This window comes from Micromonospora sp. NPDC005203 (assembly GCF_042872705.1).
GTDB lineage: Bacteria > Actinomycetota > Actinomycetes > Mycobacteriales > Micromonosporaceae > Micromonospora.
In genome coordinates, this window is sequence record NZ_JBIAKV010000009.1 from 148,395 (window position 1) to 204,266 (window position 55,872).

55 protein-coding genes (1 of these 55 cut by a window edge) are annotated in these 55,872 nt (G+C 71.8%); 30 read left to right on the top strand and 25 right to left on the bottom strand.

Annotation, left to right across the window (positions count from 1 at the left end):
* Positions 1–99: 99 nt before the first annotated feature.
* Both ACFYPM_RS20780 and ACFYPM_RS20785 read right to left on the bottom strand, forming a co-directional pair.
* Positions 100–681 carry a dihydrofolate reductase family protein gene (locus ACFYPM_RS20780; RefSeq protein WP_387199252.1) on the bottom strand — a complete coding sequence of 194 codons (582 nt, stop codon included), beginning with the start codon at positions 679–681 and terminating at the stop codon, positions 100–102.
* A 201-nt stretch (positions 682–882) separates the two neighbouring features.
* Entirely contained in the window at positions 883–2,088 is a 1,206-nt protein-coding gene (locus ACFYPM_RS20785) for an esterase-like activity of phytase family protein (RefSeq protein ID WP_387199255.1), read from the bottom strand.
* Between the two features lie 480 nt (positions 2,089–2,568).
* Here ACFYPM_RS20785 and ACFYPM_RS20790 point away from each other — a divergent pair, with 480 nt between their 5' ends.
* The 3 genes from ACFYPM_RS20790 (at position 2,569) to ACFYPM_RS20800 (ending at position 4,221) form a co-directional block, all read left to right on the top strand.
* The gene (locus ACFYPM_RS20790) at positions 2,569–3,081 is read left to right on the top strand and encodes a hypothetical protein (RefSeq protein WP_387199257.1); all 513 of its coding nucleotides are present in this window, start codon (positions 2,569–2,571) and stop codon (positions 3,079–3,081) included.
* Between the two features lie 124 nt (positions 3,082–3,205).
* The gene (locus tag ACFYPM_RS20795) at positions 3,206–3,724 is read left to right on the top strand and encodes a SigE family RNA polymerase sigma factor (protein WP_387199261.1); all 519 of its coding nucleotides are present in this window, start codon (positions 3,206–3,208) and stop codon (positions 3,722–3,724) included.
* The gene (locus ACFYPM_RS20800) at positions 3,724–4,221 is read left to right on the top strand and encodes a hypothetical protein (protein ID WP_387199264.1); all 498 of its coding nucleotides are present in this window, start codon (positions 3,724–3,726) and stop codon (positions 4,219–4,221) included. Before ACFYPM_RS20795 ends, ACFYPM_RS20800 begins: the two co-directional genes overlap by 1 nt.
* A 44-nt stretch (positions 4,222–4,265) precedes the next feature.
* On the opposite strand, the gene ACFYPM_RS20805 is transcribed toward ACFYPM_RS20800, so the two are convergent.
* A complete protein-coding gene (locus ACFYPM_RS20805; RefSeq protein WP_387199266.1) occupies positions 4,266–5,081 on the bottom strand; it encodes an alpha/beta fold hydrolase in 816 nt (271 codons plus the stop codon).
* A 54-nt stretch (positions 5,082–5,135) separates the two neighbouring features.
* Here ACFYPM_RS20805 and ACFYPM_RS20810 point away from each other — a divergent pair, with 54 nt between their 5' ends.
* Positions 5,136–5,540 (top strand): winged helix-turn-helix transcriptional regulator, encoded by a 405-nt coding sequence (locus ACFYPM_RS20810; RefSeq protein WP_387199269.1) that lies wholly within the window; start codon positions 5,136–5,138, stop codon positions 5,538–5,540.
* A gap of 74 nt (positions 5,541–5,614) precedes the next feature.
* On the top strand, positions 5,615–5,785 hold the full coding sequence (locus ACFYPM_RS20815) for a hypothetical protein (protein WP_387199272.1): 171 nt from the start codon (positions 5,615–5,617) through the stop codon (positions 5,783–5,785).
* 50 nt (positions 5,786–5,835) lie between these two features.
* Here the strand turns inward: ACFYPM_RS20815 and ACFYPM_RS20820 are convergent, their stop codons facing one another.
* Together ACFYPM_RS20820 and ACFYPM_RS20825 are read right to left on the bottom strand one after the other, a co-directional pair.
* Positions 5,836–6,480 (bottom strand): alpha/beta fold hydrolase, encoded by a 645-nt coding sequence (locus ACFYPM_RS20820; RefSeq protein WP_387199275.1) that lies wholly within the window; start codon positions 6,478–6,480, stop codon positions 5,836–5,838.
* Positions 6,481–6,596: 116 nt separating this feature from the next.
* Entirely contained in the window at positions 6,597–7,265 is a 669-nt protein-coding gene (locus ACFYPM_RS20825; RefSeq protein WP_387199278.1) for a TetR/AcrR family transcriptional regulator, read from the bottom strand.
* A gap of 62 nt (positions 7,266–7,327) precedes the next feature.
* Between ACFYPM_RS20825 and ACFYPM_RS20830 the strand changes: the two genes are divergently transcribed.
* Both ACFYPM_RS20830 and ACFYPM_RS20835 read left to right on the top strand, forming a co-directional pair.
* Positions 7,328–7,735, top strand: coding sequence for a RidA family protein (locus ACFYPM_RS20830; protein WP_387199281.1), 408 nt, complete (start codon positions 7,328–7,330; stop codon positions 7,733–7,735).
* Between the two features lie 167 nt (positions 7,736–7,902).
* Complete coding sequence (locus ACFYPM_RS20835; RefSeq protein ID WP_387199285.1) at positions 7,903–8,157, top strand: hypothetical protein; 255 nt, start codon at positions 7,903–7,905, stop codon at positions 8,155–8,157.
* A gap of 148 nt (positions 8,158–8,305) precedes the next feature.
* On the opposite strand, the gene ACFYPM_RS20840 is transcribed toward ACFYPM_RS20835, so the two are convergent.
* From ACFYPM_RS20840 to ACFYPM_RS20865, 6 genes are read right to left on the bottom strand one after another with little or no spacing between them, the layout of a single operon-like run.
* Positions 8,306–9,010: a hypothetical protein gene (locus ACFYPM_RS20840; RefSeq protein ID WP_387199288.1), complete on the bottom strand. Its 705-nt coding sequence runs from the start codon at positions 9,008–9,010 to the stop codon at positions 8,306–8,308.
* Entirely contained in the window at positions 9,007–10,608 is a 1,602-nt protein-coding gene (locus ACFYPM_RS20845; protein ID WP_387199291.1) for a hypothetical protein, read from the bottom strand. Before ACFYPM_RS20845 ends, ACFYPM_RS20840 begins: the two co-directional genes overlap by 4 nt.
* The gene (locus ACFYPM_RS20850) at positions 10,605–11,477 is read right to left on the bottom strand and encodes an ABC transporter ATP-binding protein (protein ID WP_387199294.1); all 873 of its coding nucleotides are present in this window, start codon (positions 11,475–11,477) and stop codon (positions 10,605–10,607) included. The genes ACFYPM_RS20845 and ACFYPM_RS20850 overlap by 4 nt, the downstream gene beginning before the upstream one ends.
* Positions 11,474–12,301, bottom strand: a complete 828-nt coding sequence (locus ACFYPM_RS20855) for a hypothetical protein (RefSeq protein ID WP_387199297.1) — start codon at positions 12,299–12,301, stop codon at positions 11,474–11,476. The genes ACFYPM_RS20850 and ACFYPM_RS20855 overlap by 4 nt, the downstream gene beginning before the upstream one ends.
* Complete coding sequence (locus ACFYPM_RS20860; protein ID WP_387199300.1) at positions 12,298–12,840, bottom strand: RNA polymerase sigma factor; 543 nt, start codon at positions 12,838–12,840, stop codon at positions 12,298–12,300. Before ACFYPM_RS20860 ends, ACFYPM_RS20855 begins: the two co-directional genes overlap by 4 nt.
* A gap of 55 nt (positions 12,841–12,895) precedes the next feature.
* Entirely contained in the window at positions 12,896–14,266 is a 1,371-nt protein-coding gene (locus tag ACFYPM_RS20865; protein WP_387199304.1) for a carbohydrate-binding protein, read from the bottom strand.
* A gap of 90 nt (positions 14,267–14,356) precedes the next feature.
* On the opposite strand from ACFYPM_RS20865, the gene ACFYPM_RS20870 reads away from it, so the two are divergent.
* Positions 14,357–14,890, top strand: coding sequence for a hypothetical protein (locus ACFYPM_RS20870; protein WP_387199307.1), 534 nt, complete (start codon positions 14,357–14,359; stop codon positions 14,888–14,890).
* Positions 14,891–15,057: 167 nt separating this feature from the next.
* Entirely contained in the window at positions 15,058–15,540 is a 483-nt protein-coding gene (locus ACFYPM_RS20875) for a GNAT family N-acetyltransferase (protein ID WP_387199310.1), read from the top strand.
* A 60-nt stretch (positions 15,541–15,600) separates the two neighbouring features.
* Here ACFYPM_RS20875 and ACFYPM_RS20880 read toward each other — a convergent pair whose 3' ends face one another.
* Positions 15,601–17,001, bottom strand: a complete 1,401-nt coding sequence (locus tag ACFYPM_RS20880; protein WP_387199313.1) for a ricin-type beta-trefoil lectin domain protein — start codon at positions 16,999–17,001, stop codon at positions 15,601–15,603.
* 448 nt (positions 17,002–17,449) lie between these two features.
* On the opposite strand from ACFYPM_RS20880, the gene ACFYPM_RS20885 reads away from it, so the two are divergent.
* On the top strand, positions 17,450–17,578 hold the full coding sequence (locus ACFYPM_RS20885) for a hypothetical protein (RefSeq protein ID WP_387199316.1): 129 nt from the start codon (positions 17,450–17,452) through the stop codon (positions 17,576–17,578).
* Positions 17,579–17,790: 212 nt separating this feature from the next.
* Here the strand turns inward: ACFYPM_RS20885 and ACFYPM_RS20890 are convergent, their stop codons facing one another.
* A complete protein-coding gene (locus tag ACFYPM_RS20890) occupies positions 17,791–18,321 on the bottom strand; it encodes a GNAT family N-acetyltransferase (RefSeq protein ID WP_387199319.1) in 531 nt (176 codons plus the stop codon).
* Positions 18,322–18,413: 92 nt separating this feature from the next.
* A complete protein-coding gene (locus tag ACFYPM_RS20895) occupies positions 18,414–19,730 on the bottom strand; it encodes an RICIN domain-containing protein (RefSeq protein WP_387199322.1) in 1,317 nt (438 codons plus the stop codon).
* A 688-nt stretch (positions 19,731–20,418) separates the two neighbouring features.
* Here ACFYPM_RS20895 and ACFYPM_RS20900 point away from each other — a divergent pair.
* The 6 genes from ACFYPM_RS20900 (at position 20,419) to ACFYPM_RS20925 (ending at position 26,503) form a co-directional block, all read left to right on the top strand.
* Positions 20,419–21,084, top strand: a complete 666-nt coding sequence (locus tag ACFYPM_RS20900) for a GntR family transcriptional regulator (RefSeq protein ID WP_387199325.1) — start codon at positions 20,419–20,421, stop codon at positions 21,082–21,084.
* A gap of 83 nt (positions 21,085–21,167) precedes the next feature.
* Positions 21,168–22,970, top strand: coding sequence for an allophanate hydrolase (atzF, locus tag ACFYPM_RS20905; protein WP_387199327.1), 1,803 nt, complete (start codon positions 21,168–21,170; stop codon positions 22,968–22,970).
* A gap of 43 nt (positions 22,971–23,013) precedes the next feature.
* Positions 23,014–23,703 (top strand): cysteine hydrolase family protein, encoded by a 690-nt coding sequence (locus tag ACFYPM_RS20910; protein WP_387199330.1) that lies wholly within the window; start codon positions 23,014–23,016, stop codon positions 23,701–23,703.
* Positions 23,704–23,712: 9 nt separating this feature from the next.
* Entirely contained in the window at positions 23,713–24,405 is a 693-nt protein-coding gene (locus ACFYPM_RS20915) for a cysteine hydrolase family protein (RefSeq protein WP_387199333.1), read from the top strand.
* 12 nt (positions 24,406–24,417) lie between these two features.
* Positions 24,418–26,046 (top strand): regulator, encoded by a 1,629-nt coding sequence (locus ACFYPM_RS20920; RefSeq protein ID WP_387199336.1) that lies wholly within the window; start codon positions 24,418–24,420, stop codon positions 26,044–26,046.
* Between the two features lie 82 nt (positions 26,047–26,128).
* The gene (locus ACFYPM_RS20925; RefSeq protein WP_387199339.1) at positions 26,129–26,503 is read left to right on the top strand and encodes an AtzH-like domain-containing protein; all 375 of its coding nucleotides are present in this window, start codon (positions 26,129–26,131) and stop codon (positions 26,501–26,503) included.
* Here the strand turns inward: ACFYPM_RS20925 and ACFYPM_RS20930 are convergent.
* Positions 26,500–27,114, bottom strand: a complete 615-nt coding sequence (locus ACFYPM_RS20930) for a hypothetical protein (RefSeq protein WP_387199342.1) — start codon at positions 27,112–27,114, stop codon at positions 26,500–26,502. The genes ACFYPM_RS20925 and ACFYPM_RS20930 overlap by 4 nt on opposite strands.
* Positions 27,115–27,785: 671 nt before the next feature.
* On the opposite strand from ACFYPM_RS20930, the gene ACFYPM_RS20935 reads away from it, so the two are divergent.
* The 7 genes from ACFYPM_RS20935 to ACFYPM_RS20965 all read left to right on the top strand — a co-directional run bounded on the left by ACFYPM_RS20935 (position 27,786) and on the right by ACFYPM_RS20965 (position 41,803).
* A complete protein-coding gene (locus ACFYPM_RS20935; RefSeq protein ID WP_387199345.1) occupies positions 27,786–30,656 on the top strand; it encodes an AAA family ATPase in 2,871 nt (956 codons plus the stop codon).
* 151 nt (positions 30,657–30,807) lie between these two features.
* Positions 30,808–31,833: a hypothetical protein gene (locus ACFYPM_RS20940; protein WP_387199348.1), complete on the top strand. Its 1,026-nt coding sequence runs from the start codon at positions 30,808–30,810 to the stop codon at positions 31,831–31,833.
* A gap of 176 nt (positions 31,834–32,009) precedes the next feature.
* Positions 32,010–34,244 carry a TOMM precursor leader peptide-binding protein gene (locus tag ACFYPM_RS20945; protein ID WP_387199351.1) on the top strand — a complete coding sequence of 745 codons (2,235 nt, stop codon included), beginning with the start codon at positions 32,010–32,012 and terminating at the stop codon, positions 34,242–34,244.
* Between the two features lie 52 nt (positions 34,245–34,296).
* Positions 34,297–35,760: a SagB family peptide dehydrogenase gene (locus tag ACFYPM_RS20950; protein ID WP_387199354.1), complete on the top strand. Its 1,464-nt coding sequence runs from the start codon at positions 34,297–34,299 to the stop codon at positions 35,758–35,760.
* Complete coding sequence (locus ACFYPM_RS20955; protein WP_387199357.1) at positions 35,757–36,566, top strand: hypothetical protein; 810 nt, start codon at positions 35,757–35,759, stop codon at positions 36,564–36,566. The genes ACFYPM_RS20950 and ACFYPM_RS20955 overlap by 4 nt, the downstream gene beginning before the upstream one ends.
* A complete protein-coding gene (locus tag ACFYPM_RS20960; RefSeq protein ID WP_387199359.1) occupies positions 36,563–38,746 on the top strand; it encodes an NHLP family bacteriocin export ABC transporter peptidase/permease/ATPase subunit in 2,184 nt (727 codons plus the stop codon). Before ACFYPM_RS20955 ends, ACFYPM_RS20960 begins: the two co-directional genes overlap by 4 nt.
* A 24-nt stretch (positions 38,747–38,770) precedes the next feature.
* A complete protein-coding gene (locus tag ACFYPM_RS20965) occupies positions 38,771–41,803 on the top strand; it encodes an ATP-binding cassette domain-containing protein (RefSeq protein ID WP_387199362.1) in 3,033 nt (1,010 codons plus the stop codon).
* Positions 41,804–41,811: 8 nt separating this feature from the next.
* Here the strand turns inward: ACFYPM_RS20965 and ACFYPM_RS20970 are convergent, their stop codons facing one another.
* Together ACFYPM_RS20970 and ACFYPM_RS20975 are read right to left on the bottom strand one after the other, a co-directional pair.
* On the bottom strand, positions 41,812–42,072 hold the full coding sequence (locus ACFYPM_RS20970) for a hypothetical protein (RefSeq protein WP_387199365.1): 261 nt from the start codon (positions 42,070–42,072) through the stop codon (positions 41,812–41,814).
* Complete coding sequence (locus tag ACFYPM_RS20975; protein WP_387199369.1) at positions 41,955–42,581, bottom strand: MerR family transcriptional regulator; 627 nt, start codon at positions 42,579–42,581, stop codon at positions 41,955–41,957. The genes ACFYPM_RS20970 and ACFYPM_RS20975 overlap by 118 nt, the downstream gene beginning before the upstream one ends.
* Positions 42,582–42,903: 322 nt before the next feature.
* On the opposite strand from ACFYPM_RS20975, the gene ACFYPM_RS20980 reads away from it, so the two are divergent.
* The 5 genes from ACFYPM_RS20980 to ACFYPM_RS21000 all read left to right on the top strand — a co-directional run bounded on the left by ACFYPM_RS20980 (position 42,904) and on the right by ACFYPM_RS21000 (position 48,516).
* Positions 42,904–43,266, top strand: a complete 363-nt coding sequence (locus tag ACFYPM_RS20980; RefSeq protein WP_387199372.1) for a hypothetical protein — start codon at positions 42,904–42,906, stop codon at positions 43,264–43,266.
* Positions 43,267–43,414: 148 nt separating this feature from the next.
* Positions 43,415–43,789 carry a hypothetical protein gene (locus ACFYPM_RS20985; RefSeq protein ID WP_387199375.1) on the top strand — a complete coding sequence of 125 codons (375 nt, stop codon included), beginning with the start codon at positions 43,415–43,417 and terminating at the stop codon, positions 43,787–43,789.
* Positions 43,790–43,816: 27 nt separating this feature from the next.
* Positions 43,817–44,983, top strand: coding sequence for a YcaO-like family protein (locus ACFYPM_RS20990; RefSeq protein ID WP_387199378.1), 1,167 nt, complete (start codon positions 43,817–43,819; stop codon positions 44,981–44,983).
* Positions 44,976–46,373 carry a TfuA-like protein gene (locus tag ACFYPM_RS20995; protein WP_387199381.1) on the top strand — a complete coding sequence of 466 codons (1,398 nt, stop codon included), beginning with the start codon at positions 44,976–44,978 and terminating at the stop codon, positions 46,371–46,373. Before ACFYPM_RS20990 ends, ACFYPM_RS20995 begins: the two co-directional genes overlap by 8 nt.
* Positions 46,374–46,383: 10 nt before the next feature.
* Positions 46,384–48,516 carry a B12-binding domain-containing radical SAM protein gene (locus tag ACFYPM_RS21000; RefSeq protein WP_387199384.1) on the top strand — a complete coding sequence of 711 codons (2,133 nt, stop codon included), beginning with the start codon at positions 46,384–46,386 and terminating at the stop codon, positions 48,514–48,516.
* A 120-nt stretch (positions 48,517–48,636) separates the two neighbouring features.
* Here the strand turns inward: ACFYPM_RS21000 and ACFYPM_RS21005 are convergent, their stop codons facing one another.
* Positions 48,637–49,764 carry a PEP/pyruvate-binding domain-containing protein gene (locus tag ACFYPM_RS21005; RefSeq protein WP_387199387.1) on the bottom strand — a complete coding sequence of 376 codons (1,128 nt, stop codon included), beginning with the start codon at positions 49,762–49,764 and terminating at the stop codon, positions 48,637–48,639.
* Positions 49,765–49,850: 86 nt separating this feature from the next.
* Between ACFYPM_RS21005 and ACFYPM_RS21010 the strand changes: the two genes are divergently transcribed.
* Both ACFYPM_RS21010 and ACFYPM_RS21015 read left to right on the top strand, forming a co-directional pair.
* Complete coding sequence (locus ACFYPM_RS21010; RefSeq protein ID WP_387199390.1) at positions 49,851–50,495, top strand: transcriptional regulator; 645 nt, start codon at positions 49,851–49,853, stop codon at positions 50,493–50,495.
* Between the two features lie 9 nt (positions 50,496–50,504).
* A complete protein-coding gene (locus ACFYPM_RS21015; protein ID WP_387199393.1) occupies positions 50,505–51,218 on the top strand; it encodes a histidine phosphatase family protein in 714 nt (237 codons plus the stop codon).
* Here the strand turns inward: ACFYPM_RS21015 and ACFYPM_RS21020 are convergent.
* The 7 genes from ACFYPM_RS21020 to ACFYPM_RS21050 form a co-directional block, all read right to left on the bottom strand.
* On the bottom strand, positions 51,120–51,722 hold the full coding sequence (locus ACFYPM_RS21020; RefSeq protein WP_387199396.1) for a DM13 domain-containing protein: 603 nt from the start codon (positions 51,720–51,722) through the stop codon (positions 51,120–51,122). The genes ACFYPM_RS21015 and ACFYPM_RS21020 overlap by 99 nt on opposite strands.
* Before the next feature lie 87 nt (positions 51,723–51,809).
* Entirely contained in the window at positions 51,810–52,652 is an 843-nt protein-coding gene (locus ACFYPM_RS21025; RefSeq protein WP_387199399.1) for an S-methyl-5'-thioadenosine phosphorylase, read from the bottom strand.
* A gap of 33 nt (positions 52,653–52,685) precedes the next feature.
* Complete coding sequence (locus tag ACFYPM_RS21030; protein WP_387199402.1) at positions 52,686–53,099, bottom strand: hypothetical protein; 414 nt, start codon at positions 53,097–53,099, stop codon at positions 52,686–52,688.
* Entirely contained in the window at positions 53,096–54,244 is a 1,149-nt protein-coding gene (locus ACFYPM_RS21035; protein ID WP_387199405.1) for a molybdopterin-dependent oxidoreductase, read from the bottom strand. The genes ACFYPM_RS21030 and ACFYPM_RS21035 overlap by 4 nt, the downstream gene beginning before the upstream one ends.
* Positions 54,241–54,954 (bottom strand): methyltransferase domain-containing protein, encoded by a 714-nt coding sequence (locus ACFYPM_RS21040; RefSeq protein WP_387199408.1) that lies wholly within the window; start codon positions 54,952–54,954, stop codon positions 54,241–54,243. Before ACFYPM_RS21040 ends, ACFYPM_RS21035 begins: the two co-directional genes overlap by 4 nt.
* Positions 54,951–55,631 carry a DUF2064 domain-containing protein gene (locus tag ACFYPM_RS21045; protein ID WP_387199411.1) on the bottom strand — a complete coding sequence of 227 codons (681 nt, stop codon included), beginning with the start codon at positions 55,629–55,631 and terminating at the stop codon, positions 54,951–54,953. The genes ACFYPM_RS21040 and ACFYPM_RS21045 overlap by 4 nt, the downstream gene beginning before the upstream one ends.
* A protein-coding gene (locus ACFYPM_RS21050; protein WP_387199413.1) for a glycosyltransferase family 2 protein crosses the window boundary here: on the bottom strand, positions 55,628–55,872 show its 3' portion. Its footprint extends 433 nt past the window's final position; 245 of the gene's 678 nt are visible here — the last part of the coding sequence; the start codon falls outside the window, past its right edge; the stop codon is at positions 55,628–55,630. The genes ACFYPM_RS21045 and ACFYPM_RS21050 overlap by 4 nt, the downstream gene beginning before the upstream one ends.

Consider the following 55,872-nt stretch of genomic DNA (forward strand, 5'->3'; position numbering starts at 1 on the left):
GTTCTTGGGGGGGGCCCGCCGTACTCACGCCACGCCCCCCCCCGGGTCTGGCGCACCAAGTGGGGGGGGGGGGCCCCCCCCCCCCCCCGCGACCGTCGGTCAGTTGCGCACCCGACAGCGCAGGTGAAGCACCCGGTTGCCCTGAATCACCACGTCCGGGTCCTCCAACAGGTGCTGCCCGTCGACCGACCCGAAGTAGCGCTTGCCGGACCCGAACACGACGGGTACGACGTCCATGCGCACCTCGTCGACCAGGCCCGCGGCCAGCACCTGGCCACCGACGTCGCCAGCGGCGACCTCGACGATGCGATCACCCGCCAGCTCCTGCGCCCTGGCCACTGCTGCCTCGACACCGCCGACGAAGTGAAACGGCGCCTGGGGGTCCCAGCCCTCGGGCGCCGGCCGGTGCGTCACGACGACCACGTGGTCGACCCCGCTCGGAGGCTTGCCGTCCCAGCCGTCGGTCAGGTCGAAGACGTGGCGGCCGGCGATCGTCACCCCGATCTGGTCCCAGTACGGCCGGGTGTAGTCGTACGACACCTGCGACACCTTCAACGCGCCGCTCTCGTCCAACGGCACGTCACCGCTGAGCAACCAGTCGAACAGCGGTCCGGGCTGGTCGTGGACGTCGGCGATGAAGCCGTCCACCGACACCGAGCTGTACATGACCACCTTGCCCACGGACTCTCCTCTGCTTCGGGGTACCCCCAAATCAGCGCGTCCAGCGGGGGTCGCGGCACTCCGGACACGTACCTCATGCCGACAGTATCGCCACGTCCCCGCCCGTCGGCGATCAGGCCTGGGACAGCCGCTCGATGAGCTGTCCCAGGCCCGCCGTGCAGATGGAACTGTCAGTCCTGCCCACTTACCCCCGGGGCCGGGTCAGTAGCGGCGCAGGACGCGCTTGTCGGCATCCAGGCCGCGGTCCAGCTTGATCACGATGAACTCGTTGTTGTCCGCCTGGCCGGCGGTGCGGCCCGAGGAGGACGGGAAGTTGTTGTCGTTGAGGACGGCGATCGTGCGGTCGTCGAGGATCACCACGTCCTCGATGGTCTGGAACGGGAACGTGAAGGTGCTACCGAACCCGCCGACGTGCCGCGGGTTGGCGATGTTCATCAGGTCGGCGACGAGGGTCTTGTCGAGGCGCCCGTCCCGGTTCCGGTCGCACTTGTCGGCCAGGTAGATCCTCTTCACCTTTGCCGTCTCACCCTGGCCGTTGTCCCGTTCGATGATCAGGAAGCGGTCGCGGTCGACCATGATCGCGTCACCGATCGCGTGGTCGGCAGCGTCGAGCGCGTACGTCCAGCGCCGACCGGTGTAGGTGTTGGTCCTGACGTCGAACTCGTTGAGTCGGAGTGTGCCCGTCGGGTCGCCCGCGACCGTGCCCTCGAGCAGCGGATAGAGCGTGGCGCCGTCCGGTGACTGGGCCATGCCCTCGAAGCCCTTGCTGCTGGGGAGATTGGCCGGGGTCGTACCGCGGGTCGGGTTCTCGGGGGCGAACACGCCCGGCAGTGGCACCGGCGCCTGCAGGAGGCGGCCCGCGCGGTCGAAGTGCAGCAGGTACGGACCGAATTCGTCACCGATCCAGTACGTGCCGTCGGCCGTCCGACTGATCGACTCGACATCGAAATCGGCACCGGTGAGCACGCGGTCGGCGCGGGTGAGAGCGAACGGAACCTTGCCGTACGGATCGGTCAGGTTGATGCCGCCGACAACGTCGACGGCGCCGCTGGCGAAGCCGGGCGCGACCCGCTGGACACGCAGTAGGAAGTCGGCACTGTTGGCCTTGTTGCCGAAACCGTTGTCGGACAACACGTCGAAGGTGCCGTCGGCGTTGCGAAGGACGCCGCTGAACCCCTGGACCGGTTGGTCGACGAACGGCGGGGTGATGCCGTTGATCGGGGCAGTGCCGAGTGACGAGCCGGATGGTTCGCTACCGGGAACGAACGTCGCCGCCGGCAGCATGGCGAACTTGATCAGCTCGGCTCGGTTCCGCGTACTCTGCTCGGCTGCGGACGCGGCGCCCGGCAACGTCAGGATCAGCGCGGCCACCGCGGCACCCAGGCCCACCCGCTTGCTTACCGCCATCAATCCTCATTTCGTCGGGAACGAAGGACCACCTGCTTCTCGGCGGTGATCCGATGGCAAGGTAGAGAGACGCGGTGAACCCGGACTGGCCAACGGGCATCCGCCCCCGAACCGTGCGGTGACCCTTCGAGGCGACATCGGCGTGCCGGACGATCGCGCGACCGGTGCCGTCCGGACGGGGGCGCCAGAAATTTCTGAAGATCTTTGTGGTTGACGGCAACCTGCGGGCGGTGGATCGCATGTACCCGGATGTAAGCGACGATCGCCACGATCCATAGGGGTCCAGAAATGTCTGTACGTCCTCTCTTGCTCCTGCCCTTCGCCGCCGTGCTGTTCGCACTCCCCGCCTGCGGCGCCAAGCCGGCGCCTGGTCCCAGCCCGACCGCATCTGCTCCGACGTCCGCCGCTGTCGCCACCGGCGCTCCCAGTGCGTCGTCCGCGGTGGCCGCCCCGGCGGGTGCGAGTGCCGAGTGTCCCTCGGTGGAGGCCCTGCAGAAGCTGGTCGAGTTGCCGAAGGGCTCGTCTCTCACCACTGTGCAGTGCGTCAAGGACTGGGCTGCGGCCGATCCGCAGGGTCCGACAACGGGTGACGGCGTCTACCTGTTTCACTTCGTGGCCGGCACGGGCTGGAAGTACTCCGACCAGGGCAGCGGATGGGACTGCAAGGAACTAGGCCTCAGCGAGCCGGCGCCGTTCTGCATCTCGGATCCGGGGAAGACGGCGCCGAAGCCGGCGACCAGTACGGCCGCGAGTATCCCGTGCCCCTCGGCGCAGACCCTGGAGAAGCTGGTCGAGCTTCCGAAGGGTTGGACGTTCGGCAGTGTCGAGTGTGTCAAGGACTGGGCGGGGGCCGATCCGCAGGGCCCGACCGCCGGTGACGGCTGGTACCTGTTCCACTTCGTGGCCGGTACGGGCTGGAAGTACCGCGGCGATGGCAGCGGCTACGACTGCGTGGACCTCGGCCTCAAGGAGGCGCCGTTCTGCATCTCCTGATCGGGTGGACCGCGGTCGCTTGCTGTGGGGCACACCCGCTACGGTGTGTCCCACAGTCAACGGGCCGCATCGACGCCGCCGCTGCCTGAAGGACTTTGGGGTACGTGGGGGGAACGAGCGGGGCATGGCGGACTCCATAGACGATCTTTTTTGTGAGTTCGTTCGGACCCGCTCTCCCGCGTTGCTGCGGACGGCGTTCCTGCTGACCGGTGACCGGCACCTCGCCGAGGACCTGGTGCAGGATGCGCTGGCCCGTACGCATCGGGGTCGGCGTCGGTTGGATGATCCGGGGCATTTCGAGGCGTACACCCGTACCGCGATGTACCACCAGCAGGTGAGCTGGTGGCGGCGTCGCAAGGTGGCTGAGTCGTTGCCGGGGGAGTTGGCCGACGTGGCCGAGCCCGGCAGTGATCATGCTCGTCGTACTGATCTCAAGTTGGCCCTGCACCAGGCTCTCGGCCGCCTCACCCAGCGGCAACGTGCCGTGCTGGTGGTGCGGTTCTTCGAGGACCGCAGCGAGGCTGAGGCCGCGGAACTGTTGCAGTGCTCGGTGGGCACGATCAAGAGTCAGACCAGCAAGGCGTTGGCGCGTATGCGGGAGATAGCGCCCGAGCTGCTGTCGGCTGTGCTGGAGGAGGCCTGATGACCGACAACCTCGGGCCGCTGCGTCAGGCGATGGCCGATCTGAGCGAGCACGGCGGCACCACTGACATGTACGAGCGTGCCCTGCGCAGGTCGCGGCAGGCACAACGGCGAATGGCGGTCACCACCGGCGCGGCGGCCGCGGCGTTGGTGGTCGCCATCGGCGCCACGGTCGCCGTCGCCGCCAACCGCCGACCCGACACCCCGTCGCCACCTGCCGCCGCCCCCACCGGGGACGGATCCCAGGGTCCCGGGTGTCCGTCGACGCGGACCCTCGGGACCCTGGTCGAGCTGCCACCAGGCTGGTCTTTCGCTCCCACCGAAGTGGAGTGCGTCGAGACGTGGGCGGCGGCCGACGTGCGGCGTCCAGACGGGGGCAGCGTCGTCTACCTGTTCCATCACACCGCCGCCACGGGCTGGCGATACCAGGACCAGGGCACCGAATGGGACTGCGCGGACCTCGGCCTCACCGAGCCGGCGACGTTCTGTGCTCCCTGACCGCCGGTCTGCGGGGGAACCCTGCACGCGGGTGCGCCGCTTGGCTAACGGGACGTGGCGGAGTCGACGCGGAGCAACTGCGCGACGGCGTCCGGGCGGTCCAGTGGCACGATATGGCCGCAGTGGGGAATCAGCTCACCGGAAAGGTCGTCGGCGATGGGGGTGAGCTGCCGGTAGAGCAGGTCGCCGACGGTGTTGCCGCCGACGGCCAGCGTGGGCGTGGTCAGCCGGCCGGCCGCGGCGATCGCTGCCGCGTTCTGCTCGGCGGCGCGGTAGTAGTCGAAACCGCAACGCAGCGCCTCACGACCGGTGTACGCGCTGACGAACGCGTCTCGGATCTCCGGGGGCACCCCCCGACGTTCGAAGGTGCCAGCCAGGAGAAACCAGTCGAGGTACGCGGCCTCGTGGCCTTCGAGCACCGTCTCGGCCAGCCCAGGGGCCGAGTGGAAGCCGAACCACCACGGTGGTGTCGGGAAGCCACCAGGCAGGCCGGGCAGCGCCGCCTCCATCAGCACCAGGCGACGCACCCGGGCCGGGTGCAGGGCGCCGAGCAGGAAGGCGGCGGGCACGCCCGCGTCCAGGGCCACGACCTCGGCCTGCTCGACCTCCAGCGCGTCGAGTAGGCCGAGCATGTCGGCGGCGCCGGTCGCCGCGTCGAATCCGTCCGCCGCGCGAGCGCTGTCGCCGAGCCCGCGCAGGTCGGGTGCGATGACGCGGCGCCGCCCACCCAGGAGCGGCAGCACCTCGCGCCAGACCTGCCAGGTGTGCGGCCAGCCGTGCATCAGCAGCACCGGTGGGCCCGCGCCATCCAGGGCGACGTTCAGCTCGGTGCCGTTGGTGCGGATCCTACGCAATTCCATGTCTGACCTCCAAGCAGTTACCATTGGTTACCTGCTTACCATGGGAGATGCCTGATGACTTGGCAAGACAGCACTTTTGCGTCACCTGGTGAGCCCGGGGTAACCGGGGATCTGTTCAGCCCAGCGTGCCCGACCCGACAGTTGCTCGACCGGGTCGGCGACAAATGGACGTCGATGTTGATCAAGGTGCTGGCAGAGAGTCATCCGGCGGAACTCGGGTTCGCGGAGCTACGCCGCCGTGCCCCCGGAGTGTCGAACAAGATGTTGTCGCAGACGCTGCAGAGCCTGTGCCGCGACGGTCTGGTCACCCGCCGGGTCGAGGCGACCGTGCCGCCGCGCGTCCATTACACGCTCACCAACCTGGGTCTCTCCCTGGACACCCCGCTGGCAGCGGTCCGGGCATGGGCCGAGCAGCACATAGCGATCATCGAGGAGTGCCGTCGCCGAGCTGGCCCGTAGTGGCACCCGTCACGGGCGATCAGTTGGCCGGGACGTCCCGGTGAAACTACGAGTTCGGTGACATCAGCCCGAAGATGCGGCGTCACGTCGTGCAGGAGCACCTGGTCCAGGGCGCCGCGATGAGCGTACCCATCAACCGGTTCCCCGCCCGGCAGGAGGAAGCGAAGCGGTTCGCCACACACGTCGAGCGGACGTACGCCGACTTCTATCGCAAACTGTGGCAGGCGTTGCGCGCCCCGAAGTAGTTTTCCTGAGGCGCCCGCAGGCTCGCACCGCGCCGGCCGTGTCCCCGCTCTTAGGGCAGCGGGTACGCGGTCAGGCGGTCGGCGAGTTGCTTCGGGTGGCTGAGCGCCACCGAGTGGCCGCCGTCCGTCTCGTCCGGGACGACGCCGAGTCGGTCGGCGGCCACCCGGCGCTGGAAAGCCGCCGGGAAGAACTGGTCCTCGCGTGCGATGAGCACCGTCGTCGGCACGTCCGGCCAGGCGTCCAGCGGCCACGGCTCGTGCCCTTCCGCGCTGACCTGGTCTCGCGTGTGCGCCGCCGCCTCCGCGATGATGTCGGCGGGCACACCGTTGTAGAACTGCTGCTCCTCGCTGAGCTGCTCCGCGCCGCGGTAACCGGTGTTGGCCCACCAGTCACCGGGTCTCTCACCGGGCTCCGGGATCATCGGTGTGAGCAGGACGAGCAGCCGCACCGGCAGTTTGTCGGCAACGAGCGGCGCGGTGAACGCGCCGTACGAGTGCCCGACGACCACGAGGTCGCTCCGGTCGCCGATCGCGTCGACGACCGTCTGGCAGAACTCGGCGAACCCGGCGGAGCTGTCCTCGATCGGCAGTTCCGGGATCACCACGTCGTGGCCGCGGCTGGTCAGCTCGGGGGCAAGGAGGTGCCAGTCCCAGGCGCTGCCCCCGCCCCCGTGGATCAGAACGAAAGTCGCCATGCCCGAAGCCTCACACACGGGTACGACAGCCGCCGGCCGTGGCCCATCCACTGCCGGCCGTCAGCGATCCGCGCTACCCGCTCGATTCCGTGACCGGACCGCGAACAGTGCGGGGCTCACCCCTGCTCCCTCGCCGGGACGCCGGCGGGGACCGACGGGCTGGTGCCCGGGGTGGTGTCGATCTCGCTCCAGCCGAGCGTGACCGACCGCGAGCAGCGGCCGGGCTCGTCGCCGTTGGCCACGTAGAGGGCGGTCAGCATGGGAGCGCCGAGAGCGAAGGCCTCGAGAGGCAGCGGGCCAGCCGTGATCAGCGAGGTCAGGCCATGTCCGATGGCCCAGCTCTGCGTCGCCAGGTCCGACGGGTCGACGTCCGGGCGGAGCCGGCCGGCGGACTTGGCGCGTTCGATGGCGTGGACCAGATGCAGCAGCGTCCCGTCGGCCTGCGCCGGGTCGTCGAGCTTGAACCCGTCGTCGAACATGACCCGGTAGAGGTCGGGATCGGCCACGGCGTTGGACACGTAGGCGGCTCCCATCGCGGTGAGGTCGCGGATCGGATCGTCGGTCTCGGTGACGATCTCGAGACGATCGGCCAGGCGGCGGAACCCCTCCTGGCGCAGAGCGCCCCAGAGCCCGTCCATGCCGCCGAAGTACGTGTAAACCGTCATCGTCGACACGCCGGTCCCGGCGACCAGGGAACGAAGTGTGACCGGTTTGCGGACCCGGAGCAGGTGGGCGGCCCGGGCGATCAGCATCGTGCGGATCTCAGGGTCCTTCGGCCTCGGCATGTCGGGCAGGATACATAGCGCTGCTATCGTACGCGGGACGTGCCTGACAACGAGGAGTGCGTATGACCATCAAGTTGTTCAACCCCGACGGTCTACCAAAGCCCGACGTGTACCGGCAGTTGTCTATCGCGGAAGGGTCCAGGCTCGTGTTCCTGGCCGGTCAGGTGGCCCGCGACGCCGACGGCAACCCGGTCGGCACCGGTGACTTCGCGGCTCAGGTGGAGCAGGCCTACCTCAACGTCGGCCGGGCGCTGACCGAGATCGGCGGCTCGTTCGACGATGTCGCGAAGCTGACGATCTATGTCGTCGACTGGAGCCCGGAGAAGTACCCGTTGCTGGGCGAGGGGGTCGGGCGTGCGGCCGCGAAGCTGGGCGTCGACCCAACCAAGCCCATCACCCTGATCGGCGTCGTCGCGCTGGGGGAGCCGGACCTCATGGTCGAGGTCGAGGCCATCGCGGTCCTGGACTGACATGGCCGGTCCTCGAGCCTGGGTGACCTGGCGGGAGCACCGGTGCCGGGGAGTCGCCGGCGGCCAGGTGAAGCTGGGACCCGGTGGGAGGCCGCCGGACTGGGGCGCGGGGTGACACTTGGAAGCCATGGACAGCGGGCGGCCAGCGGTACGCGGACAATGGGGGAATGAAGCGAGAGGTACGCCCGGTGCGGATGACCGGGACGCGCGCTGACGGCGCGGCGGCGACGGGCGCGCGGGCCGTGGGGGCGGCGTCGCTCGGTGCCCTCGCCGTGGGTGCGCTGGCCGTCGGGGCCGTGGCCGTCGGGGCACTGGCCATCGGGCGGCTGGCGATCCGCCGTGCTGTCGTGCGGGAGCTGCGCGTCGGCCGGTTGGAGATCGACGAACTGGTGGTGCACAGCCGACCCGATGCCGAGGCGTAACCTTTCCATCCCGCCGTCCACACCGCCGCTGGACCGACCCATCCACCGCCGACTGTCCGCCAACAATGGGGCAGAGCCTCTGCGGAGGAGGATCGCCGCGGAGGTTCTGGCCGAGTTGGTGGCCGTGGCACCGGATGCCGCACGGCTGTCAGCCGCGCCCAGGTCGCCGGCGGGCCGTGAGCACCCCTGCGGTCGCCACCAGTGTCCCCGCCAGGAGGTACATCCAGCGGTCGTGGGCCGCGTCCCAGCCGTCGCCCGTGCCGACGAGGAGAGCCACCGAGGCCGGTAGCAGCGCCACCACCGTGATCCCGAGCAACAGCATCGGGGCGGCGAGTGGACTGCCTATTCCGCGCGGCGACCGTCGCCAGCCGACTGCCGACGCGAGGAACGCGACCGCCGTGACGGTCGCGGCCTCACGGGTCAGGTCCGGGTACGGCAGCGACGCGGTCTCGGACCCGGAGCGTGTCACCATCAGGGCCGCCGCCCAGCACGCCCCGCCGAGGACCGCGACGGCGACCGCTCTCACCAGCGCGCCGACCCAGGCCGGGACCGGCAGGGTCTCCGCTGTGGGCTTCGCCGGGTCGTCGAGCGCGAACGTGACGCCGATGCCGACGCAGGCCATCACCAGCCGCAGCAACGTGATGTGCTCGTCGGGTGGCAGGACCGACCCGGTCACCGTCGGTGGGATCACGATCGCCACACCGACGACCCCGGCCGCCAGCAGCGGCGAGATCCGCGTCGCCCGCAGCGTCGGCCAGACCAGCGCCGCCATCGTCCGCGGTCGCCCACTCCGCCTCGGCACGGGCCCACCGGCCGCCGGCCCCGACGCGCCGAGGGCGGGCACGTCGCTCACGGGACGCACGCCAGCGTGTCGTCGTCCGGCGCGAGCGGCTGGATCGGCACCCCGAAGATGGCGCCGAATCGCTCCAACGGTGTGTCGGGCGCGGTCAGCTCGGCCCAGTGCCGCTCGACGAGTGGTGCCACCTCGGACTGCCGTTCGAGCAACTCCAAGGCCGGTGCCGCCGCCCGGTCGGGTGCCAGGATGCCGTAGTTGGAGGACATGTCGCTGAAGCTGAGCGCACCGGTGCTCGTCTCGTCCAGCGAACGCATCCCGGCCAGGGTGGTCGGCGACGCCCGCCCGACCAGCCACACCAGGAGCGCCGCCCGCGCCCCGCAGAGGAAGTTCCCCCCGTCGTACGCCTGTGCGGCCATCAGCCGGTAGGCAACCTCGGCGGCCAGGGCGGCGGCTGCCCGATCGTCGCCCCACGCGGTGCCGACGTGGACCGCCTCCGGGGTGCCCGCCGCCGCGTCCTCGACCTTCCAACTTGCCACCATCCGCCGGTCTTCGGCGACCGATCCGGTCCAGCCCGCCGCGGTGATCGCGTCGAGTGATGTCCGCTGCCGCACCGCGAGCGGCGGCCCGGACGAGGCTGCGCTGGCCGGCACGACAGCGCGTACCGAGGTCACCACCGCGTCCCACCCGGGCACGAAACCGCCGAACCCGTCGAAGAAGCAGTACGTGACGTCGCCGCGGATCTCACACGACTGGATGCTTGCCGCCCGGTCCTCCACCGTCGCGCGGGCCGCCGCCAGGCCCGGGTCGGGCCGCGACTGGGTCAGCCCGCCGCCGACGGCGAGGATCAGCCCGACGCCGAGCCCGGCCGCGACGACCTGCCGCCGTGCGTTGGCCCGGGCCAGCACGGCCGCGGCGAGCAGCACGGTGATCCCGACCAGGTAGACCAGGTGCCGGGCCGCGGGCCGGTCGGAGACACCAGCGGGCACCGGGACCGTGAACTCGCTGACGTAGACAGGCAGCAGGAACCGCCAGCCGCTCTCGACGATCGTCGGAGTGATCACCAGGAACTCCAGCACGAGGACGAGCAGGACGAGCAGTGGGGCGATCAGCGCGGAGCGGACCAGGACGCCGGAGAGCACCCCGACCGCACCGAGGAGCAGGGTCAGCGCCGCCGGGGTCAGCAACGTGGCGACGTCGACGCTGCCGGCCGAGCCCGGGAGCACTGCGGCGGCCACGACCTGGACGCCGACGAGCAGCAGGCTGAGGGCGGCCAGCGGAAGCAGGGCCAGCAGGAACCCGCCGACCCGCCACGCTGGCGGCAGCACCAGCACGTCGTAGGACGCGTCGACCTTGTGCCGGTGCGCCCGCAGCGTGGCGAGATTCGCCACGATCAGCGCCGACCCGCCGAGGACCGGCAACGCGAGCAACTGGATGGTGATCAGCTCGTCGGGGAGCACCGGATAACGATTGACCGAGCCGGACAGCCAGCCCCACAGCCGCGGGCTGAGAAACAGGAGCGCGGCTGCGACGGTGAGCGGGTGTCGCAGCATCCGGACCGACTCGAACCGGGCGAGTGCGAGGAGCGCCCGCCGACGCCCGGGTGTGGACGACGGCGTTGGACGGGCAGAGGTCGCCACCGTCATTGTCGCGGTCATCGCGCGCCGCCCGCGATCGCCGACGCCTCGGTGCCGGCGCCGACAAGCGTCAGGTAGCCGTCCTCGATCGACGGCTGCACCAGCGCCGCCCCGGGTGGCGGGTCGCCGACGTGCCGGTGCAGCCCCGTGCCCGTCCGCCACGACGCCAACGCCCCTGCCTCCCGCGCCGCGCTCGTCCACACCCGGCCGGCGGCCCGCCCGGCCAGCTGCGCCGGGGTGCCCTCGAACCGCACCCGGCCCCGGTCGAGGACGACGACCTCCTGGCACAGCGACATGACGTCCTCGGTCTGGTGGGTGGACAGCAGCACCGTCTTGCGTTCGCCGAGGTCCGCGATCAGCTCCCGGAACCGCAGTCGCTGCACCGGGTCGAGGCCGACCGTCGGTTCGTCGAGGATGACGAGGTCCGGGTCGCCGACCAGGGCGGCGGCCAGCGCGAGCCGTTGCTTCATGCCGCCGGACAGGGTCCGGATCCGGGATCGCCGTCGATCGTCGAGGCCGACGGCGGAGAGCACCCGGGCGACCTCGGTGTGCCGCGTCGTCCGGTGGGTCAGCTCCTTGAGAATCGCGACGTAGTCGACGAACTCGAACGCGGTGAACGACGGGTGGAAGCCCGGGTCCTGCGGCAGGTAACCCAGCCGGCGCCGGACCGCGAGCCGCCCGGGGGGCGTGCTCGGGTCGTGACCGAAGACCCGCAGCGTGCCGCCGTCGGCCGGCAGGGCGGTCGCGACGATCCGTAGCAGCGTCGTCTTTCCCGCGCCGTTCGGGCCGAGCAACCCGGTCACGCCGGTGCGCAACGTGAACGACACGTTCTCGAGCGCGGTCGTGCGCCCGTACCGCAACCTCAGACCGGCTGCCTGAACGGCAGTCATGAAACCCTCCTCATCGGGTTGGGGACGTGGTAGCGGTCGTACGTGCCGCGCTGACGGGCCAGTGCCACGGCGGCGATCCCGCCGACGATCACGACGCCGATCTGCCCGGCCAGGGTGAAGACGAGCCGGTCGCCGAGGGTGGCGGCGACCACCGCCGCCCAGCCGACGCCGACGACGACCGCGGCCGGCCCCGGGCCGAGCCGAGCCGAGAGCAGCACCGACAGCACGGTCAGGGCGAGCGAGGGCAGGAACCAGCCGGTCGCGCGCAGCCCGTACTCGTAGATGAAGAGGCTGGCCACGGCGGACAGCGCGGTGGTCGCGGACAGGACCGCGAGGCACCGCAAGAGCAGTAACCGGAACGAACGGATCGGGGCGACCACCGCGATCTCGTAGGTGGGGTCGATGCCGGGTGCGAACGACATCGCGACCGCGACCAGCGGCAACAGCGGGGCGACCGCGAGGAACACGACCGGGTCGGTGAGCACGGCGACCGTTGCCGTCAACGCGGCCGTGACCGCGACCGCCACCAGCCACGACAGCCGCAGCGCGGGCGTCGCCGCGAGCAGCCGCGCGGTGTGGTCGGGCACGCCGACCGCGATCATCAACCGTTCGACAGGCCCCGGCCGCGGTGCGTCCAGGAAGGCGTCGAGGCGGGCCCAGCCCACGTCGATCGCCACCCCCAGGTGGGCGGTCGCGGCTGCGGCGAGGCGTTCGCGGCACTCACCGCACGCCGCCAGGTGCGCCTCCGTGGACCACAGACCAGGGGCGGCGAGGGTACGGGTGGCGTAGGCGCGAAGATCTTCGTCGAGCAGGTGCCAGGTCATGTCAACTCCTCTCGCAGCTGCCGGCGGGCCCGCATCGCCCGCGTCTTCACGGTGCCGGTGGGAATGCCGAGCAGAACGGCGGCCTCGGCGGTGGAGAGGCCGTCCAGGACGGTGGCGCGAATGACCGCGCGCAACTCTGGGGAGAGGCGGGCGAGGGCGCCACCGAGGTCGCCGTGCTCGAGACCGATCAGCACCTGCTCCTCGGCGGACGACTCGTCGTGGCCGCGCAGGCGGGCCAGCAGCCGGCCGAGCCGGTCGCGGGACGTGCGGCGACGCAGCGCGTCGATGAGCCGGCGTGACCCGATCCGCCACAGCCAGGCGGCGGCATCGGTGTCGCGGGGCCGGAACGAGGCCGCGGCGCCGGTCCACACGGCGAGGAACGTCTCCTGCACGACGTCGTCGATGAGGGCGTCGTCGGAGCAGCGGTAGCACAGGCGCAGCCGCAGCCACGGCGCGTGCCGGCGGTAGAACGCCTCGAACGCGTTCCGGTCGCCGCCTGCGATCAGGGCCAGGAGGCCGGCGTCGTCCGGAGCGGTCATGCCTACCTATCGCAACGGCAGCGAGTTTCGGTTCGCCATCCTGGCACGGGTTGCGTCAGCGGCCCTGCAGGCGCTTCACGTTGTCGCCGAAGGTCCAGCCCCTCGACCCGTCCCAGTTCGCCGACCAGGTCATCAGGCCCTTCAGGCCGGGCACGGAGTTCCAGGCCTGCGTGACGAGCGACGTCGACAGGTGGCCGCCGCCCGCCCCGATCTGCGCGGGCAGGCCCGGGACCTGCCTGTCGTACGGCACCCGGATGGTGGTGCCCTGGATGGTGAGGCCGTTGTTGAGGCACTGCGTCTGCACCGTGAAGCCCTGCACGGTGCCCGCCGGGTACGAGTCGCCGGCGCAGCCGTACATGCTGCCGTTGTAGTACTGCATGTTGAGCCACCAGAGCCGGCCGTTGTCCACGTACTTCTTGATGATCGGCAGGTACGAGCCCCAGATCGAGCCGTAGACCACGCTGCCGCCGGTGACGTAGGCCGTCTCCGGTGCCATGGTGAGGCCGAAGTTCGACGGCATCCGGGCCAGCACGCCGTCGATGATCCGGATCAGGTTCGCCTGTGACGTGGACAGGGTGTTGATGTTGCCGCTGCCGGTCAGGCCGGTCTCGATGTCGATGTCGATGCCGTCGAAGTGGTACGCCGTCAGGATTGGCACGATCGTCGCCACGAACCGGTCGGCGACCGCGGTGGAACTCAGGTCGATGCCCGCGGCGGCACCGCCGATCGACATCAGGATGGTCGCGCCGGCGGCTTTGGCCTGGCACATCTCGGCCGGGGTGGCCACCTTCACGCCGGCGTCCATGCCGTTCTCCCAGAGGACCGTGCCGTCCGCCCGGATCACCGGGAACGCCGCGTTGATCACGTTGTAGCCGTGCTGGCTGAGCCGGCTGTCGGTGATCGGAATCCAGCCGAGGCCGGGGTGTACGCCGTTGGAGGCGCCGTCCCAGTTCTCCCAGTAGCCCTGCAACACCTTGCCGGTGGGCCGCGACTTCACCGCGCAGGTCCCACCGGTCGGCGGCGGCGTGGTGGGGGGCGGTGTGGTCGGCGGTGGAGTGGTGGGTGGCGTCGTGGTCGGGGGTGGCGTGGTGGGGGGCGTGGTCGTCGGCGGTGGCGTGGTGGGCGGCGGGGTGCCTCCCGAGCACGCGCCCAGGTCACGCCACAGCGACGGGGTCGCGGCGGGGTTCCAGCCGGCTCCGGGGTGCGCGGTGTGGCCGACAAGTGCCTGGTAGAGCCGGCCGCCGTAGGTGACCTGGGCACCCGTCTGGTAGGTGGTGCCCTCGGCCCAGGCCGGGGCGGTGCAGGCGACCATCGGGACGGCGTTGGCCGGGGACACGGCTGCCACGCTGCTGGGGACGAAGGCGACGGCCGCCGTCACGGTCATCGCCGCCCCGGCCACCACTGCGAAAATTCGACGGCTCCTCATGGCTCACTCCCCAGGCTTCGATGACCCGCGACCTCCACATATTGACGTTCGTGACGTTTAATATCAAGGGTTGTTTACAGATTCGGGGAAGTGGGGGAGCGCGGCGGCGGGATCGGCGTGGGGCATCTGCTGTCGTATCCCTGTGGTGGAGTGCACCTCATGGGCATGTTGTACGACTACTTCCGGGCCGAGGACGACGCTGCGGCGGTCAGGTTGGTGGAGGATTTCGAGGGCGGGCCGCTCGCTGCCGGTGACGGCGGCTCGGCCGTGGATGCGGTCGACCTGAAGGGCATCGAGCCGACGGTGATCCTCGGCCAGCTCGTGGGTTTCGTGCGTCAGGTCGACTGGAACGCGAGCCTGATCGGTACTGAGCTGGTGTGGAGCGAGGACGAGCAGGAAGGGCCGTGGTTGATGTCGCTCGATCGGGCCACGCGGGACACCCTCGCCTCCATCGCCAAGCCGCAGATGCCGGAGTTGTCCGCGAGGTGGGGGCGGACCGAGGAGTTGGCGCGGAGTGGTCCGCTTCCCGACGACGAGATGCTCCCGGTCATCGACAAGGTCGCCGCCCTTGCGCAGCGCGCGCGGGACGCGGGCGAGGGCCTGTATTGCTGGTGCTCCCTCTAGAAGGACGCGAATGCCGTTGCGGCGCCCCGTAGGATTTGACCATGTGTTGCTTCGCCGCTTGGCGTACCCGCCGCTGAGGGTCGGCTGGCCGCCGTTCCGGCCGCCAGCTGACCATCTGATGCCCGTTTTGTTGGCTTTCAGAACCTCAGCTCGAGAGGCACACCCAGATGCGTATCCGCTCGTTTCTTCCGCATGACCTGGCCCGGCTCACCGAACTGACAATCGAGACGTTCGGCCCGTTCTACGAGGAGTCCTTCCGCCCTCTCGTGGGCGAGGCGGTCTTCGCGAACCAGCACGGTACGTGGCGCGACGACTACGTCAAGCAGGTCGCCGGGCTCCACGACCCCGCCGAGCACCGGTACGTCGCGGTCGCCGAGATCGACGGTGCTGTCGCCGGCTACGTGGCCTGGGACATAGAACCTGAGCGCCGAAACGCCACCGTCACGATCCTCGCCGTGTCCGCGCAGCACCGCCGGCTCGGCGCGGGCACCGTGCTGTGTGAGCACGCGTTCGCCGCGATGCGGCAACTCGGTGCCGAGGTCGTCACGATCGGCACGGGCGGGGACGGATTCCACGCGCCCGCCCGGGCCCTGTACGAAGCGCTGGGGTGCACTCCGCTGCCGATCGCCGTCTACTACCGGGAACTCTGATCCGACCCGGGCGGGCCCGGCGTGACGCCGAGCCCGCCCGTTTCAGTCCGGCCGCGATCCTTACGCCAGGGGCGCGAGCCGGAACTGCTGGTTGGTCTGTCCGTGGCAGTCGTACAGCTGGATCTGGGCTCCGTTGGCCGTGCTCCAGACGTCCAGGCATCGTCCGGACTGGACGTTGCTGATGGTGCCGTTGGAGTTGACGTTCCACTGTTGATTGGTCTGGCTGTGGCAGCCGTAGATCTGGACCGCCGCGCCGTTGCCGGAGCCCGCGGCGTCCAGGCACATGGTGCCGTACACCTGGAGTTGTTTGCCTGCGGTGTAGGTCCACGCCTGGTTGGTCTGCCTGTTGCAGCCCCAGAGCTGTACCCGGGTGCCGTTGGTGCGTGCGGCGTTGGGTACGTCGACGCAGCGGCCGGACTGCGTCCCGACGATCTCGCTGGCGGAGCTGGGTGGAACGGTGGGCGAAGCGGTGGGCGACGCGGTGGGGGTTGGCGTGTTGGTGGGGGTCGCCGTCGGGCTGGTGGGCGTCGAGGGCAGCAACGGGCAGGTGCTGCGGTAGGTGACCACGCCGCTGGAGTCCAGCAGCGGGCAGAGGAACTGGCTGTACCGGGCGTCGTTGTCGACGAACATCTTGACGAACGGCAGCATGGTTCGGACCATCACCGGGTTCGACCGTCCGACCATGAACCCGTGATCGGCGCCGGCGACCTCCACGTAGACGCTCTCCGTCGTGGTCGGGAGGCTGTTGTACAGGCCGGTGGCGTAGGACGGGGTGACCACCGTGTCCGCCTGCCCGGCGAAGATCATCGTGGGCACCCGGTCGTTGGCCAGGTTCGACGACGGCGAGTACGGCGCGATGCCGACCACTGCCTTCAGGGACGGGCGTCGGATGGCCGCGCTCAGCGCGCCACCCCCTCCCATCGAGTGACCGGCGACCGCCAACCGGGTGGGGTCGACCCGGTCGCGTACCGGGCTCTGCTGGGTCAGGTAGTCCAGCGCGGCCAGCAACTGGGTGCCGCGGGCCGTGTCGAAGTCGTTACGGCTGTTGGTCTCGATGCCGATCACGACGAAGCCGTGGGAGGCCAGCCACGGACCCATCCAGGCCAGTTCGGCGGAGAACAACGCGGTGTAGCCGGGCGAGATCGCGATGGCCCCGAAGGTGCCCTGGCTGGTGTCGGTCGGGTAGTAGATCCTGCCGCCGTTGAAGCCGTACCCGGTCGGGACGCTCACCGAGGTGTTGGCGAACGGGCCGTTGACGGCGGTGACGCTGGTCCGGGTGGGGTCCGGGCCTCGCTGGTACGGGTTGTCGGCGGCCGATGCCGATCCGGTCGTCACCGTCAGGGTGAACATCGCGACCGCGGCGGCGATCCCGGCGGCGGCGAGCGTGAGCAGTCGTCCGCGAAGACGGGAGGACACCCGGTTGTCTTCCTCGGGTGGGGGGTGGTTCGCATGTCCGCGCATTGGTACCTCCTGGTGGTGGGTGGGTGCCCCGGCGTTGTCCGTCCGTCAGTGCTGCCGCGTCAGCAGACCCCGGCCGGACGCCCTCGGAGCAGAATTACCGCCGTCGTTCCGGAAGATGTGAGCGTCAGTGGTCGGGTGCGCCCGGTGGGACGGTCCGGGGACATCATGCGGATCCTCCGGTGGTGGTAGCGGAATCCCGCGTCGTTTAGCGTTAACGTTCACACTCTTCGATGGCCTCAGGCTGGCAGAAAGTTCCAGGATTCTCAACCGGTAGTTTCGGGCCTGTTACGGATCGCAAGGTCGGGGGCCGCGTCGCGCTCGACCGGGGGACACCAGCGAGGCGGTCGCGGCGCCTCGGTCTGCTCCCCGCGTCGGAGTGGGTTGCGCGTCACGCATCCTGGGAACGGGAAGTCCCGAACGCGTAACTCCTCAGTGGACGGGAATTGACATGCTGGACAACCTTGCCGTGGTCGGCGGTCCGAAGACGCCGGTCTCCCAACCGGTGCTGATCGCCTTCTTCGGCCTCGTCGTGCTGGCCATCGTCGTCATCCTGTTCCTGCGCTCACGCCGCAGGTAGCATCGCGCGATCGGTCGGCCCGGGTCGCCCGCGGGAGACTAGCGCTGCTCGCCCGGTGTTCCTGGCCTCCCGGTCTGTGCGCGTGCATCTGGTTGGTAGCGGGTGGGTTGGCGCGCAACCTCAGTGGCGGTGTCGCCGCGCTGCACCGCGCCACCCGCTGTTGAGGACGTGTGCGTCGCATCGCGGGGACAGCTCATGCGTCGGGTAGCGACTCAGTCGACCCGCCGGGCCAGCACCTGCCCCGGCCAGGAGCCAGCTCGGAACGTGTCGGTGCGGGTGAACCCGTGGCGCTCGTAGAACGCCACCAACTCGCCACCACCGCCCGCCCAGCAGTCCACCCGCAGCAACCGCACGCCGGCGCGGCGAGTCTCCTGCACGGCGTGTGCCAACAGGGCCGCCCCGAGGTGTCGACCGGCGAACCGTCGGTCGGTCACCAGCAGGCGGACGAACCGCTCAGGTTCTGCCGCAGGCGCGATCGGTGCGCGCGGGCTGGGTCCGGAGTCCAGCACCAGGGTCGCGGCCGGCGTCCCGCCCAGCTCAGCGACGTACGGGAGGTTGTCGGTCAGGTACCGGTCGACCAGATCGGTCCCACCGGGTTTCGCGGAGAACGGGGTCGTGCCCCACTGCTCGGTATTGCCCCGGTCGTTCATCCACGTCACCGCGGCGTCGAGCATTTTCAGTACGGCAGACGCGTCGGCCGGGCCGCCACGTCTGATGCGTACGCCGTGGGTGGTGTCGTCCATGGCGAAATGGTAGGCGGGCCGGTAGCCGATGGAGACGCGCCGCCCGGGACAGGACCCGGACGGCGCGTCTCCGGCAGGAGCCGGATGCGGCACTAGGCGCGCGTGCTCCACTGCTGGTTGGCGCTGCCCTGGCAGGCCCAGAGGTGCAGTTGCGTTCCGTTGGCCGTGCCGGAGTTGACGGCGTCGAGGCAGAGCCCCGACTGGGCTGAGGTGATGGTGCCGTTGGAGTTCACGTTCCACTGCTGGTTGGGCTGGCCGTTGCAGTCCCAGATGATGACAGCGGTGCCGTTGCTGGTGCCCGCCCCGCTGGCGTCCAGACACTTGTTGCCGTAGACGGTCAGGGCGCGGTTGGAGGTGTGGGTCCAGCGCTGGTTGGTGCGACCGTGACAGTCCCACAGCGCCGGGCGGGCCCCGTTGGTGGTGCTGGAACCGGGGACGTCGACGCAGCGGCCGGACTGGTTACCCACGATCTGCACGTTCTGCTGACCACCCGGCGGCGGGCTCGACGGCGGGGGAGTGGTGGTGGGCGGTGCGCTGGTGGGCGGCACGGTGGACCCGAACTGGCTGAAGAACCGCCACACCTCCTGCTTGACCCAGCTCCGCGCGCCGCTCTCGCAGCCGGCACACCCGTCCACCGGCCCCTGCTGGTGGCCGCCGTCGAAGGCGGCCCAGAGCACCGGGTATCCGGGCTGGCACGAGTAGGCGGTGGTGATGTGGGTCAGGCTGCCCGCCCGCGGTTCCGGCGGGGTCTGCGCGGCACAGCCGTTGTTCCGGACGAACCTGTCGCGCAGCGACCGTCCGCTCCCGATGTTGTCGTTGATGCCGTGAATCCCCAGGTACGCCACTGGCTGGGTGCCGCCGCTGCATCCGCTGATCGCCCCGGGGGCGGCGATTGCCGCGACCGCACGGAACACGTTCGGCCGGGAACACGCCAACGAGTAGCTCATCGCGCCGCCGTAGCTGAACCCGACCGAGAAACGTTGGGTGGTGTCCACACAGAGCGCGTTGTCGATCATGCGGATCATGTCGTCGGTGAAGGTGACGTCCTCACCGTTGGAGTTGCCCCAGCCGCCGTTGAGACCCTGCGGTGCGACGAAGATCGTCGTGTTGTTCGCCTGCGAGAGCATGCCGTAGTAGGCCCACGAGGCTCCGTCGGAGCCGCCGCCCGCGACCTGGCTGGAGGTGCCGCCCAGCCAGTGGAACCCGAAGGCCAGCCGGTGGGCATAGGTGTTGTTGTAGTTGTCGGGCAGCCGAAGGATGAAGCTGCGGGTCTTTCCGCTGCTCTGGATGGTGTGGGTGCCGCTGTTCAACCCGGGTGCCTTGCCACAGCCGGCGGTGGTGGCGGCGGACGCCGATGCGCCGGTCATGATGACGTACGCCCCGACGGCGACCATCATCATGGCGGCCATGGCCGCCCCTATCCAGGGGGTGGTGAGTCTTCGAAGTGGCACAGTCAAACCTCCTTGGGTAAGCGTTGCTGACGACGTGCGGCATTCGACCCGCGTCGGCGACACGCAGCTGGGCGGACGTCCCGTCCGGGTTGGCGGGACAACGACCAGCGGGGACGGCGTGGCTGGACGCGGCGATGCCGGAGTCCGCACGGGCAGGGACGGGCGTCGCGGCGGCGCTCGCCCGTCGTCTGGGCAGGACGACTGTGCGTCCTGCCGCGGCCGTGGGGATGTTGCCGGCCGCCCGTGCACGGGTATGACGCGTGAAGGCGGAGCTGACTGTCGGCCGATCCGAGGGCATCGTGATCCTTCCGCAGTCGAGATCCGTTTACCGCGCCGAAATAGACTAGCATCATCGTCTGACGTATGACGTCGCTACGAAACGTGGTGTTGCCCAGCGGCCCGGTGGGGTGATTCAGGGCGTCCTGTTCGGTAGCGATCCGCAGGTCAGGGCGTCAGGGCGAGGTCGCCCTCCGGCCACCCTGACCCAGACTGACCGATTGACGGCTGTCACTATGTGTTGACGGTTACGCACCAGAGAGTGAGATCCGGTCCGCAGGGCTCGGGTGGACGCGGCTCGCATCTGGACGCTGGTGCCGAGCGCGGCCGAGCACCGGTCGGCCCGGGGTCAGGTGGCAGACTCATCGGTGTGAACGACGTGGCCGCATCGTCGGTGGATGGTGAGCTGGAGAGTGTCAGTCTGGTGGACCTCGCCGTCTCTCGGCTGACCCGGGAGATCCTCAGCGGCAAGAGCGACCCGGGCGAACGCCTGGTGGAGGAGCAGTTGACTCGGCGGCTGGGCATCAGCCGGGCTCCGTTGCGGGAGGCGTTGCGGTTGCTGGCCCAGCAGGGGTTGGTCGAGCACGTGCCGCGGCGGGGCGTCCGGGTTGCCACCCTCTCGGACCGCGACGTGCGGGAGCTGTACGAGCTGCGGGACGTCCTGGAGCAGGTCTCGGTACGGGCCGGGATCCCGGTCGGTCGGGAGAGCGACCTGGCGGGCTTGCGGGCGACCCTGGACCAGATGCGGGAGGCGACCCGGGCCGGCGACCGGATGGCGGTCGCCGAGTCGCACCGGGAGTTCCACGTCGCGCTGGTGGCGCTCGCCGGTAACCGGCAGCTCTCCGCCGTGTACGGGTCGATCCTGGTGAAGTTGCAGCTCTACATGGCGATCAATCTGCGCCGGGAGGCGGAGCTGGCGCAGCCGCTGGATGGGGTGCACCGGCACGAGCGGCTGTTCGAGGCGGTCGCCGGGGGAGATCCGGAGGAGGTGCTCACCGTGCTCGCCGGGCACGGAGCGCGCTCGTACCTCGGTTAGGCCCGCGGGGCGGCCGGACTGCCGTCATGTCGTCGTTACACAGCGCGCTGGTTCTCGTAACAGTTCAGTCGACAATCGACTGTATGCCAGATCGAGCGGAGTCCATCTCGGAGCTTCGGGCGGCGTACCGCCACGGTGGCCTGACCCCGGCGGCCCAGGCCGAGCGTGTCCTGGATGGACTGGCCGGGCACGACGGCGGACCGGTCTGGATCAGCACCGTTCCTGCCGATCGCCTGCGCGCACGCGCTGAGTCGCTGACCCGCCACGGTGATCCCGCGCTGCCGCTGTACGGGATTCCGTTCGCGGTCAAGGACAACATCGACGTGGCCGGCATGATCACCACCGCCGGCTGCCGCGACTTCGGGTACCGGGCCGCCGAGGACGCGCCGGTGGTGCGCCGGCTGCTCGACGCCGGTGCGATGCTCGTCGGCAAGACGAACCTCGACCAGTTCGCCACCGGTCTGACCGGCGCCCGCTCGCCGTACGGCAGCTGCGAGAGCATCTTCGGCGGCGGGCTGATCTCCGGTGGCTCCAGCTCCGGCTCGGCCGTCGCGGTCGCCGCCGGCCAGGTCAGCTTCGCCCTGGGTACGGACACCGCCGGCTCCGGTCGGGTGCCGGCGGCGCTCAACGGGATCGTCGGCCTCAAACCCACCCGGGGCCTGCTCAGCGCGGCCGGCGTGGTCCCGGCCTGCCGCTCGCTGGACTGCGTGTCGGTCTTCGCCGCCGACGTCGCCGGCGCCGTCGAGGTGTTGCACGCGGCCCGTGGCGTCACGGCGGCCGACCCGTGGGGGCGTCCGTTGCCGCAGGAGCGGGTGGTTGCCCGCGTGCCGGGGACGCTACGCCTCGGGGTGCCCCGGGCAGAAGACCTTGAGTTCTTCGGCGACGCCGGGCAGGAGGCCCGGTTCGTCGCCGGGGTGCAACGGCTGCGCACCTTCGTCGGGACCCGACGGTTCGTGCCGCTCGGCGACTTCTTCGAGGCCGGCGACCTGCTCTATCGGGGACCCTGGGTGGCCGAACGGCTGGTGGCGCTGGACGGCTTCCTGCGGTCACATCCAGAGTCGGTCCTCGCGGTCACCCGGGCCGTGCTGGAGACCGGGCGGCGCTACGACGCGATCGACGCCTTCCGGGGCCAGCACCGTCTGCGCGAGCTGCGCGCACAGGTCGACACGCTCTGGCAGGACATCGACGTGCTGGTCGTGCCCACCGTCGGCACCACGTTCACGCTCGACGAGATCGCCGAGGACCCGATCGGGCGCAACGCCATGCTCGGCCGCTACACCCAGTTCGCGAACCTGCTCGACCTGGCCGCGGTGACCGTACCCAATGGGTTCACCAGCACCGGCCGCCCGGCGAGCCTGACCCTCATCGGCCCGGCGTTCAGCGACACCACCCTGGCCCGGCTGGCCGCCACCCTCACCGACGGCGGCGCACCGACCCGCACGGTCGAGGTCAACCCACCACCGGCACAGCGCCCGGCGGAACTGCTGATCGCCGTGGTGGGTCGGCACCTGACGGGCGAGTCCCGCAACGGTGAACTGGTCGGGCACGGCGGCGCCCTCGTCGACACCGCCCGCACCGCGCCGCTCTACCGGCTCTTCCGGATGGACACGCCCGACGGCGAGGGACTGCCCGGCCTGGTCCGGGTGGCGCCGGACGGACCGGCGGGCCATTCGATCGAGGTCGAGCTGTGGCGACTGCCCGGTTCCGCGGTCGGCGGTTTGCTGGCCGGGGTCCCAACCCCACTCTCGCTCGGCTGGATCCGGCTCGACGACGGGCGCGACGTGCTCGGTTTCCTCTGCGAGGCGTACGCCGTCGGCCCACCGGCCGAGGACATCAGCGCCACCGGTGGGTGGCGGGCCTACCGGCGCGCCGCCACCCGGCGCTGACGCACCAGCACCAGCACCAGCGATCACGACAGGAGGCGAGAGGATGGGCACCATCGGGCCGGTACCGGCCAACCCCTACCCGTGGCCGTACGACGGCGCGGCGGACACCGCGCATACCGCGCTGCTCTGTATCGACTGGCAGACCGACTTCTGCGGGCCGGGCGGCTACGTCGACGCGATGGGTTACGACATCGGCCTCACCCGGGCCGGTCTGCCGGCCACCGCCCGGTTGCTGGAGCACGCCCGATCGCTCGGAATGCTCGTCGTGCACACCCGGGAGGGGCACGACCCGCAGCTGTCGGACCTGCCGGCGAACAAGCGGTGGCGGTCGGCGCGCATCGGCGCCGAGATCGGCACCGCCGGCCCGGCCGGTCGGATCCTGATCAGGGGCGAGCCGGGCTGGGAGATCGTGCCCGAGGTCGCCCCGGTGGCCGGCGAGGTGATCATCGACAAGCCGGGCAAGGGCGCGTTCTACGCCACGAACCTCGACCTGGTGCTCCGTACCCGGGGCATCACCCACCTGATCCTCACCGGCATCACCACCGACGTCTGCGTGCACACCACGATGCGCGAGGCGAACGACCGGGGTTACGAGTGCCTGATCCTCTCCGACTGCACCGGTGCCACCGACAAGGCCAACCACGACGCGGCACTGCACATGGTCACCATGCAGGGCGGCGTCTTCGGTTGCGTCACCACATCCGACGACGTCATCGCCGCCACGGCCCAGTGAGGTGCGCCCATGTTGACCATCCCCGCCGCACGGCCCGGCCCGTACGCCTTCGACCTCTCAACCACGGCGCTGCTCGTCATCGACATGCAGCGCGACTTCCTGGAACCCGGCGGGTTCGGTGCCAGCCTGGGCAACGACGTCGGCCAACTGCGTCGTACCATCGCGCCGCTGGCGGCGCTGCTGGCCGACGCCCGCGCCGTCGGCCTGGCAATCGTGCACACCCGCGAGGGGCACCTGCCCGACCTGTCCGACTGCCCACCGGCAAAGCTCAGCCGCGGAGCGCCCAGCAAGCGGATCGGTGACCTCGGACCCAAGGGCCGGATCCTGGTCCGCGGCGAGTACGGCCACGACATCATCGACGAACTGGCCCCGCTGCCCGACGAGCCGGTCATCGACAAGCCCGGCAAGGGCGCCTTCTACGCCACCGAACTGGACGGCCTGCTCGTGAAGCGGGGCATCCGCAGTCTCCTGGTCACCGGGGTCACCACCGAGGTGTGCGTGCACACGACCATCCGGGAGGCCAACGACCGCGGGTACGAGTGTCTCGTACTCGCGGACTGCGTCGGGTCCTACTTCCCCGAGTTCCAGCGGGTCGGGCTCGACATGATCGCCGCCCAGGGCGGGATCTTCGGGTGGGTCGCCGAGTCGGCGCAGGTACGCGCCGCGCTGCCCACCACCGGAGTGTTGCAACCCTCTTCCTGACCGGGAGCAGCCATGGTCTCGACAAAGCCCACCGTCGCCCCGCTCCCGTACTGGGTACGCGGCGACACCAACGCCTTCTTCGGCTTCGGCGTCAACGTACTGGTCAACGTGCTCACCCTGACCGGGCTCTGCCTGGCCGTGGTGAACCTTCCCGAGGGGGAGGTGTTCGGCACCATCCTGCCGGCGTTGGGCATCGCCCTGGTCGCCGGCAACATCTACTACACCTGGCTGGCCCGCCGACTGGCCCGACGGGAGCAGCGCGCCGACGTGACGGCCCTGCCGTACGGGCCGAGCGTGCCGCACATGTTCATCGTCATCTTCGTCATCATGTTGCCGATCTACCTGCGTACCCAGGATCCCGTACGGGCCTGGGAGGCCGGGCTGGCGTGGGCCTTCATCATCGGCGTGATCGTGCTGATCGGCGCGTTCGTCGGGCCCTACATCCGCCGGTACGCGCCCCGGGCCGCGCTGCTCGGCACCCTCGCGGGGATCTCCATCACGTTCATCTCGATGAACCCGGCCGGGCAGATGTGGCGGATGGCCTGGGTGGCCCTACCGGTCCTCGCGCTGCTGCTGATCGGTCTGCTCACCGACGTCAAGCTGCCGTTCAACTTTCCGATCGGGCTCGCCGCCCTGCTGCTCGGCACCGCGATCGGCTGGGCCGGCGGGGCGATGTCGGTGCCGGACCTCACGGCCGCCGCCCGGGACATCGCGATCGCCGTACCCTCGTTCAAGCTGGACCTGCTTCTCACCGGGCTGGCGGACATGGCGCCGCTGCTGGCGACGGCGATTCCGCTCGGCGTCTACAACTTCACCGAGGGCATGACGAACGTGGAGAGCGCCGCCACCGCGGGGGACAACTACAACCTGCGCAGCGTGCTGCTGGCCGACGGCGCGGGCGCGGTGATCGGGGCCGCGCTCGGCTCGCCCTTCCCGCCGGCCGTCTATGTCGGACACCCGGGGTGGAAGGCGGCCGGCGGGCGCAGCGGCTACTCGATGGCGACCGGCGTGGTGATCGCGGTGCTCTGCTTCCTCGGCATGTTCGGGCTGCTCGGCGCGATCTTCCCGACGGCGGCCATCGTGCCGATCCTGCTCTACATCGGACTGCTGATCGGCGCACAGGCGTTCCAGGCGACCCCCCGGGCGCACGCCGCAGCCGTGGTCGCCGCGCTCATCCCGAACATCGCGGCCTGGGCGACCGGGCAGATCGACAACGCGTTGGCGGCGGCCGGCACCACCGCCGCGGCGGTCGGCGACGATGCGCTCAACGGTGCGGGCGTGGTCTACGACGGGCTGCTGGTGCTCGGTCAGGGCGCGATCCTCGCCGGCCTGGTGCTCGGCGCGGTGGTGGTCTTCATCATCGACAAGCGGTTCGTCCGGGCCGCGATCTTCGCCGGCACCGGCGCGGTGCTGTCGTTCATCGGGCTGATCCACGGCGAGCGCGTCGAGTGGAACGCCAACGGCCAGGTGGCACTCGGCTACCTCTTCGTCGCGGTGATCTGCGGGGTCTTCGCGCTGGGTCGCCCCACGCCCCGCGTGCCCGACCCGGAGGAGGCCGCACTGGAGCGGGAGCACGGTCCGGCCGACGTCAGCACCGATCGGGCCGACGGCGAGCGGCGGACGTCGGCGCTGAGCGGCTGAGCCAGCGGGCCCGGCCGGGGGCGGCACTGCCACCGACCGGGCCGGCCGGTTCCCGACCCACCGGATCGAAGGGACGTACCGCATGGAGATCGACCGGACGGACGTGATCGCCGAGGTGACGGCGGCCTTCGCCGCCTACGAACGGGCGCTGGCCGACGGCGACGCCGAGGAGATCTGCGGGTACTTCTGGGACTCCGACCGGACCGTGCGGTTCGGCCTCGCCGACCACCAGTACGGGTTGGACGAGCAGCGCAAGTGGCGGGCGGCGCAGCCACCACTGCCGGCCGGCCGCCGGCTGGTCGACCCGGTGGTCACCACGTTCGGCCCGGACCTGGCGGTCGTGACGACCCGATTCGGGTACGCCGGCGCCGACGCCACCGGGCGGCAGACCCAGACCTGGGTACGCCTGCCCGTCGGCTGGCGGATCGTCACCGCTCACGTCTCCGTTACGCCCTAGGCATCCGGGGCGCTGCCACGCTGCTCTGTCGGGTGCTCGGCCCGGTCGGCGGGTTGGGTGTCCCACCAGCGTGGCAGGTCCACGTCCGGGGCGTCCGGGCTGGTGAAGTGGAACGGCACGCCGGCATGCCGCACGACTGCCTGGCCGTGCTCGACCGCCTGTTGCGCCTCCGGCCACGGCGGCACCTGCCCGGTGAACAGGCGGGTGTCGCTGCCCTCTCGGAGCGTCGCCAACCGCACCTCGTCGAAGTGATCGTGGTCTCGGCCCGGTCGGCTGACGATCGCCACGAGGTCGACGCACCAGCCCTGGGAGTCGCCGTCCCAACAGGCTTCGACCGCGCTGATCGGTGCGGCGATGGCGTCGGCCCTCGCGATGAGCTGCGAGGTCGTCGGCGGCGGTGGCTCGGGCGGCAGCAGGCCCTGTCGGTCCAGTTCGGCGCGTCGCTCGACCAGCAGATCCTGTGCCTCGTACAGGCCGGGTTGCGGTTGCGGTCCGCCTTCCCCCCGCAGCAGGAGGATCGCCTGGATCAGTCGATCCGTGCGCAGAGCCTCGTCTATCCGCGTCAGCAACCGAGGCTCTACCGCGTCCCACCAGTCGTCGGGTGTCAGCACCCGAGCATTATCGTCGGGCGGCGTCCATGCCGGTGGACAAGCGTCCCGCGCTGGGGCCGACGGCTCGGCGGGCCACACCCCGGTTGCCGCGTGTGGTCCGAGCATCGATCGACCGAGAGGGTGCTCCGCCCGTTTCCGTCCGCGCGACGCCTACGGCTTCTATTTTTTGTCCCTTCGTGTGCTTGCATCCACCGCTTCCTGCTGTGTTCACTTCTTGACGGTCGGCAGAGGGTGGTCAATTATGCGAGCGGGTCCAGCCATTTGTCGCCGTCGACACCCGTGCGGCGGCGCAGTTCGCAAGCCCCGCTGACCCCGGGATTGACATAGGCGGCGATAAACATTGGGGTATGCCGGGCGGGTGCAGCTCTCCGCTGATTACCCGATTGTCCTGGTCGGAGCCGTGCAGAGGGCCATGCCGTCTGGGGAACCGCTCCCCGGGCGTCGGGGCGCGACAGGGGAGGCCATTTAGTCCGTTTCAGGGGCATCGTTGCACCGTTTGGGTGACCGGTCCGTTTCGGTGGGTGTGGCGCGACCTCGGGAAAGAACCGTGCCCGGACCTGCAACTTGCCGAATAGGAGCCGTTCGCATCGGTATCTTTCGACAATTGGCGGTGCTCCGGTATAGTGCCTCCAATTTCCCTGGAGCGTGCCGGAAGGCGTCTGGTCTGCGTGATGGAATCTGGGCTGGAAAGCGCGTCAACAAGCCCGCGCTTCGTCGGGCGGCAACCACAGTTGGCGCACATCAGGAGAGCCCAGGCCGCCGTGCTCAACCGTGGCTGGCAAATGGTCTGCGAGGTGGTCGGGGAGCCGGGCATCGGCAAGACGCGGTTCGTCCACGAGGCACTGCAGCGGAGCGTCCCCGCCGTCCCCTGGGCTGTGGGGACCTGCTCGCCGGACGAGCGGGGCGTTCCCTTCCACGTGTTCCGGCACGCCTTCACGGCGGGGCAGGCACCCCGATGTGGGCTGCGCGCCGGACGTTCCCCCGGGCAGACCTGGGCCGAGTCCGCCGCCGAGGTGCCGCCGGCGCCGGCGCGGGCCTCGGACGTCCGGCGGTTCCGGACCTACCAGCTGGCCCGTCGACTGATCGGCCTGGCCGCCCGGGACGGTCTGGTGCTGGTCCTCGACGACCTGCACTGGGCGGACGCCTCCTCCACCGGGCTGATCGCCCACCTGCTGCGGTATCCGGTACCAGCCCCGCTGCTGCTCGTGCTCGTCCACCGCCCGCGGCAGATGGCGACCCCGATGCCGTTCGGCCCACCAGACCCCGACGAACACGCCGATGCGGCGACGACGTCACACGATCGGATCGAACTGCGACCGCTCAGCCTCGCCGAGGTCGCACTGCTGCACCCCTGCGTCAGCCAGGCGGAGGTGCGCGCCCGGTACGACCTGACCGGCGGCAACCCCGGTTACCTGGCGGCGCTGCCGGTCGACCCCGTCTCGACAGGCGCCGACCCGACCCGTGCGGCACCGGGTGCCCGGTTGTCCGACGCGGCGGTGGCCGAGCTGCGTCGCGAGTGGACCGACCTGCCCTCCGTCGACCTGGCCTGCCTACGGGCCGGGGCGATCGTCGACGCGCCCTTCGCCGCGGACCTGCTCGCCGAGGTCGCGCAGGTCCCGGCCGCCCTGGCTGCCGAGGTCGGCTGGCGGTTGGCCCGGCTCGACCTGATCCGCCGTGTCCCCGGCACCGGACGGTTCGCCTTCCGGCACCCGGTGCTGCGACTGGCTGTCGCGCAGGACACCGACCCGGCGTGGCAGGCGGAGGCGTGCGGGCGGGCGCTCAGCGCGCTCGTCGAGCTGGGCGCACCGCCCGCGGACCGGGCCCGTTACGCGGAACGCCTGCTCGCCCTCCCGAACGGCCGCTGGGTCGAGGGCTGCGTCACAGTGCTCTACCGTGCCGCGCAGGAGGTCCGGTGCGAGACGCCGGACCTGGCCATCCGCTGGCTGCGGTTGGCGCTGCGTGCGACGGCCGGCCGGACGCAGCGTCGTCACGAGGTGTCACTCGTGCTGGCCCAGATCATCGGGGAGGCGGGTGACCTGGCCGAGAGCCGGGCACTGCTGCAGGAGATCGTGCCGCTGTTCCCAGCCGATTCCCTGGGACGACGGGCGCAGGCGGTAGCTCTGTTGGCGCGCGTGGAGCGACTGCTCGGCAACTACGCCGAAGCGGTGGCGATCAGCCGGCGCGAGCTGGCCGCCCTGCCGGCCGGTGCCGGACCCACCGGAGGCTACCGGCTCGCCACCGAGATCGGCGCCGCCGGCATCCTGGCCGGCCGCCCGGTGGCCGGGCTGCCCGACATGCTCGGCGCAGACCTCGGCGGCTCCGGCGCGGACCGGGCCGGCCTGCTGGCCGTCCGCAGTCTGGCCGCCGTCCACGACGGTGCGCTCGACGACGCCAGGGCCCTGCTCGACGCCGGCGCCCGGATCGTCGACTCGCTGCCGGATGGGGACGTGCGAGACCACCCCGACTGTCTCACCGCGCTCGGCCTCACCGAGTTGTACCTCGAACGGCAGGCCGACGCGCGACGGCACCTCGACCGTGGGCTGACGCTCGTCCGCGCCTCGCACCGCGACGACGGGCTGTGCCAGCTGCTGCTCGGTCGCAGTCAGGTGGCCTACCACGGCGGCCAGCTGACCGTCGCCATCGGACTGGCCACCGAGGCGGGCATCGTCGCCCGCCGGATCGGCAGTCACCACCTGCTGGGCTTCGCCCTGGCGTTCGAGGCGGAGGCGACAGCGTGGCGTGGTGGCCTGCGCGACGACGACCGGGCGGTGGCGCTGGCCCGCAGCGCCGCCGGTATCGCCACCGACCTCGCCACCTGGTGCGGTCGTACCGCCGCGACGGCGCTGGCGACCGCGGCGCTGTTGTCCGGTGACCCGGCGACCTGTGCCGACCTGGTGCGGTCGGCCGGCGGCGACAGCCGGCTGAGCCGCCTGCAGAGCACCCTCCGGCCCAGGTGGTTCGAGCTGCTCTGTGCCGCCGCTCTCGCCGCCGGTGATGTGGCCGACGCCGAGCGGCAGGCACGGCTGGCGCAGGCCGAGGCGAATCAGGTGGGTCTCCCCGGGCAACGGGGCTTCGCCGAGTCGGCGTACGGCGAGGTGCTGCTCGCCCGCGGCGAGGCGTCCGCGGCGCTGCCGCACCTGGAGACCGCGGCCGACCTGTTCCGCTCCGGCGGGATGGTGCTCCGGCGCAGCCTCGCGCTGGCGTCGCTGGCCCGGGCGGCCGAAGCCGCGGACCAGACCGGCCTGGCGGCGCGGGCCCGCCGCCGCGCGCTGGAACTGGCCGGGTGGTGCGGGACGGAACGGGTCGGTCTGCGGCTGGCCCGTCCGGTCGGCCCGCGTGAGGTCGCCGCGCTGACCGACCGGGAGTGGCACATCGCGCGGCTGGCGGCGACCGGGGCCACCAGCCGACTGATCGGGCGGCAACTGAACATCAGCCCCCGCACCGTGGAGGCGCACCTGACCCGCATCTACCGCAAGGCGGGCGTCGCCTCCCGGTCGGCTCTGGTCGCCTGGGTCGCACGCCTCGACGGCACCGATCGATGACCGCGACCGGGGCCGGATGACATCGTTTCGTGCAACGTCCACAGGCCGGGCAGCACGAGGCCGCGCCGCCACCGTCGTGGCCCGAGCGCCGCTCACATACTCGACTGCATCGGGCGCGAATCCCGTGCACCGGTGGTGGATGGAGGACGAGATGATGGGCAGTAGATCCGTCAGGAGCCCGCGTACCCTCACCGCGCCGGTGCCGGCGATGCCGTTCGCCGCCGCCACGGTGGCGCTGCTCGTGCTGACCGGCTGCGGTGGCGAGCCGGTGGACGCGGCCACCCCGGCACCTGAGGGTTCGGCGACCTTCGGCCGGGACCGGGCCGCGCTCGTCCTCACCGCCTTTGACCAGGCCGACTCGGCGGCCTCGGTGGCCGGTGACGTCGAGGCGCTGCGGGCCCAGGAGGTCCCGCCCGCACTGGACCTGAGTATCGCCGCGGTACGCCGGGCCACCTACCACCAACGGACGCAACCGTCCTTCCAGCACATCAACCCGGCCTTCGCGCTGCCGCCCGGCGACCCGGCCTGCTTCCTCGTCACCGCCACTCTCCGGCTGACCGGTTCGGAGCTGGCGCCGACCGACGTCAGCCAGTTCGTGCGCGGCGCCGACGGCCAGTGGAAGCTCAGCCACAACGTCCAGGTCAGCCAACCGTCGCTCGTGGCCGCGCGGAGCATCGACGGCCGGCCGGCCACGGCGGGCGGGACCGCACTCGACGAGACCAGCCGTCGGGCCCTCGCCGCCGAGGTGTTCGCCCGCAGCATCGGGTCCACGACGGGCAACCGGTCCCTCGTCGCGTCGAGCCCGCTGCTCGACGGCCAGTTCGCCGGTGGTTGGGAGGTCTACGGGCAGCAGCTCGCCGGTGCCGGTGCGGCGGTGCGGCGGACGATGGACCGGGCGGAGTGGTCCGACTGCGCGGTGGCGGTGCCGACCGGCACCCTCACCTTCCTGACGCTGCACGCCACCGACACGCTGAGTCCCGCGCCCGGCGGCCCGGCCACCGTCCAGATGGTGCCGCAGAGCCCGGACCTGATCGCCACCGGTCACCTCAAGGCGGTCCGCGGACAGTCGATCCGGGTCACCCGGGTGGAGACGTTCGTGCTGCTCGTGCCGGCGCAGGCCGCTGGCACGTCGGTGCTGGGGCTCAACGACACCGCGCTGACCGTCACCGCCGGCTGACCGGCCACCGAGTGTCGACGACGCCCCCGGCGGCAGAAACCGGTGGCATCCCTCGGATCGGACGCCCGCGACCGCGACGATGACAGCAGCCGTGATCGCCGGCGGGGCCGGCCCTCCGGCCACCAGGCTCGGGAGGAACCATGTGGCGTCCGCGCTTCCGATCGGACTATGTGCCGGTGCGGCTGCCCGACGGTCCGCTCGTGGTGCTGGGGGAGACCCGCAGCCTGCTCATCGACGACCCGGTCGCCGCGGACCTGGCCGACCAGCTCGACGGCGTCGTGCCGCTTGCCGACGTGGTGGCTCGGCTGGCCACCCGACACCCCGTCGCCGCCGTGGCCGCCGCCCTCGCCCGGTTGCGCGACCACGGGCTGCTGGTGTCCGGTCCGGCGCACACCTCGCCGGCCGAGGCCGCCGGCTGGGACGCCCGGGGTGTCCCGCCCGAGGCCGGCCAGCGGTGGATGGCCGGCGGAGCGGTCACCATCGTGGACCTCGGCGCGCCAGGGGTGCCCGAGACCGCCGACGCGCTGCGCGCCCTCGGGCTCCGCGTGACAGTGGTCGGTCCGGACGGCCCCGACCCGGGCGCCGCCCAGGTGCTGGTGCTGCCGTCGTCGATGCTCGACCCCCGGCTGGCGCTGATCAACGACCGTTACCTGGCCAGTGGTCGAGCGTGGACGCTGGCCCGGCCACACGGCAACGTCGTCTTCCTCGGCCCGCACCTGGTGCCGGGCCGCACCGGCTGCTGGGCCTGCCTGCGGCAGCGGTGGCAGGAGAACGAACAGGTGAACGCCTTCCTCGACGGGCAGGAGTTGGCCGCTGCACTGCCGCAGCCCGGCCGCGCGGTCCTGCCCGGACTTGCCACCATGGCCGCCGGGCTGCTCGCCGCCGAACTCGCCGTGCTCGCCGTCCGGGGCACGTCACCCCGTCTCACCGGCCGGATGGTCGCCCTGGACACCCGGGACCTGGGCACGGAGAGCCACCAGCTGGTACGCCAGCCGCAGTGTCCCGCCTGCGGTGACCCGGACCTGGTCGGCAAGGCCGAGCCCCGGATCGACCTGCCCCCGAGCGGCACCCAGCCCAGTCGGGGCGGGGAGTCCCGCACCCGGGAACCCGCCGAGGCGTACGCCGCGCTCGCCCAGCACGTCAGCAGGTATCTGGGCGTGGTGAGTCGGCTGACCCCGCTGGAGGCGACCGACAACGGCGTCACCCACACCTACTCGGCCGGGCACAACTTCGCCCAGCCCCGCCAGCTCGCCGCGTTGCGCCGCAACCTGCGCGGGCAGAGCGGCGGCAAGGGCCGGACCGACCTGCAGGCCCGGATGAGCGCGGTCGGGGAGGCGGTGGAGCGCTACTGCGGGGTGTGGCGCGGCGACCGCCCGGTGCACCGGGCCACCTACCGGCAGCTCGGCCCGGACCGGGCGGTGCACCTGCGGGAGTTGCTGCTGTTCTCGGAACGCCAGTACGTCGACCGGGACCGGCTCAACCGCGACCTGGGCCACCTGCACCGCGTTCCCCGCCGGCTGCCCGACGACGTGGAGCTGGACTGGACCACGGGCTGGTCGCTGACCCGCCAGACTCCGCGCGAGCTGCCCGCCGCGCACTGCTGGTACGGGCATCCGGAGCTGACCGGGCTGGGGGTGTGCTCGGCCGACTCGAACGGCTGCGCGGCCGGCGGAACCCTGTCCGAGGCGATCGTGCAGGGCTTCTGCGAACTCGTGGAGCGCGACGGCGTGGCCCTGTGGTGGTACCACAGGTCCCGGATGCCGGGGGTGGACCTCGCCTCGTTCGCCGACCCGTGGACCGCCGCCTGCGTCGACCACCACGCCACCGCCCTCGGCCGTGAGCTGTGGGCCCTGGACCTGACCGCCGACCTTGGCGTACCCACGTTCGCCGCGGTGTCCCGGCGGCTCGGTGCGGGGCCGGAGGACGTGCTCGTCGGGTTCGGCGCGCACCTGGACGCGCGGGTCGCGCTGACCCGGGCGCTCACCGAGGTGAACCAGTTCCTGCCCGCCGTGGCCGGGCCGGCCTCCGGCGGCAACCGGTACGGCGCCGACGACCCGGACACCGCACGCTGGTTCGGCACCGTGCGGGTGGCCGACCAGCCCTGGCTGGCCCCGGATCCCACCCGGGCGCCGCGCACCGCGGCCGACCACCCGTCGCTGACCACCGGCGACGTCGGGGACGACGTGCGGCGGTGCGTACGCCGGGCCGAGCGGGCCGGCCTGGAGGTGATCGTCGTCGACCAGTCCCGTCCGGACGTCGACCTGGCGGTCGTGAAGGTCGTCGTGCCGGGCCTGCGGCACTTCTGGCGCCGGCTCGGGCCGGGCCGGCTGTGGGACGTGCCGGCCCGCCTCGGCCGGAGCCCGCTGGCCGTCAGCGAGACGTCGGCCAACCCGCTGAACGTCTTCTTCTAGCGAGGGACACGCAGATGATCAGCATGGTGGATCCGGTCGGTGGGCGGCCGGCGTGAGCGGCACCGTCGGCGGTCCGCCGGTGCAGGAGTCGTACCGGCTGCGCCGGGACGCGGAGCTGCGACTCGGTGAGGACGGCTCGCTGACCCTGCGGCAGACCCGCTTCCAGCTCACCCTGGACCAACCGGGCATGGGCCGGCGGGCGCTGCTGCTGCGGCTCGCCGCCGACTGGGTCAACGACGTCGAGGTCGGCCGGCTGGTCAGCGGGTTGGAGGGGGAGAACCGGGTGCTGCCCGCGCAGCTGCTGCTGCGCCGGCTACTCGCCCACTCCTGGCTGGAGCGACGCGTCCAGGTCGACGACCGGGCGCTGCTCGACCTGGTGCCCACCGGCCTGGGTCGGGGCAGTCTGCCGGAGAGCCGCCTGCACACCCCCGGGGTCCGCTACCGGCTCTCCCGCTTCGCCGCCCTCCAGCACGAACACGGCATGCTGATGGCCGCGTCGCCGCTGAGCACGATCGCGGTCGGCTGCGCCGACGCCGCCCTCGGCGCGGTGCTGGCCGCCGCCGTGCCGGGCGTCGGGTCCGATGCGGTGGCCCGCACGCTCGGCGTGGCGCCGGAAGCCGCCGGACGGGTGCTCGACGAGTTGGCCACCGCCCGGATCCTGGTCACCGACGCCGAGTTCACGGCGGAGTGCGACGACGCGCCGCTCGCCTACTGGTCGCCTGAGGAGTTGCGGCTGCACCACCGATCCCGGGCCGGCCGGCACGCGCTGCCGGTGGGTGGCACCTACCGGATGAGGGGACGCTTCGCGCCGCTTCCGCTACGCCGCCCGTACGACGGGGGTCGCGCGGTCGAGTTGCCGCTGCCGGACCTGGCGACGATCACCAAGGCCGACCCCGCGTTCAGCCAGGTCGTCAGGGACCGCCGCAGCGTGCGCGACCACGACGACGCGGCACCGCTGCCCCTGGAGAGGCTTGCCGAATTCCTGTACCGGTCGCAGCGCACCAGCGCCCTCGGCGAGACCGGCGGGCAGGAGGTCGGCCACCGGCCCTACCCGGGCGGTGGCGGCGTGTACGAGCTGGAGATCTATCCACTTGTCGCGCGGTGCGCCGGGCTCGACCCCGGGCTCTACCACTACGACGCGGTCGGGCACCGGCTGGAGCCGGTCGCCGGGTGGGGACCGGCCGCGGACCGGCTGCTGGCGTACGCCCGGGCGGCCGGCGCCCTGCCTCGGCCACCGCAGACGGTCCTGGTGGTCACCGCCCGGGTCCAGCGGCTCATGTGGAAGTACGAAGGGATGAGCTACGCCATGATTCTCAAGGACGCGGGTGTGCTGACCCAGCAGATGTATCTCGTCGCCACCGCCATGGGGCTGGCGCCCTGCGCTCTCGGCGCCGGCGACTCCCAGTCCTTCGCCGAGTTGTCCGGGCTCGACCCGCTTGTCGAGCCGAGCGTCGCCGACTTCCTGCTCGGCTCCCGCCGACCCGCGGGCCCGGCCGGAGCGGGAGGCCGGCCATGAAGTTCCGGCGGCAGGCGTTGCGCCAGTTGGAGGCGCCCGAGCAACTGGACCGGGCGGTCCGGCTGACCACGGTGCCGAACTGGCTGGCCACGACCGCGCTTGTCATCGTGGTGGTCGCGGCGGGTGTCTGGTCGGTGCGCACGGTGGTGCCCCGGACCGTCGAGGCGGCCGGGGTGCTGATCCACTCGAACGGGATCTCGGCCCTCGACGCGCTGGAGAGCGGCCAGGTCACCAAGGTGTGGGCGGCGCCGCACCAGCGGGTGCCGAAGGGCACCCCGCTCTACAGCCTGCGCACAACCGACGGCCAGGTGCGGGTGGAGACCGCGCCGGGCGACGCGTACGTCGTGGCCTGGCTGGTCTCCGAGGGTGAGATCGTCACCCCGGGCACACACCTGGCCGACCTGGAACGGCTCGACACCGCCGGAGACGCGTTGCAGGCCGTCGTCTACGCCCCGGCCGTCGCCGCGCCGCTGCTGCAACCCGGGGTGTCCGTCGAGGTGGCCGCCGCGGCCGCGCCACGCAACGTGTTCGGCACCCTGGCCGGCCAGGTGACCACTGTCGGCGCGTTTCCGGAGACCGAGGCCTCGCTGCGCGCCTTCCTGGGCACCGGGCCGGACGTCCGGCGGCTGCTCGCCCGCGGCAGCGTGGTCCGGGTGACTGTCGCCCTGGAGCCCGACCCGGCCGCCCCGGGCGGCCTACGTTGGACCAAGTCTCCGCCGCCGTTCCAGCTCAACTCGGCGAGCGAGGTCACCGCCTGGTTCACCATGGACCGGGAACACCCGATCGACTGGTTGCTGCGGCGATGAGCGCGCCGACGAGCGCCGCCAGCGGCACGCCGGCGCTGCCCAGGATCCGGCGGCGACGGGTCCGTACGCCCACCCTGATCCAGATGGAGGCGGTGGAGTGCGGTGCCGCCGCGCTGGGGATCCTGCTCGCGCACCACGGCCGGCACGTGCCCCTGGAGGAGTTGCGCCGGGTGTGCGGCGTCAGTCGGGACGGCTCGACCGCGGCCACCGTGCTCAAGGGTGCCCGCCGGTACGGCATGGTGGCCAAGGGTTTCCAGATGGATCTGGCCGGCCTGGCCACGGTGGCGCTGCCGGCGGTGCTGTTCTGGCGCTTCGAGCACTTCGTGGTGTTGGAGGGGCTGGGTCGCAAGGTCTTCATCAACGATCCGGCCACCGGTCCCCGTGCGGTGAGCTGGGAGGAGTTCGACGGTGCCTTCACCGGCATCGTGCTCACCATGGAGCCCGGCCCGGAGTTCCGGCCCGGCGGCAGCCGCTACCGGCTGGTGCGTGCGCTGGCCGAGCGGTGGCGCGGCCCGGGCTCGGCGATCGCGCAGATGCTGCTGCTCGGCCTGCTGATCGCCGTTGTCGGTCTGACCATCCCGGTGATGGCGAAGGTCTTCGTCGACCGGGTGCTGCTGCAGGAGGACCGGGCCGCGTTCGCCGGGCTGGTGGCGGCGGTGGCGGTGGCCACCGTGCTGACCTTCCTGGCCGGCCTGCTCCAGCAACGCCTGACCGTACGCGCGGAGACGGCGCTCGCCCTCGCCAGCGCCGCCCGGTTCTTCCGACATCTGCTGCGGCTGCCGCCGGCCTTCTTCGACCAGCGGCAGGCCGCCGACCTCAGCCAGCGGGTCCGCGGCAACGAGGTGGTCGCCGAGGTGTTGACCCGTCGGACGGCCACCACCGTGGTGGACACCGGCCTGGTGCTGGCGTACGGGGCACTGCTCTGCCAGTACGACCTGCTGCTCGGACTGTGCGCGGTGGTCCTCGCGGGGCTGAACGTCAGCGTGCTGCGCTATGTCGCCTCGACGCGGTCGACGGCCGTCGCCGGACTGCAGGCGGATCGCAGCAAGCTGGTGACCACCGTGTACACCACGGTTCAGATGATCGAGACGGTGAAGGCCGGCGGCGAGGAGGAACGCGCGGTGGCCCGGTTCGCGGCCCGCCATGCCACCGTCGCCAGCCGTCAGCAGCGGCTGGGGGTGCCCACCGCGGTGCTGTCCGTCCTGCCGGCGCTCCTCGCCTCGGCGACCACCGCGGTGCTGCTCGGCTTGGGCAGCCGGCAGGTCGTGGCGGAGGCGATGAGCGTCGGCGTGCTCGTCGGCATGCAGAGTCTGGCCGCCGCGATGAACCGTCCGCTGGGCAACCTGACCGCGCTGGGCTCGCGCCTGCAGGACATGAGCGCCGACCTCAACCGGCTGCGCGACGTGGAGCGCTATCCGCTGCCGTCGGCCGAGGACCAACCCGCCCGCCCGTTGACGCCGGTGGAGGGGCACCTGCGCATCGAGGAGATCACCTTCGGCTACAACCCGTTGGGCCGTCCCCTGCTGGAGAACTTCAGCCTGGACCTGCCGCCGGGGGCGCGGGTGGCGCTGGTCGGGCGCTCGGGCAGCGGCAAGTCGACGGTGGGTCGGCTGGTCGCCGGGCTCTACCGGCCGTGGACCGGACGGGTCACCGTGGACGGCCTGGAGCGGGCTGCGGCCGACGACGGTCTGTGGGCGGCCACCGTCGCGATGGTGGACCAGGACCAACGGCTGTTCGAGGGTACGGTCCGGGACAACGTCACCATGTGGGACCTCACGGTCGCCGACGAGGACGTCGTCACCGCGCTCACCGACGCCTGCCTCTACGACGAGGTCGCCGCCCGTCCGGGTGGCCTGGGCAGCCCGGTACGGGAGAACGCCCGCAACTTCTCCGGCGGCCAGCGGCAGCGGCTGGAGATCGCCCGCGCGCTCGTGCGCAACCCCCGGGTGCTGGTGCTGGACGAGGCCACGAGTGCGCTGGACGCCGAGACCGAACGCCGGATCGACATGCACCTGCGCCGTCGGGGGGCGACCTGCCTGATCGTGGCCCACCGGCTGTCCACGGTCCGCGACTGCGACCTGATCGTCGTGCTGGACGGCGGTCGGGAGGTCGAACGCGGCACCCATGAGCACCTGGTCGCCCAGGACGGGGCGTACGCGCGCCTGGTCCGGGACCACTGACCACGACGATCCGAGGAGACGCTGATGAGTGGCGCGGTGGAGGATTCCCCGGCCGGCGGCCTGATCGGCTTCTGCGCGGAGGGCGTACGCGAGGTCTGCCGCCTGGACGGTCCGGTGGCCGGCTGGCTGGTGACCGGGGGTGAGGCCGATCTGTTCGCGGTGCGCCGGGCCGGGATGAGCCCCTCGCGTCGCCACCATGTGGCTCGGCTGCCCGCCGGTGGCCTGGTGCCGACGTCCACCGCGATCGGTGCGTGGCAGTTGATCCTGGTGCCGCTGCCCGGCACGGAGCTACGCGGGCTGTCCCGGCGGCACCAGTCCCTGCTGGAGCGCCACGTCCGGCTCGGCCGGGTGGCGGACGAGAGGGCGTCACCGCGGGCGCGGGTGGCCGCGACGGAACTGGTCGAGGCGGTGGATCTGGTGCTGGTCACCGTCGCCGACGCGTTGCGTCGGGGGCAGGCGCCCCGGGAGGCGTCCACCCTGTGTGGACGCGAGATCATCTCGCTGGCGCCGGGTAGCGCCCTCACCGCCACCGGTGGTGCCTGGTGGCTGCGCAGCGCCGGCGGTCAGCTGCGCCGCAACGACGGTGGCCCGGCGGAGATGTCGGGCGAGCGGGAGCTGCTGCTGGTCACCGAGCGGGACTGGGTGGTGGCCGAGTCGCCGTGCGCGGTGGAGAGCCACGGTAGCTGGGACCTGCTGGTCAACGGTCAGCTCCGCTCGGCCGTCGACCAGCACGTGGCCCGGCTGCTGCGAATGGTGGAGACCCGGATCGAGGAGGCCGACGCGGCCCTGCTGAGCGCCGTACGGCGGCGCCGGCAGACCGACGCGGCGGTGCTCGCCGCGGCGGCCCGCCGCTCGATCGGGGTGATCCGCGCGGGCGGCGCGGTGCCGGTCCCGGACACCGAGGCCGGCTTCGACAGGTACGGGCGGGCGGCCTCGCTGCTCCGGGTTGTCACCGCCGGGATGGGCACCCCGATCAACGAGCCGGCCGACCGCAGCCGCGCGCCGCTTGACGATCGGGCGGCCGTACACGCGGTGACCCGGGCGTCCAGCCTGTTCCTCCGTGCGGTGCGGCTGCCGGACCGCTGGTGGCGGCGCGACCTGGGTCCGCTGGTGGGGTGGCGGGCCGGCGGTGACCCGGAGCACCCCGTGGCGGTGCCGCTGCTGTTCCGCCGCGGTCGCTACCACCACGTCGACCCGGACACCCGGGCGTACGCGCCGATCGACGCGACGGTGGCCGCGACGTTCGCCGCCGAGGCGACCGAGGTGCAGGCGCCGCTGCCGCCGACCGCGCGGATGCGCCACCTGCTGCGGGCCGGGCTGGTCGGCGCGTCCCGTGACGTGCGGGGTCTGCTGTTCGCCGCCGCCTGCGTGGCGCTGCTGAGCCTGGGCGTGCCGCTGGCCACCGGTGAGGTGCTCGGGCAGCTGGCCCGGCAGGGCGAGGTGAACGGCCTCGTCGGCTTCGTCGCGCTGATGCTCAGCGCGGCGGTGGTCGCGGGATTGGTCGGCGTGGTGCAGAACCTGCGTCTGCTGCGGCTGGACGGCCGGTTGCAGTCCGGCGCGCAGTTGGCGATCTGGGACCGGCTCATGCGGCTGCCGGCCCGGTTCTTCACCGGTCGCAGCAGCGGTGAGATCGCCAACTCGATGTTGGGGATCTCGTACGTCGGTGAGGCGCTGAGCGCGCTGCTGCCGCAACTCGTCTCGGCGGCCGCGACGGTCGCGGTGACCCTCGGCATGCTCCTGGTGGTCGAGCCCGTGCTCGGGCTGTGGGGAGCGGGGATCGTCGCCGTCACCATGCTGACCTTCGGCGCGTTCGCCGTCCTGATCGTCCGTCAGCAGCGGTCCGCGTTGCCGGCCGAGCACCGGGCGGCGGCGATGACCAATCAGCTGCTCGGCGGCATCGTGAAGATCAAACTGGCCGCCGCCGAGACCCGGGCCCACGCGCGCTGGTCGGAGGTGGCAGCCACGGCCCGCGCGTCGCTGCAACGGGTCCGGCAGAGTCAGGCGGGCCTGGTCGCCTTCGGCACCGTGCTGCCAGTCGCCGGTCAACTGGTCCTGTTCGCCGTGCTGATGGGGCCGCTCGCCGGCCGGGTCGCGCCGGCTGACTTCTTCATCCTCAACGTCGGCTTCGCGATGCTGCTCGGCGCGCTGCTGGTGCTGGTGTCGGCCGGGGTCGAGGTGATCGCGGCGGTGCCCCGGCTGGGCAGCCTGCGGGAGATCCTGCGCGCCGATCCCGAGGCGCGGCCGGACCGGGTGGACCCGGGCGAGCTGCGCGGCGAGGTGGCGCTGCACCGGCTCACCTTCGCCTACCAGCCGGACGAGCCGCCGGTGCTCGTCGACATTGACCTGCACGTCCGCCCGGGTGAGTTCGTCGCCATCGTCGGGCCGAGTGGCTGCGGGAAGTCCACGCTGCTCCGGTTGCTGCTCGGCTTCGAACGCCAGCAGCAGGGCGCGGTGCTCTACGACGGCCAGGACCTCTCCGAACTCGACGTACACGCGGTCCGCCGGCAGTGCGGGGTGGTCCTGCAGGATGGCCAGCTCTTTGCCGGCTCGGTACGGGACAACATCTGTGGCGCCGGCAGCTTTCCCCTGGACCAGGTCTGGGAGGCGGCCCGGATGGCCGGCCTCGCCGACGACCTGGAGGCATTGCCGATGGGGATGAGCACGATGGTGCCGTTCGGTGGCGGCACGCTCTCGGTCGGGCAGCGTCAACGGGTGCTGATCGCCCGCGCGCTGGCTCCCCTGCCCCGGATCATCTTCCTCGACGAGGCGACGAGCGCGCTGGACAACCGGACCCAGGAGGTGGTCAGTCGGAGCACCGCGGCCCTGGCCGCGACGCGGGTGGTGATCGCGCATCGGTTGTCCACGGTTCGTGCGGCGGACACCATCGTGGTCCTCGAAGCGGGGCGGATCGTCCAGCGGGGCACCTTCGACGAGTTGATGAGCGACCAGGAGGGGCTGTTCCACAGGCTGGCGCGGCGGCAACTGCTGACCGAGCCGGAACGGGCCGACGCCGAGGTGGAGAGCCGGCAGGTGGACGGGCAGCCCGCGACGGGCTGACGGGTCGGTCAGCCGTTGTCGATGACGGTGCTGTCCTGCAGGCACACGTCCGTGTCGAGGTGGTTCTCCAGCAGCTCGGCGACGTGTGCCTCCGACTGGTTTTCCACGGCGAGCCGGAACGCCTCGGTGAGCACGTTGACCACGCCCTGGGTCAGCAGCAGGGTTTCCCGGTCGAGGTCGGCCCAGGACGCGCGGGCACCGCCGCGGACCAGTTCCGGCGCGAGGGCCAGCAGCCGGGCGGTGACGGCGGCGACCAGCTCGTCGGCCACCGGCCGGAGGCTGTCCAACACCTCGCTGAGGGTCTGCAGGGCCGGACGCGTACCCGATGCAGGTCCAGGGCGGCGCGTAGCGGGCGGGGTCGGACCGTGCGGACGGTGCCGTCGGTGGTCCGGCCGATCACCCCGTGCCGGGTCAGCGCGTGGGCCAGCGCCGGACGGTCGGCGGTCAGGCGTTGCAGCATGGCGGTCAGCCCGTCGGGCGCCTCGTCACTGGCCCGGACCCCCAGCATCGCCTCGATGGACACCAGGTTGAAGCCCTGCCGCTGCAGGGCGAGGATCGCGTCCAGCCGGCGGACGTGGGAGTCGTCGTAGAGCGCGGCACGACCGTGCCGCACCGGCGGGGGCAGCAGTCGCCGGGCCTGGTGGGCGCGGATGTTGCGCGGCGACATCCCGACCTTGCGGGCGAGCTCCTCCACGCTGTACCCGGCCGGACCGCCGGGCGTCGTCGTCACCTCGTCGATGCTCACGATGGCCTCCGGCAGCACTCGGTGACGGAACACGGCACCCCGTCGAACCGCTGTCACTCCTGGCGGTCCGCCGATCGCAGCCTAGGTGCGGGCACCGGGCGCGGGACAGGCGAGGAATTACTACTTGTCCACAGTGTTGTCACTGATTAGAATCGTTCGCCCGCCGCAAGTCGCCGATTATCAATTACCCGGCTTTCGCCGCAGCGCGACCCTTTCGCGGCCACATTCGATGAAATCCCCGCTCCGTGCGCGGACCGGATCCGCCGGTGACCCACGATGAGGCGAAAGCGGCGGCCCGGACCCTCCCGCGCTGCCTGTCGCCGCCGCCGGCGGCGACCGTCGAAGGGAGCAGGGTGTGACGCCTGTCGATCGAGCGGTCTTCGTGGCCGCGTACAGCCGGCTGGTCGCCGACGTCTGGGCCGACCCGGTCAAGGAGCAGGCGCTCGATCGGGACCCGCGCGGGTTCCTCGCCGGCTACGGGTTGCAGCTGTCCGAGGAGGTGCAGGTCCGGGTGGTCCGGGACGTTGCCGACGCCGATCCGGACCTGGAGGTGCAGATCGAGTCGTGGCAGCTGGCGGGGACCACCGGCGTCTTCGTGCTCTTCGTGCCGTCGCTGCTGCCGGTGGCCCAGGCGGAGCTTGCCGAGGACGAGCTGGACAGCGTCGTCGCCGGCCTGGACCCCAGCTGCGCCTGCTGCTGCCCGTGCTGCTGCACCTGACACCGATGTCTGCCGCCCACCGGTCGGCACGGCAGATTCTGATGGCAGTAAGCCGAAATCATTGATTGTCGAACCTCGATCTTCGTAGCGTTCTCGCCACAGCGATCGACCCCCGTCCCACAGTGATCTCCGAGGAAAGGACCGAACGATGAGCAACGACGAACAGGAATATGGCGCGAGGTTCGTGACCAAGTACTCGGAACTGGTGACCGCGGTGTGGCGCAGCGACGACGAACTGCAGCGCCTGCTCGCCGACCCGACCGGCTACGCGACGGCGGCCGGCCTGCCGGTCGCCGCCGGCTCCCGGGTCGAGGTCGACCGTGCCCAGCCCGCCACGCTCTACACCAAGGACCAGATCGTCGCCGACTGGGCCGGCACGCCCGGGGTGCACGTGCTGCACGTGCCCGAGGTGCCGCTGGTCGACCTCAACGAGCTGACCGAGGCCGAGTTGGAGTCCGTCGCCGGCGGCGTCGCGGCGATCGCCGACAACAACGTCAACATCATCGCCGTCCTCATCCTCTGAGTTTCCCCACCCCCGCCGGGAGCCTCGATGACTGACACGACCGAGACCATCGCCTTCCGATCCGGCACCTACCGGACGGCCACCGTGGAGCAGACCTGGGAACGGATCGGGGGCCTGCTCGACCGGTTCCGGATCACCCGGGTCGCCGACATCACCCGGCTCGACGAGATCGGCCTACCGGTGCACGTCGCCTACCGTCCGGTCGGAGCCACCATGGCGGTGAGCGTCGGCACCGGCGCCACGGCGACGCAGGCCCGGGTCAGCGCGGTCATGGAGAGCATCGAGTCCTGGCATGCCGAGAACCTCCGGCCGGGGACCGTCGTCCGGTCCCCGGCCGAGGCGCTCGACCTGCCGTACGACGTCCGGTGGCTGCACCTGGCGGAACGGTCACCCCTGACCCCTGCCGTCGCACTCGACTGGGTGGCCGGCCGTGGGCTGGTGACCGGGGCGCGGTGCCTGGTGCCCCGCGCCACAATCGAACTCGACTTCACCATCCGGCGGGGCTGGGACCGCGCCCTGTTCACCCCCAGCAGCAACGGGCTGGCCACCGGGAACACCTTCGGCGAGGCCAGCCTGCACGCCCTGCTGGAAGTCATCGAACGTGACTGCATCGCCCCGTACTGCACCTCGCCGTTGGCCGAGCGCACCTACGCCGACCCGGGCACCGCCACCAACGCGATGACCCGCACCGTGCACGAGGCACTGCTGCGGGCGGGTTGCTGGGTGGAGATCTGCGACATCACCAACGCGGTCGGCGTGCCCTGCTACGCGGCGTCGATCTGGTCGGAGGACCTGCCGGTCACCTTCGGCGGCTTCGGCTGCCACGTGGACCCGGAGATCGCCGTCGGTCGGGCCATGTCGGAGGCGGCGCAGTCGCGGCTGGTGATGGTCTCCGGTGCCCGGGACGACATCGACGCCACCGCGTACCACGACGTCGGCGCACCGCCGGTGCCACCTCCCACCGTCGACCGGCCGGTCCGGCCGGTCCGGCGGGATTCGCCACCCGTGGGCGACGTGACCCAGGTGCTGCGCGAGCTGGCGTCGCGGGTGCAGCGGGTCACCGGCGTCGAGCCGTTCAGCGTCGACCTGACGCACGACGACATCGGCATTCCGGTGAGCAAGGTGTTCGCCCCCGGCCTGCGGATGTTCGACGAGCGGGCCCTGAGTATCCGACCAGGAGTGCCCCGTGACTGACGTCGTCTTCATCGGTCCGAGCCTGCCGGCCGACGAGGTCGGTCGGCTGCTGCCCGACGCGGTGGTGCTGCCGCCCGTCGCACACGGCGACCTACTCCGCCTGGACGTCGCCCCCGGCGACCGGGTCCTCGTCATCGACGGCTTCTTTCTGCAACATCCGCCGGTCCGCCATCGGGAGATCCTGCATCTGCTCGACCGCGGCGTGACAGTGGCCGGTGCCGCCAGCATGGGTGCGCTGCGCGCCGCCGAGCTATGGCCGTTCGGGATGCGTGGCGTGGGCGAGGTGTTCCAGCTCTACCGCGACGGGGTCGTGACGGGCGACGACGAGGTGGCCGTCGTGCACGGCCCGGCCGAGGAGGGCCACCGCGCGTTGAGCGTCCCGCTGGTGAACATCCGGGTCGCGCTGCGCCGCGCCGTCACGGCCGGCGTCCTCGATGACGCCGAGGCCGAGCTGCTGCTCGACATCGGCCGGGACCTGCCCTTCCGGCGGCGGTCGTACCGGGCGTTGGAGCGCGGCGCGCCACCCGAGGCGGCGGCCGTCGTGCAGCGGTTCCTGACGTGGCACCGGCGGGAGCCCTCCGACGCCAAGGGCGCCGACGCGCGGCTGCTGCTGTCGATGGCGGCGGACAACGCGCCCGAGCTGTGCCCCGCGCACGCCGGGGACAAGCCGATCGACAACCTGCACACCCGATTCCTGGACAGCTGGCGGTCGCGGTTCGCCGGCGAGGCGGTCGGCGGGCACTGGGTCAGCGACCGGGAGGCCGCCGCGGTGCTGATGCTGCTGCACCCTGAGGCTGCGGTCTGGCACCGGCGGGGGGTGCTGGCCGGGCTGGCCGAGGTCGACATCGCCGACCCGATGGTCGAACAGCGCGCCCGCGAGGTGGCCCGCGGTCGAGGGCTGACCGCCGGGCTGCCGACCGGGTGGGACTGGCTCACCGACCGGGAGCGGGATCTCGGCGACGGCGAGGCGGTGCTGCGGGTGTTGGTGCGGGCGTTCGGCACCACCCCGTACCGCAGCCTGGCGCTGTGGATGGTCGCGGAGCCGCTGCGTACCCCCGCGATGCTCGCCGCGGCGCGGCAGGTCGCGGCGACCGCGGCGTCGCTCAACGAAACGCTCGTCCCGAGGACGACGGGGCACCGCCGCCCGGGTGGTCGGCTGCACTTCCGCACCGAGGTCATCGACACGTGCTTCGCGAGGCTGTGGGGCTCTGCCGTCGACGGGCTGGAAGCGGCGGCGTGGGACCGGGGATTCGTCGACCTGTCGGCGTTCCGGTACGGCGCGGAACCGCTCGTCGCGTACGTCAAGGCGTTCGGTGCCCCGCGACTGCCCGCGGTGGCCACCTACGCGCGGGAGGACACCCTGGCCGGTTCAGCGGCCCGGGTCGGCTGAGGAGGCGTCGATGAGCGGCACGGTGAAGGCGGCACTGATCTACCCCCCGCTTACCGATCCCACCTCGGGATACCACTCCCTGAACTACCTCGACTCGTACGCCCGGGCGCAGGGACACCGGCCGGCGGAGATCATCGACGCCAACATCGAGGCGTTCCACCACTCGTACACGCCGTCGGCGTACGACTGGCTACGGCGGGAGCTGTCCCGGGTTTCCACCGACGACCTCAGCGGCCCGGACGCGCTGATGGCCCGGGCCAACCAGCTCGGCCTGCCCGACCCCGATCCGGAGCGGCTGCGCCGGTCGATCGGGGTGTTGCAGGATCCGACCCTGTTCTACGACTACCGGCACTACCAGGACGCCGTCGAGGGTGTGATCTCCTGGATGGACGCGCTCGGCACGGTCGGGTTCCCCGGGCAGTTCCACGCCGGTTTCCGGCTCCACCCGCCACCGATGGTCTCGATCGGCTCGGTGGCCGCGCTCACCGACGAGGCGGTGCTCGCCCGGCTCAACCGGCCCTTCCAGCCGTACTACGAGGACGTGCTGATCCCGCGACTGGCCGCGGGCGGCAACCAGGTGATCGGCATCAGCGTCACCTACCAGTGGCAGTTGCCGTTCGCGCTCTGGATCGCCCGGCTCGTCCGGCGGGCCTGCCCGGACGTCTTCCTCATCGCGGGCGGCACCGAGATCTCCGACGTCTGGAAGTGCGCCAGCAAACCCGAGTACGTCTTCCAGGTGCTTGCCGACTTCGACGCGATAGTGGTCGGGGAGGGCGAGAGCGCGTACACCGACATCCTGGACGCGGTGCAGAGCGGCACCCTGCCGGCCGGGCACCCCAACGTCCGGCTGCACCCGAAGTACGGTCGCCAGCGTCAGCTGCCCCTGCGCTACGCGCGCCTGGCGCAGGTGCCGGTGCCGGACTTCTCCGGCCTGCCATGGGATCTCTATCTCAGCCCGGAGCGGTTCGTCTACTACTCGCCGTCCCGAGGCTGCTACTGGAACAAGTGCACGTTCTGCGACTACGGGCTGAACACCGACGGTCCCACCAGCCCCTGGCGGCAGGACACCGTCGACACCATGGTCGCGGACGTCACCGAGCTGTCGAAGTTCGCCAAGTTCATCTACTTCTCGGTCGACGTGCTCGCTCCGGCGACAATCCTGCGCTTCGCCGAACGGGTCGTCGAGCGTGGGCTTGACTTCCGCTGGGGTGCCGAGATCCGGTTGGAGAAGTACTGGTCCGACGAGCGCTGCGAGCTGCTGCGGCGCAGCGGCTGCGTGGCCATCTCGGTCGGCTTCGAGTCCGGCAACCAGCGCATCCTGGACCTGATCGACAAGGGCACGAAACCGGAGCAGGCACGACGCACCATGATGGCGATGACCAAGGCGAACATCGGTGTGCAGATGATGGGCTTCACCGGTTTTCCCACCGAAACCCGCGAGGAGGCGCTGGACAGCGTCAACTTCCTGCGGGACAACCCGGACCTGTGGACCCTCGGTGGGCTGGGCGACTTCATGCTGACGCCGGGCGCCATCGTGGCCAAGGAACCGGACCGGTTCGGCCTCACGAACGTGCGGCCGGTGGAGGGCTCGGACATCGTCCGGATGCTCAAGTACGACGAGCCGGTCACCGGGGCGGCGCAGGCCGAGGTCGCCCAGGCCAAGGCCGGCCTGAACCCCGGGCACTACCACCGGCCGTGGTTGGGCGCCACCGACACCCCGCACACGTTCTTCTACCACGACCGGTACGGCACAGCGGTGCGCGGCGTCCTCGCCCACGACCGGGTACGCCACGACACCGACGACCAGACCCAGTTCCTCGCCAACGGCTCCTTCGTGGACCGCGACGACGAGCAGGTCTGGGAGGCGTACCGTCGGATCCGCTCCGACGAGCAGGACGGCGTCCCCGGCGCCCTGCCGGTGGACCGGCACCTGTTCCGTCGGATCGACGGTCAGGTGTTCGCCCTCAACCGCAGCAGCCGGCTGTTCCTGGATCTCTTCAACGCTCCGCTCACCCTCGCCGAGGCGCAGCGCCGCCTCTGGATCGTCGAACCGACGGTCGCCGACCGGGTCTGGCGGACCTTCATCGGGCAGCGGTTGATCCGTCGGCATCAGCTTCCGGCCCCGCCCGAGCCGGCACGCTGACATCGCCGGCCGCGCTCCTGCGCCGGTGATCAAGAGGTTTGCGTCACCAGACGCCGTCCTGCTGACCCAAACCTCTTGATCAACAGGGGGTCGTCGACCGGTCGGCCGAGAAGGTTCGGATCAGGCGTTCAGGAGTGCGACCCGGCCGGTGCTCCCGTCCACCTGCACCGGCGCGCCGTCGGGCAGGGCTGTCGTCGCGTCCCGGACTGCCAGGACGGCCGGGAGGCCCAGCTCGCGGGCCACGATCGCGGCGTGCGAGAGGAGGCCGCCGATCTCGGTGACGACCGCGGCGACCATCCCGAACAGTGGGGTCCAGGCCGGATCCGTGGTGCGGCAGACCAGGACGTCACCGGGGCGTACCCGAGCGAAGTCGGCGGGGCCACGCACGACGCGCACCGGCCCGGTGGCGTGGCCGGGGCTGCCCGGCGTCCCGGTGCGGGCCTGGCTTCCGTCGCCGCCGGCCGTGGGCGCGCAAGGGAGGGCGCTGGTGACCGGGCGCGACTGGAGGATCCAGATCCGAGAGTCGGCGATCGCCCACTCGACGTCCTGCGGGCCGCCCAGCAGGTCGGCGGCCTGCCGACCGAGCCGCGCGAGCCGGACAAGCTCGTCGTCGGTGAGACAGAAGTGCTCCCGGTCGGCCGGTGCCACCTCGCGGGTGACCGTGCGGTCGACCCGGGTCTCCTTCGTGCCGAGCGACCGGTGGGTGATGTCGCCGCCGGAGAGCGTCCACGAGTCCGGGGTGACGTGGCCGCTGACCACGCTTTCCCCCAACCCCCAGGACGCCTCGATGCGGATGTCGTCGCCGGTGAACAGCACCCCGGCGACGTCCGCGTCCACCAGGCGTTGCACCAGCACGGCCATCGCCGGCGGCTGTGCGTCGCCCTGCCGACGCCGATATGCCACGGCGCGCTCGGACCACAGCGACGACCAGCACCTGCCGACGGCGTCGGCCACCTGATCGGTGCCGCGCACGCCCAGGAACGTGTCGTGCTGCCCCGCGGCGGTGGCGTGGGCGGTGTCCTCGTCTGTCGCCGACGACCGCACGGCGAGGTAGCCGTCCCCGAGCCGCGGCAGCGCCTGAGCGATCTCGTCGATCAGTTGCGCCGGGAGACCGTCGTTCCACTGGTACGCGGTGGTCGGCACCACGAACCCCGGTGGCACCGGCATACCCGCGCGCAGGAGCCGGGCGAGCGCGGCGGCCTTGCCGCCGGACGTCGCGGGTTCGGCGTCGGTCAGGTCGATCAGCAACGGGCCCCCTTCAACTGCCGGGGCAGCCTACCCGCGCCGGGTGTGCGACGTTGACGTCCGACGCGGGAGTCTGGATGCTGACGGCCATGACGCATGCCTCCGCACCGGACCTGTCGGTTCTGCACGCCGTGCGGGTCGCCGGGGTGGCCGACGACGCGGCCGTCGCCGGCCGCACCGGCATCGACCTGGACACGGCCGCCGAGCTTCTGGGTGACTTCGAGGCGTACGGGTGGGTGACACACGTCGACTTCGCTGGCAGCGGCGGGTGGACGCTCACCGAGCGAGGCCGCGAGCAGGACTCCCGGAAGTTGGGCGAGGAGTTGGACCAGACGGGCGCACGGACCACGGTCGAGCAGGCCCACAAGGAGTTCGAGACGCTCAACGGACGACTGGTCCGGGCCTGCACCGACTGGCAACTACGGCCCGCCGAGGGCGACCGGTTGACGTCAAACGACCACAGCGACCCGCAGTGGGACGGCCGGGTGCTGGACGAGCTCACCACGATCGGCGCCGACCTGACCCGGCTGATCGGCGCTCTCGTCAGCGTGCTGGGTCGGTTCGACGGCTACGCCGACCGGTTCGACGCGGCGCTCACCCGTGCTCGCGCGGGGGACAGGCGGTGGGTGACCGGGGTCGGGGTCGCGTCGTGCCACGCCGTGTGGATGGAGTTGCACGAGGATCTGCTGTCGACGCTCGGGATCGCCCGTGGCGCCGCACCGGAAAGCCGTTAGGGTCCCGCCGTGGCGGTCCGATACCTCTACCTGGCCCGACACGGCGCGGCGGACGCGTTCGGTGAACTCACCGACCTGGGATACCAGCAGGCCGACCTGCTCGGTCGACGGCTCGCCCGCCTGCCGATCGACGCGGTGTGGCACTCGATGGTGCCGCGTGCCGCCGCGAGCGCGCGGGAGATCGCCAAGCACCTGCCGGACGTGCCGGTCGCCGAGGCGGCCGAACTCGTCGACCACGTGCCGTACGTGCCGAACGCCGACGAGATGCCCCGCTCCTGGGCCGGCTTCTTCGACGGCTACGACGAGGCCGAGGCGGCAGCCGGCAAGCGCACCGCGCAGGCCCTGGTGGCACGGTTCACCACCGCCCCGGAGCGCACCGCGCCCGACTCGCACGAGGTGCTTGTCACGCACGCGTACCCGATCGCGTGGCTGGTGCGGCACGCGCTGGCGGCCCCGCCCACCCGGTGGCTCGGCCTGGACAGCGCGAACACCGGTCTCACCGTGCTCGAATACCGGTCCGGTCTGTCGCCCACGCTCGTCATGTTCAACGACCAGAGCCACCTGTCGGCTGACCTGCGTTGGACGGGGTTCCGCTCGGCCGTACGCCCGTGCGGGCCGGCCCGGTCAGGTGCTCTTCAGCTCGGCCGCGCCGAAGGAGACCGAGAATCGCTTGCACCAGATGGAGACGCTCCGGAAGTCACCGGGGTCCACCGAGGCCGGTAGGTCGTACACCTGGTTGCCCCTGTTGCCCTTGAGTCGGGCCAGCTCGACCCATTCGCCGTCATCGAACACGCGCCAGCCGGCCGTGCCCCGGATGACCTGCTGATCGGTCAGCCACACCCGCAGATCTGGACCGTTCGACGTCTTCAGGTCGCGAAGGACGAGTTGGTGGCGCCCGTTGGCGAGCCGGTGGATCTCGGCACTGCCGGTCGTCTGGTGCTCGTGGGTGACGAACGTCCCGGCAGCCAGGATCTCGTTAGCCGCCGGTGTGGCCTTCGACGCGGGGGCGGGGGCCAGGGTCGTGGGGGCCGGGGTCGCGCTTGCCGGGGTCGCGGTGGTCGGCGCCGGGACGGCCGACGTCGTCCCCGCGCCGGGGAGCGCCTCGTCGACGTAGGTGTCGGTGAACAGCTTCCACGGCTGGAACCAGGAGAGGCCCAGGGCCGCCGCGACGACAACTGAGGCGAGAGCGGCCCAGGCCACCGGCCACCGGAAGATCGATTTTCCCACCTCCGCAGCGTACGGTCGCGGCAGCCGTCGGTCGCAAACCCTTGCGGAACCCTTACGACCGGCCACCGTCGACACCGCGCCCGGACGTCAGGGGAGCGCGATGCCGGTGTCCGTGCCGATCAGGGCCTGTGCGCACGGGCAGCCCTCCTGGTCCGGTGGCAACGCCTGGACCGCGTCGCCGAGCAGGACGCGCAGGCGTTCGACGTTTCGCGCGAAGACCGTGAACACCTCCTGTTGGGTGACGCCGTGACCGACCTCGACGCCCGAGTCGAGGTCGGTCACCAGCGACAGCGCGGTGTAACACAGGGCCAGTTCGCGGGCCAGCACCGCTTCGGGGTGACCGGTCATGCCGACGACCGACCAGCCCTGCCGGCCGTACCACTGTGATTCGGCGCGGGTGGAGAAGCGCGGCCCCTCGATGACGACCATGGTGCCGCCGTCGACCGGCCGCCAGTCGGCGCTACGGGCGGCGTCGAGGACCGTGGCGCGCCCCACCGGGCAGTAGGGGTCGGCGAACGGCACGTGGACGACCCCGGGGAGTTGCCCGTCTGCGCGGGGCCGCCCGTCGTAGTAGGTCTGCTCGCGGCCGGCGGTCCGGTCGACCAGCTGGTCCGGCACGACGAGGGCGCCGGCACCCAGATCTGGTCGCAGACCGCCCACGGCCCCCGGCGCGAGCACCTGCCGGACGCCCGCTGCCCGCAGTGCCCACAGGTTGGCCCGGTAGTTGATGCGGTGCGGGGGCAGGGTGTGCCGGTGTCCGTGGCGGGGCAGGAACACCACGGGTCGCCCGGCGACGCTCCCGACGGACAGCGAGTCGCTCGGCGGTCCGTACGGTGTGTCGACCGCGACCTCGCTGACGTCGTCGAGGAACTCGTAGAAACCCGACCCGCCGATCACGCCGATCGGCGGGCGGGCGTTGCCTTCTGACATGTGCACTTCTCCTCGGAGGCGGGTGGGGGCGACTCAGGAACGGTTAGCGCCGCGCCGGCCGACGATCGTGGTGACGACCAGCACGAGCACGATGACGGCCCAGACGACGGCCAGCCCGGCCACGAGCCCCAGCGGGTAGTCACGGTCCGGCAGGCCGGGATTCGGAGGCGCCGAGGACGGTCGCCACAGCAGGGGCACCGCGATCAGCAGCAACGTGGCGCTGGCCAGTAGGCCCGCGCCGATCCAGGCTCGGCGGAACCGGTCGGTCACCAGTCGGCCCAGCGCCAGCCCGACCAGTCCGACGAGCGGTGCCACCAGGACGTCGTGCAGTAGCGGACCGCCGAGCAGCCACGGCAGGGTGGCGCTGAGCTGGGGGATGAGCAGCCACCCGCCGTACGCCGTCGCGACGGCGCCGAGCACGAGCAGCAGCAGTCGGACGGCTCTCACCGCAACACCTCCAGCCGGGCCACCCACTTGGTCTGGAGCACACCCGGTCGGCTCGGCGCGATGAGGCGGCACGGGTACCCGTGGTCCGCAGACAGCTCCTCGCCGTTGATCCGCAGCGCGAGCAGGGTCAGCGGGTCGCTCGCGTGGGCCGCGGGGAGGGTGCTCGCGGCGTACAGGCCGTCGGTCTCCAGGGAGGTGACGCGAACCGGTCGGCCGGTGGGTGCGCCGGCCCGGTGAAGCAGGTGGACGACGGGCACGCCGGTCCAGTGGGCGGAGGCGCTCCAGCCCTCGACGCAGGCGATCGGCAGTTCGGCCGTGCGCTGCGGCAGGGCCGTCAGGTCGGCCAGGGACAGGGCGTACCGCCCGCCCGGCCAGACGATCTCCAGCCGCCAGTCGGGTGGAACGGCGATGCGCGCGGCGGCGGCCGTCCGGTTGATCGGCACGCCCTGTGGTCCGGACGCGGACCGCCACGCCAGCGGGGACACCCGACGCAACCACCCGACGGTGACGCCGGCGGTGGCCAGCACGGCGATTCCGGCGACGCCCGCCGAGGTACGCAGGAACGCCCGCCGCCCGGACGAGTCGCGATCGTCTCGCCCACCGGCGCTGGGCCGCAGCGGCGTGCCCAGTGCCGCGCGGGCCACCGGGAGCTTCACCGCGACGTGCAGCAGCAACGCGCCCACCACCAGCCAGGCCACCGCGTAGTGCGCGGTCGGAAAGAAGAACCCCCACGGGTACGACTGGGCGACGTTGAACAGGCCGGTGACCAGTTCGAAGAACGCGGCGCAGACCAGGACGAGGACGGAGATCCGTTCGAGGGCGTGGGCGGACAACCGGATCGGCTGGCGCAGGGGCGGCCGGACGAACAGCCGCGGGTAGACGCTCCACAGCTTCGCCAGCAGCAACGGGATCGCCGCGACGCCGGCGAGCACGTGGACGCCCTGGCTGATCCGGTAGAGGTTGACCGGTCGGGTCGGCCAGGTGAACCAGCCCGGCGGGTGCTGGAGGTAGTGGCTGAGCAGCCCGGTGCCGAAACACAGCCCGAACGCCACCCCGAGCCAGAGGCCCAGCCGGGCGGCGACCAGCGGTGCGTGCGACGGCGCGGTGAAGTCCTCGGGGGCGGGGATGCGGGGCCGGCGGATCACTGGCGGACCAACTCGGCGAACCAGCGTGTGCCGAACCGGAGACGGTCCGCCACCCGTAGTCCGGCAGCGGCGGCGGTACCGGCCAGCACGTCCGCACCGACCCGCGCCCAGGCAAACGTCGGCCCCTGGCGTACCCCGGCGTCGGACGCCCCGGACAGCACGTACGCCTGTCCCTGCCACAGCCCGGCTCCCGGGGGTTCCACCTCGACCAGCAGCGTCCCGTCGGCCGCGAGCAGGGCGGCGCACCGACGTAGCAGCCGGACCGGGTCACCGCCGATGCCGATGTTGCCGTCGACGAGCAGGGCGTGGGCCCACCGTCCCTCGCCGGGCAGGGGGTCGAAGACGTCGCGTCGCAGGGCGACCACACCCCGCCCCTGGGTCAGCCGGACCGCCTCGGCGGAGATGTCCACCCCCAGGGCGACGAGACCGCGCTGGGCGAGTGCCCTGGTCAGTCGGCCGGGGCCACAGCCGAGATCGATCGTCGGCCCGTCACAGCGCGCGGCGAGCGACTCGATCGCCGGTTCGGGAGGGCCGTGCCAGCGCCGTACCGGCAACAGGTCACGTCGCCCGTCGGTGTGCACCAGCCAGTGCTCGGACCGAGCCGGAGGCATCGGGGCGACCGGCGTGCCGCGGGCGTCCTGGTCGGCGGACCACCCGTCGAGCCCGCCCAGCGCCACGGCGAAACCGTCGAGGATCATCGTCGAACTCACCGGAGGCGTCCGTTCACCAGGTGCCCGCCCACCGACGCGACGGCAGCCGCGAACCGCGTGCCGGGCAGGTCGGCCGCGACCGCCAGCGCGCTGGGCCAGTCGTCGACATCCTGTTGCCCGGGCAGGATCGCCGGGCGTACGCCGTGCTCCCGGAGAGCGGCGAGGGTACGGCGACCGGTGTCGTCGGTGGACATGGGCACGTCGCGCAACACCCCCGCGTACGCCGGGTCGCGCAACCCGAGTGCCCACCAGCCGCCGTCCAGCGCCGGCCCGAACACGGCCCCGTGCGCGGCGAGCAGGCCCAGGGCGGTGGTGAGCAGGGCCGGCCGGACCTGCGGTGTGTCCATGCCGATCTGCAGCACCGGTCGGCCGGGGAAGGCCGCGGCGGTGTCGGCGTGCGCGTTCGCGAGGCGGTCGGCGAACGTGGCGCCCCGCTGTGCGACGAGGTGCCAGCCCGCCAGCGCGGCGGCCAGTTCCGCGCTGCGCTCGGCATCGGCGAACCGACCGGTGTGGGCCAGCACGGGAATCGTCGCGGCGGTGGCGCGTACCGCCGCGAGGGTGTCCAACAGCGCCGCCGCCGCGACCCGGGCCGCCTGGGCGGGACTCGCCGGAGGACACAGGCGCGTCTTGGCCAGGCCCGCGACCGGTGCCTTCGCGACCAGGAGCAGGACGTTCACCGGCCACCGCCGACGCCGGCGCGCAGGACTCCGGCGAAGTCCCGGGTCGCCCGCGCCGTGCCCCGGACCGACCCGGAGACCTTCGACCTGGTGCCCGCGGCCCGGGGCGCGTACGCGACGTCCAGCTCGACGATCCGCCAGCCCGCCTCGGCCGCGCGGAGCAGCAACTCCAGGGGGTAACCGAACGCGCGGTCCTCAACGCCGAGTCCCAGGAGCGCCGCGTGCCGGGCCACCCGGATCG

Excerpts from the sequence above, each read along its gene's own strand:
- ACFYPM_RS20860 (WP_387199300.1), bottom strand. The coding sequence starts at position 12,840 with ATGACCGCTCCGGACGACGCCGGCCTCCTGGCCCTGATCGCAGGCGGC.
- ACFYPM_RS20855 (WP_387199297.1), bottom strand. The coding sequence starts at position 12,301 with ATGACCTGGCACCTGCTCGACGAAGATCTTCGCGCCTACGCCACCCGT.
- ACFYPM_RS20965 (WP_387199362.1), top strand. The coding sequence starts at position 38,771 with ATGAGTGGCGCGGTGGAGGATTCCCCGGCCGGCGGCCTGATCGGCTTC.
- ACFYPM_RS20865 (WP_387199304.1), bottom strand. The coding sequence starts at position 14,266 with ATGAGGAGCCGTCGAATTTTCGCAGTGGTGGCCGGGGCGGCGATGACC.
- ACFYPM_RS20820 (WP_387199275.1), bottom strand. The coding sequence starts at position 6,480 with ATGGCGACTTTCGTTCTGATCCACGGGGGCGGGGGCAGCGCCTGGGAC.
- ACFYPM_RS20960 (WP_387199359.1), top strand. The coding sequence starts at position 36,563 with ATGAGCGCGCCGACGAGCGCCGCCAGCGGCACGCCGGCGCTGCCCAGG.
- ACFYPM_RS20805 (WP_387199266.1), bottom strand. The coding sequence starts at position 5,081 with ATGGAATTGCGTAGGATCCGCACCAACGGCACCGAGCTGAACGTCGCC.
- ACFYPM_RS20935 (WP_387199345.1), top strand. The coding sequence starts at position 27,786 with ATGGAATCTGGGCTGGAAAGCGCGTCAACAAGCCCGCGCTTCGTCGGG.
- ACFYPM_RS20885 (WP_387199316.1), top strand. The coding sequence starts at position 17,450 with ATGCTGGACAACCTTGCCGTGGTCGGCGGTCCGAAGACGCCGGTCTCC.
- ACFYPM_RS20915 (WP_387199333.1), top strand. The coding sequence starts at position 23,713 with ATGTTGACCATCCCCGCCGCACGGCCCGGCCCGTACGCCTTCGACCTC.
- ACFYPM_RS20795 (WP_387199261.1), top strand. The coding sequence starts at position 3,206 with ATGGCGGACTCCATAGACGATCTTTTTTGTGAGTTCGTTCGGACCCGC.
- ACFYPM_RS20810 (WP_387199269.1), top strand. The coding sequence starts at position 5,136 with ATGACTTGGCAAGACAGCACTTTTGCGTCACCTGGTGAGCCCGGGGTA.
- ACFYPM_RS20850 (WP_387199294.1), bottom strand. The coding sequence starts at position 11,477 with ATGACTGCCGTTCAGGCAGCCGGTCTGAGGTTGCGGTACGGGCGCACG.
- ACFYPM_RS21025 (WP_387199399.1), bottom strand. The coding sequence starts at position 52,652 with ATGTCAGAAGGCAACGCCCGCCCGCCGATCGGCGTGATCGGCGGGTCG.
- ACFYPM_RS20920 (WP_387199336.1), top strand. The coding sequence starts at position 24,418 with ATGGTCTCGACAAAGCCCACCGTCGCCCCGCTCCCGTACTGGGTACGC.
- ACFYPM_RS20985 (WP_387199375.1), top strand. The coding sequence starts at position 43,415 with ATGAGCAACGACGAACAGGAATATGGCGCGAGGTTCGTGACCAAGTAC.
- ACFYPM_RS20815 (WP_387199272.1), top strand. The coding sequence starts at position 5,615 with ATGCGGCGTCACGTCGTGCAGGAGCACCTGGTCCAGGGCGCCGCGATG.
- ACFYPM_RS20880 (WP_387199313.1), bottom strand. The coding sequence starts at position 17,001 with ATGCGCGGACATGCGAACCACCCCCCACCCGAGGAAGACAACCGGGTG.
- ACFYPM_RS20875 (WP_387199310.1), top strand. The coding sequence starts at position 15,058 with ATGCGTATCCGCTCGTTTCTTCCGCATGACCTGGCCCGGCTCACCGAA.
- ACFYPM_RS20890 (WP_387199319.1), bottom strand. The coding sequence starts at position 18,321 with ATGGACGACACCACCCACGGCGTACGCATCAGACGTGGCGGCCCGGCC.
- ACFYPM_RS20955 (WP_387199357.1), top strand. The coding sequence starts at position 35,757 with ATGAAGTTCCGGCGGCAGGCGTTGCGCCAGTTGGAGGCGCCCGAGCAA.
- ACFYPM_RS20940 (WP_387199348.1), top strand. The coding sequence starts at position 30,808 with ATGATGGGCAGTAGATCCGTCAGGAGCCCGCGTACCCTCACCGCGCCG.
- ACFYPM_RS20800 (WP_387199264.1), top strand. The coding sequence starts at position 3,724 with ATGACCGACAACCTCGGGCCGCTGCGTCAGGCGATGGCCGATCTGAGC.
- ACFYPM_RS21000 (WP_387199384.1), top strand. The coding sequence starts at position 46,384 with ATGAGCGGCACGGTGAAGGCGGCACTGATCTACCCCCCGCTTACCGAT.
- ACFYPM_RS20910 (WP_387199330.1), top strand. The coding sequence starts at position 23,014 with ATGGGCACCATCGGGCCGGTACCGGCCAACCCCTACCCGTGGCCGTAC.
- ACFYPM_RS20925 (WP_387199339.1), top strand. The coding sequence starts at position 26,129 with ATGGAGATCGACCGGACGGACGTGATCGCCGAGGTGACGGCGGCCTTC.
- ACFYPM_RS20845 (WP_387199291.1), bottom strand. The coding sequence starts at position 10,608 with ATGACCGCGACAATGACGGTGGCGACCTCTGCCCGTCCAACGCCGTCG.
- ACFYPM_RS20830 (WP_387199281.1), top strand. The coding sequence starts at position 7,328 with ATGACCATCAAGTTGTTCAACCCCGACGGTCTACCAAAGCCCGACGTG.
- ACFYPM_RS21010 (WP_387199390.1), top strand. The coding sequence starts at position 49,851 with ATGACGCATGCCTCCGCACCGGACCTGTCGGTTCTGCACGCCGTGCGG.
- atzF (WP_387199327.1), top strand. The coding sequence starts at position 21,168 with ATGCCAGATCGAGCGGAGTCCATCTCGGAGCTTCGGGCGGCGTACCGC.
- ACFYPM_RS20825 (WP_387199278.1), bottom strand. The coding sequence starts at position 7,265 with ATGCCGAGGCCGAAGGACCCTGAGATCCGCACGATGCTGATCGCCCGG.
- ACFYPM_RS20990 (WP_387199378.1), top strand. The coding sequence starts at position 43,817 with ATGACTGACACGACCGAGACCATCGCCTTCCGATCCGGCACCTACCGG.
- ACFYPM_RS20895 (WP_387199322.1), bottom strand. The coding sequence starts at position 19,730 with ATGGCCGCCATGATGATGGTCGCCGTCGGGGCGTACGTCATCATGACC.
- ACFYPM_RS20835 (WP_387199285.1), top strand. The coding sequence starts at position 7,903 with ATGAAGCGAGAGGTACGCCCGGTGCGGATGACCGGGACGCGCGCTGAC.
- ACFYPM_RS20785 (WP_387199255.1), bottom strand. The coding sequence starts at position 2,088 with ATGGCGGTAAGCAAGCGGGTGGGCCTGGGTGCCGCGGTGGCCGCGCTG.